This window comes from uncultured Mailhella sp., from assembly GCF_944324575.1.
Taxonomy (GTDB): domain Bacteria; phylum Desulfobacterota; class Desulfovibrionia; order Desulfovibrionales; family Desulfovibrionaceae; genus Mailhella.
Genome location: NZ_CALUWV010000013.1, coordinates 1 through 43506, shown reverse-complemented (window position 1 = coordinate 43506; position 43506 = coordinate 1). Strand labels below are relative to the sequence as shown.

The window sequence follows — 43506 nt, the reverse complement described above, 5'->3', positions numbered from 1 at the left end:
CAACTTTTTTCAAGTTTTTTTTCAGGCGGCGCTTTCGGCGGGGCGCTCGTTTGAGCCGCTGTGCCTCAGCGCGTTTTTGAGTTATGCCCATTTTCCCCCGTCTTGTCAAACACTTTTTTCACCTTTTTTCGTTCTTTTTGAATTTTTATTGATAACTGCATGATAAAACAGCATAAAAAAATCGACCAAAGACAGGTCTCCGGCCGATTTTTGAGCCTCTTTCGCCGCTTTTCCCGTTTTTTGCCCGTTTTCCGGCCTCCCGGAGTGCCAAAAGACGTCGAAAAAAGCCTTCAGGCTGCAAACGCGCCGCGAAAAAGGCCGTCCGTCCGAACAGTGGTCTCAGACATCCTCCGTCCCGCGCGATCTCAGCCCTTTCCTCCCGTCGCAGGCGGAGTGGTGACGACTCCCTGCTCTGCCGCCCAGAGGCCTACGTCCTCCTTTCGTATGGCGGCAGCCATCATGCCCGGAAATATGTCCGGCGTGCAGGCAAAGCAGGGAACGCCCAGGGCGGCGAGCTTTCCGGCAAGTTCTCTGTCGTAGAAGGGGCTGCCCTCATTGCTGAGCGCCAGCAGCGTGATGAACTGTACCCCGGACTGCACGAGCTCGCCGGCTCTCTGAAGAAGATTGCGCTCCACGCCCCCTTCATACAGGTCGGAAATGAGGACCATGATGGTGTTGCGCGGATCGGTGATGAGCGACTGGCAATAGCCCACGGCCCGATTGATGTCGGTGCCGCCGCCGAGCTGCACCCCGAAGAGCACGTCCACCGGGTCGTGCATCTCGTCGGTAAGGTCCACCACCGACGTGTCGAAAACCACAAGACGTGTCTTCACCGCAGGCAGCGAGGCCATGACCGCACCGAATATGCTGGAATACACGATGGAACTGGCCATGGATCCGCTCTGGTCGATGCAGAGCACGACCTCTCTCTGCGGCCGGTGCGCCTTGCGGCCGTAACCGATGAGCGTTTCCGGCACCAGCGTGTGGTATTCCTGCTGCCAGTGGCGCAGATTGGCCTGAATGGTTCGATTCCAGTCTATTTCGGAAGCCCGTGGACGACGGTTTCTCACCGCCCGGTTGAGCGCACCGCTTACGGCCGTGCGCATGGGCTCTTCAAGCTGCTTCAAGAGCTCATCCACCACCTTGCGCACCACAAGCCTCGCAGTCTCCCGGGTCTCCGCCGGAATGACGCCGTTCAGGCTCATGAGCGTGGACACCAGATTCACGTCCGGCTGCACGGAGTCCAGCATTTCAGGCTGAAGCAGCATATCTTTAAGATAGAGACGGTCGAAGGCGTCCTTCTGCATGGCCCGCACCACGGTGGAGGGAAAGTACTTGCGAATGTCGCCGAGCCAGCGCGCCACGCGGGGAGAAGACGCGCCGCTGCCTCCTCGCAGGCCCTTGCCGCCGCTGCCGTTGTCGTAAAGCATGGAAAGCGCGTCGCTCATGCCCATATCTTCCGCACTCAGCGAAACATCGGGGCAGCAGCTTCTGGCCTCGTCGCCAAGCGCAAGCACCCAGCGCCGCAACCGTTCCTTTTCCAGTCCGTCACTCATGGGCACCTCGTTCCTTTGCGCCCGTGCCGTTACCGGCAAGGCCGAGTATCGTTCTCAAAAAAGGCAGCACCAGCGCCGCTCTCTCCTCATCCCACGAAACCTGATGAGGGTCTCCTGCCCCGGCCTGCCTCACAATACCCGTCCTGCGGGCTCTTTCCGCAAGCTGCCGGCGCTCCGGCGCAGAAAACTCCGTGAACGTCCGGCGCAACATGGGCAGCACGTTGACGAAGCGCTCTGCAGAAAGCGAAAGAAGCCATGCATCCACGAGGCGCCACAAGGCGTCGTCGTGCAGAAGCACCATGGCGCTTTCTCCCAGAAAGGAAGAAAGCCACGCCGCAGCATTTTCCGGTTCGGAGGCCGGAGACAGGGCAAGCCCCATGAGAGTCTCGACGTCTCCGGCAGAAAGCGCCCCGTCGTCAAACAGTAGCCGCGCGCAGAGTCCCCGAAGGACGGCATGCACGCCGCTCTCTTCCGCCAGAAGCCGGTGAAGCGCCTGCCGCCACATAAGCGTCAGTTCCTCTCGAGCGATGAGACGCATGGCATCGTTTGCCGCGCGCAAAGGCGCAAGAAGCTCTGCCGAGCCTTCGGCATTGAGCCCGGAAAGCGCTGCGTGCAGCCCCACGGCCACGCGCGGAACCATGCCCTCCACCAGCGCGAGCACCATGCCCGCATTCGTACCGCGCACATCGCCGTATCTGGCCACGCGCACGAGTTCAGGCAGCGTACGCACAAGCTGCAGCGTGTCCGTCGTCAGCGCGGCCCGGTCTTCGAGCGTGCGCACCAGGCCGTCTATGGCCGGGCCGAGATCGGCAAGAAGCGCCGCGTCCATGAGCTTTGCCAGCTCGGGAAGTCCGGCACGGGACGCCAGATCCAGCACGCGGCGCACGGCGGCATCCTGAAGCGTGCTGCCCCACGACCCCGCGTTGATGATGTCGACGATGAGCTTCGGTTCCCATTGCAGAAGCCACAATTCATGAAACGTGCCCTTGCCGCCGCCCTCACGCCTGTCCGTTCCCCAGGGAATGTCCAGAATGTTCATGCGGTGCAGCATATGGCTGCGCGCAAGGTCCACGTCTCTGCGCAGATCAAGATCCAGCGTTTTCTGGGAGGCTTCCGGCTTCAGCCTGAGTTTTTTCTGAAGTCGCTCGATATCCCGCTGAAGAGGCACGGCAGGCGCGCCTTCCGGTACCTGCCCCAGCTTCTCGCCGGTAATGAGACGGCGTTCGACCAGACGCATGGGCGCTTCTTCGCCCATGCAGACCACGGTGCGAAGAGCTTCGCAAAGCTCCGGCAGACCGGCTCCCGGGCGCTCTCGCAGCGCCGCCAGCGTTTCGGCAAGCCTTGCCGATTCAATGATGTGCGCGGGCGAGCAGTCCAGACCTTCTTCCCGGAACAGTCGAGCCGCGCGGGTAAGCCAGCTCACGACGCGGGACTCTTCGCTTTCCGCACGCCACAGATGCTCATACCACGCCGGAGACGTCACGCCCGCACCGTAGCCGCTCCGCACGCTGAGACCCGCATAAGTCCACGGCGCCCAGGTGGCGGCCACCTTCATTTTAGGAAGCCCCTTCAAAAGCGCGTTGTCGTCCCTGGCGGTTACCTTCGCTTCCAGCGCGGGCACGTGCCACGCGCCGCACACCACGGCAATGCGGGCAAAACCTTCCTTCTTCGCCCGGCGCAGACATGAACGCATATGCGCCTCGCGCAGGGCCTCCATTCCTTCCGGTACGCCATGCCTTGCCTCGCGATCCTGTCGCACGGCGGTCATGGCTTCGCGTATGGCCTCAAAGAGCTCCAGACCGTCCAGCCGCTCCTCGACCATATGATTCCACCAGTCCTCGCCGCTCTCGTATCCTGCGGCACGGCCCAGCCAGTCCAGAGGGTCGGCGACGTCGAACGACGAATCGCTCTCCGCTTCTTCCATCTTCAAATCGCAGCCTTCAGCCTCTGCGGATGAATCGGACGCGTTTTCCGCATCCGCCACTTCGACGGACGTTTCGTCTTCTCCCGCGTCCTGCGCCTTTCCGACTCCGGCTTCGTCTTCCATCAGCGCGGCCTCTTCCTCCGCTTTTTCCATGGCAAAGCGCACGGCCATGGGAAGGTCCATGAACCGCACCGGAACGTTCCGGGCAAGCGCATGGCGCAGCGCCTGCCATTCCGGAGAAAATTCCGCAAAGGGATAGAAGGCCGCCCGCCTCGCATCGTCTTCCGCATAGACGAGCAGCGCCACGGGCGGATTCATGGCCTCGTCGGCGGCAAGGGGCAGCACGCTCTCGCCTTCGGGCGGCCCCTCGATGAGAAGCGCGTCCGGCTGCCACTCTTCCAGTGCGCGGACAAGACTGCGGGCGCACCCCGGCCCGTGATGCCTTATGCCGAATATGCGTATCTGCCTTGCGTCGTCCATGGTCATTCCACGTCGCGGCAGGCGCGGTACAAATCCTTCCAGTCGCCCCGCTCCTTCATGACGGTTTCAAGGTACTCATGCCATATGACGCGATCCTGCACGGGATCCTTGACGACAGCGCCCACAAGACTCGCCGCCACGTCGGCAGCCCGCAGGCGTCCGTCGCCGAAATGCGCGGCAAGGGCCATGCCGCTGTTGATGACGGAAATGGCTTCTGCCGTGCTCAGCGTGCCGGACGGCGTTTTGACCTTGAGCTTGCCGTCCTCGGTTTTTCCATTGCGAAGCTCCCGGAAAATACGCACTACGCGGCGCACTTCGGGAAGCGCGGGAGGCTCGGCGGGCAGCTCCAGGCTGCGCCCCATTTCCCGGACACGTTTCTCCACAATGGCCACTTCCTCATCCTCCGTGGCAGGAACAGGCAGCACCACGGTATTGAAGCGACGCTTGAGCGCGGAAGAAAGCTCGTTCACGCCCTTGTCCCTGTTGTTGGCCGTGGCTATGACGTTGAAGCCGCGCACGGCCTGAACCTCTTCGCCGAGCTCGGGCACAGGCAGGGACTTTTCCGAAAGAATGGTGATGAGCGTGTCCTGCACGTCCGCCGGAATGCGGGTAAGCTCCTCCACCCGGGCAATGCAGCCTTCGGCCATGGCGCGCATGAGCGGACTTTCCACAAGCGCATGCCGGGACGGCCCTTTGGCAAGAAGCTCGGCATAGTTCCAGCCATAGCGCATCTGCTCTTCGCTCGTTCCCGCCGTGCCCTGAATAATGCGCGTGGAGTCTCCGCTTATGGCCGCGGCCAGATGTTCCGACACCCACGACTTGGCCGTGCCGGGCACGCCGTACAGAAGCAGCGCGCGATCGGTGGCCAGCGTGGCCACGGCTATTTCCATGAGACGGCGGCTGCCTATGTATTTTGCCGACACTTCAAAGCCGTTGTCGAGCCTGCCACCCATAAGATACGTGCACACGGCAAAAGGAGACATCTTCCAGTTGGCGGGGCGAGGATGCGTGTCGGCCTTCCTGAGTTCGTCCAGTTCCTCGGCAAACTGCTGCTCGGCATGCTGCCGCAGGACTCGCGCGGCCTTGTTGCTTTCTTCGGTATTCATGAAAAGTCCTCTTCGGTTGACGGTCAGGAAAAATACGCGCCGAGCGCCAGACGCTTTCCGGCGACGACGAAAAAACGATCGGAGACGTCGTGGTTCAGGTCGGACGCGGGCAGGGACTCCAGCATCCGCCTTGCCTTCTCAAGCTCATCGGCAGGCAGCACCATGGCCAGCTCGTCCACCACGTAGGCAAGAGCATAGTCACGGCTTTTTGCCGACAGCATCCGGTTCTTCAGCACGGCGACGGCCCTTGCCGCCAGAAGGGGCGACATACGGTAGTCAAGTTCCTGTCTCATGCGGATATCCTGCAGAAGATCCGTGAACGTGTCGGGCGAAAGCAGCCGTTCCCACGCCTCTTCACGCTCTTCTCTGCCGAGCATGGCGGCAAGGGCAAAGACATCGAGACTTCTGCCGGAAGACGATGGCCACACGCCGCCCTTCTTCATGCTTTTCAACATGGCACGTGCAAACGAGACGTCGCCCGTGCGCAGCACGGCGTCGCCCAGCGCCGTCTGAAGCGGCTTTTTCCACTCCGAACGCTCAAAGAGCGCAAGCACATCCTCTGCGCTTTTTCCCGTGCGTTCCGTCCACCACGAAGGCGGAACGGCCGAGGCCATCTGGTACAGCCATCCGGCACGCGGACCGAACTGGGAAAACGGAGACTTTTCGCTGATGAGATCTGCGGCCCAGCTTTTGTCATAGGTTTCGGGCGGCGTAATGAACTCCGATTTGTCCCCCAAGCCCACGGCGGCGGCAGCCATGCGGAACAGGCCGGATACGCCGGGCTGCGAAGACGCGGACAAAAAAGCCTTCATGCAGGAAGAAAGCCTCTCTCCCATGCGCATCACATACCGGCTTTCGGGCAGACGGGAAAGCAGGGAGGCCGCCGTTCTTCTCACTTCACGGCTGCGATCTTTAAAAAGCAGCGTTTCCAGCAGATCCTCGTCGTCACGGCAAAGTCCGTGAGCAAAAAGCCCGAGCAGCGTGTTGCGCTCGGAAGCGTCCATGGAGGAGAGATCCTGTTCAAAGAGTTCCCTCGCCCATGCAGGCCTCGCCTTTCTCGCGGCAAGGAAAAACGCCTGTCGCTGCATGGGCCGTCCGTGTTCCCACGCTTCCATTTCCAGCTCGGCGTCGGCAGAGGACGTGGCGAACATGCGCCAGTCGGGATTCAGCGCCGCAAGCCACAGTCCGCGCGCACCCGCCGTACGGGCAAGCAGCGGGCGAAGCGCCGGGCTGGTTCTGCCCATGGCAAGCGCCGGAACAAGAAGCGAATGCGGCAGAACCATGTTCTTTCCGGCAAGATACGAGAGAGCCTCCCACTGAAGGCGGAGCTGACTGCTGCGGAAGATCTCTTCGCAAAAAGCCGTAACCGGCGAATCTTCCGGCAGCATCGCGCGAGACTCTTCGGGAGCGACCTCGGGAACCGTCAGATTCTCTTCGGCCTTCTCGGGCAGATAGCCCGCGCACCCTCCGAGAAAAAGCACGCCCGCACTGCGCAGAAGCGTGCGTGCGCAACCTTCCGGCGACGAGTCCGAAGCATCGGCAAGTTCACGGACGAGCGAACCTCTGGGAAAATCCGTTTCGGAAAACGACGGCGGACGACGGGCCGTGCCGAGCAGCGCGCAGGAACCGAACAGGTGAAGTCTGGAATCCATGATTTCCCCTCCGTCAGGATGCCGCCTGCGGGAACACCCCCACAGGAAGAAGCTCGTTGCCGTCCCACTCCCCGCAGACGACAAGCGGGCGTCCTCCACCTGCGGCAAACATTTTCCAGGCGGCGGCATCGTCCACGGCCAGAGGAACGAGTCTGCCCGTTTCCGAAAGAAGCTGCCAGCGTTCGGCGCTGCGGACAAGACGCGCACCGCCGAAAAAGAGAGGAAGCGGCGTCTGCCATGGACTGGCCGCCAGTCGTTGCGCCAGATCATGCAGAGCCTCCTCCAGCGTGAACGACGGAAGAGGACCGAACGGCTCGGAAACAGGGGCATCGGCGACAAGGGCTCGAAGCGGGGAGGCTCCTGGATAAAAAACGAGCGTCATGCGCGCGCAGCTTCCGGGCAGAAATACAGGTTCAAAGGAGCGGGTACCGTGGGAAAAATCGAGAAGAAGCGACATCCGTCCGCTTTCCCTGCCAAAGAGCCACACGCGACGACGCCAGAGCCTGTCCTCTTCGGCCACGCTCACGCCGATGACGCTCCACACGTCGGAAACCCGGTCTTCCCCGGCCAGCACGACATCCTTGTCGGGAAGATAGCCCAGCGCGTAGCGGACATCCGCCTGCTGCTCCGGCGAAAGCTGCTCCATGCGGGAAAACGCCTCCGCAAGAAGCTGAATCCGCCCCATTCTGCCGAGCAAAACGGCGGGCCAGTCGTCACCTCCGTCCACAAGCGAGGCCATGCCCCGCACGCGGGCGGCCAGTCCCGGCATCTGTGCGTCCACCATGCGGGCGGCAAGCCTGTTCCACTCCTCATAATGTCCTGAAAGAGACGAAAGCCCCTGAACCACCTGATCGTTCATCCAGCGGCAAAGTTCGTCCAGTCCCGCGCCCATGCGCTCGAGACGTGCGGCCTCCTTTTTGGGAGAAGCGGGAGCGGCACTCTTCTTTTTAGCCCTGTTCTCTTCCTTTTTTGCGGCGCGCTGCTGCCTGCCTTCCAGCCATTCGCTCACCCATTCGGGACGGTTGCCTTCGGCAAACGCGCCCTTCTGTCCGGCCAGGAGCAGAAGCAGCGCCAACGCGTGCTTGCAGGGAATTTTTCGACTGGGACAGGAACAGGAACAGACCGGCCCGGCAAGGTCGACCTTCGTCTGATAGGGTTTCGATCCGCTGCCCTGACAGAGTCCCCAGGCTGCGGCATCGTCAAAACCGAGCGTCTGCCATTTGCCCGGAGAGGCAAGAGAACGCGCGGCCTTCACCGAAGCATCGTCCGGCGCCATGGCGAGAACTGCGTCTACCGTGATGTCCATACGTTATCTCCCGGAGGAATCCGCGCATGCAGGGTGCGCGGCAGACAGTGCAGATGATATCTATCTGTAACGGCAGGAAATCATGGCGTCAAGCGCAGGAGGAAAAATGCAGAAAGCACAGGCTCCGGCGCAGAAGTCGTCCGGCCCGGATCCACGCTTGTTCCTTTCAGGAACAACAGACGCAGGCTTTACAAGAACTGCGCTCCCCGGCTACATCCTGAGGTTGTTGCCGGGGAGCGTCTTCCGCAATCCGGTCCGGTCATGGAACAGCACGACGCGTTTGAACGAACAGGTTCCGCTCTCCCGGGACGCGCTGCGGTTCAGCGCCATCCTTCCGACCGTCATCAACTTCACCTCTTTCGGACGCCCACCATGGAAAAGTCACCGGAAACACAGAAGGCTCTGGCCGTTCTTGAAAAATTCACCAGCGACCAGTGCTGCGGCAAGTGCATTTCCTGCCGGGAAGGCACAAGGCAGATGCAGCAGATTCTCGAGGACTCTCCGCTCCCCTCTCCTTCCGAGGAGGAGCTTGCCCTTCTTTCCGAGCTCGGCTCGCTCATAGATCACACCGCCCGCTGCGGACTCGGCAAAAGCATCGCAAGGCAGGTTCTTTCCGTTCTCGAACATCAGGGCGGAGAGGAGCGTGTCATAGAGGAATACCTGCCCGGTCCCTATCAGGAACTCATTTTCTTCGACATCGACCCCAAACGCTGCAAGGGCTGCTCGAAATGTTCCCGCATCTGCCCGGTACATGCCATAACGGGTGTCATCAAGCAGCCTTTCGTCATCAACCATGAACTGTGCATCAAGTGCGGCACCTGCATGATGAACTGCAAGTTCGGCGCCATTTCCATCAAGGACTGACAATCATGGGCAGCATGATCATCGACGGCATCCGCGTCGAATTCACCGATGAAACCAATGTGCTGACGGTCATACGCAAGGCTGGCATCGACCTGCCTACGCTCTGCTATGTTTCGGAACTTTCCGTGTACGGCGCATGCCGCCTCTGCACGGTCAAAGATGACGAGGGCCGCTATTTCGCTTCCTGCACGGTACGCCCGCGCGACGGCATGAACATTCAGACCAACACGCCGGAGCTGCGCAGGTACCGCCGCACGCTTCTCGAGCTTCTTCTCGCCTCCCACGACCGCGACTGCACGGTGTGCAACAAAAACGGCGACTGCCATCTGCAGAATCTGGCCGAGCGCATGGGCGTAAGAACGATACGCTTCAAAAGCGCTCAGGACCGCCACGACGTGGACAACAGCTCCAACTGCATCGTGCGCACGCCGAGCAAGTGCATACTCTGCGGCGACTGCGTGCGCATGTGCGACAACATTCAGGCCGTGGACGCCCTGGACTTTGCGGGCAAGGGCGTGGCCACTCTGGTCACTCCGGCCTACAACCGCCGTCTGGCGGAAACCGATTGCGTGGGCTGCGGCCAGTGCCGCGTGGTCTGCCCCACAGGGGCCATTTCCATCAAGAGTACCGTGGACGAGGTTTGGAACGCGCTTGCGGATCCGAAAAACAAGGTGGTGGCTCAGGTGGCTCCGGCCGTGCGCACGGCCATAGGCGACCGATTCGGCTTCCCCGCCGGAAAGAACGTGATGAACCGCCTCGTCACGGTGATGCATCGCCTGGGCTTTGAAGAAGTGTACGACACGGCCTTCGGCGCCGATCTCACCGTGACCGAAGAAAGCCGTGAGCTTGAGGCACGCCTTGCCTCCGGTGAAAGGCTGCCGCTTTTCACGAGCTGCTGCCCGGCGTGGGTGCGCTTCTGTGAAAAGAAGCATCCGGAATTCATTCCAAACCTTTCCACCTGCCGCTCGCCCATGCAGATGTTCGGAGCGGTGCTGCGCGCCTGGGACGACAAGTCTCCCGATGAAAGGGGACGCCGGCTCGTTTCCGTGTCCATCATGCCCTGCACTGCCAAAAAGGACGAGATACTCCGGCCCGAGTCACGCACGAACGGCAGGCAGGATGTGGACTACGTGCTCACTACCGAAGAGCTCATCGGCATGATACAGAGCTATGGCCTCACGCTGAACGGCGCGGACAAGGACGCGGCGGACATGCCCTTCGGCATCACCTCCGGCGCGGGACTCATTTTCGGCACAAGCGGCGGCGTGGCCGAAGCCGTGCTGCGCAACTTCCTTGCCGGACACAGCCGGCAGGAAATCGACGCTCTCAAGAAAGTAGGGGTTCGCGAAGAACACGGCATACGGGAATTCAGCTTCCTGCAAGGCGACAGAACAATACGCGCGGCCGTGGTCAGCGGTCTGCGCAACGCCGACATGGTGCTGAACGCCATCCGCGAAGGCGGCAAGCATTACGACTTCGTGGAATTCATGGCCTGTCCCGGAGGCTGCATCATGGGCGGCGGGCAGCCGGTCTCCTCCCACGACAACCCGTTCCGGGCCCGTCGCGATTCTCTCTATGAGGCAGACATCAACATGCAGATAAAAAAGACCAGCGAAAACCCGCTGCTCGACACGCTGTATTCCACGCTGCTCAAAGGCAGGGAGCACGAGCTCCTGCACAGAAACATGAGCGGCAACTAGCATAAGAACGCGTCTTCATCAGCGTTCCGACCGAAAAAGCCCTCTTTCCGCAACGCTGCGGAAAGAGGGCTTTTTGCTTGCACACTGCTCCCCGAGGAACCTGCGCTGCAAAAAAACATGAGTCCTCATCTTCAAGGCAACCAGACGAAAAACGTCCGGTTCCCTGCGGAGCCGGACGTTTTCAGCACTCACAAAAAAGGCCTCACGACGCAGATTCCCACACCACGTCCGTTCTGCCGAAGCACTTTTCCAGAGATTTGTAACAGCGTTTCAGCCTCTCCTTTTCCACGGGACAGGGCACGGAAGCATGAACGACCAGCGCAAGATTCTGGTTCTTTCTGGCGAACTTCACGGACACCACGGCCTGACGATGACTCTTGTCCATGCCCTCAGCCAGAGAAAGAAAGAGAGAAAGACAGCGCGCATGATCCTGCCAGTCCTCAGCCAGCGTGACGGCGCAGCCCTTATCCTTCTTGGAATACCCGTACCGATGGTAAAGAGCGAGCGCCGCCATGAGCGACACCTCCTTCTGTGTGAACCCGAGCATTTCGCTGTTCTGAATGAGGTAATGGCTGTGCACGTTGTGCTTCGTGAAGGAAATAAAGATGCCTATGTCATGCAGAAGCGCAGCATAGTGAAGAAGCTCGCGCATTCTGGCCGGACCGCGATACAGACCGAGCTCCCGGGCGGAGTCAAAAAGCATGAGCGCAAGCTTGGCCACGTAGCGGGAATGCACCTCCTCGAACCGGCACAGTCTTGCCAGACGCAGTACGCTTTCGTCCCGCACGGAAAGTCTGCCCTTTTCCGGGAAAAGCCGGTCGATATAATCGGCCAGCGCCCCGTCCCGAAGTCCACGGCCGGAAACCCGCACGGAGTCGAAGTCCAGTTCCTCCATGATGGTCTGGAGTATGGCCGCGCCGGGAATGAGAATGCCGGTACGGCGCGGATTCATGCCGGGAAGGGACATTCTTTCCTCTTCATTGCGGTCGCAAAGCGCTCTGACCACGCGTCGGAGGGAACTGTAGCTCAGAAGCTCCGGAGTGTCGCCCGTCTTTCTTCCGCTTTCCCGTTCCATGGCCACGGCCATTTCCGCAAGGCTCTGAATGGTGCCGGAGCTGCCCACAAGTTCGCCGGGCCCCTGAGCCTCCATGCGCTGCAGGGGCAGCACGGCGTGATCACGCACGTACTTCTGCATTTCCGCATAGCGCTGGGGACTCACCGTTCCCGAACAGGGGAACAGTCCGGCCAGGCGCACGGCGCCGAGCTTGAGAGACTCAAGCTCCAGAATGTTGCCGCCGCTTGCCACGGAAAGCTCGGTGCTGCCGCCGCCTATGTCGATGAACAGCCGCTTTCCGGCAAAGGGTTCGAGCGCTACGGAGACGCCCCGGCAGATGAGACGCGCCTCTTCCCTGCCGGAAATCACCGTGAAGTCGATGCCTGTCTCGCGGCGTATCTCGTCCATGAACTCCTGACCGTTGTCCGCGTCGCGCACGGCGGCCGTAGCCAGAGCCACCACCTCGTCCACACCGTAGGAACGGCACATTCCGGCAAAACCGCGCAATGCGGCTATGGTTCGCCGCATGGGCTCAGGCTGAAGTCTGTGTTCCTCAAAAGCCCCCTCACCGAGACGCACCATCTGCTTCACCTGATTGAGTACGCTGGTCACGCGGTTCTCGCCGATGCGCACGATCATCATGCGCAGCGAGTTCGATCCCAGATCCATGATGGCTACGGTACGCACACCCGAAAAAGGAGCTTCAAAGGACATCCCTTTCTCCTTCCTTTCCCTGCTCGATGTCCAGTCTCCCTCCGTACAGACGCACCAGAAGATCACCCTTCTTCAACGCCCGACGGCATTCCTTCCGGCAGGACTCCGCTCCGAAGCAGACCAGGCGCATGCTTTTGCGGCGAAGCGTGACGCGCATCTCCTCCACCGCTCCCCGATGCCGGTAATCAAGACCGTCGGCAACTCTCAGCAGCGCGGCGCATGCGCAAAGGCTTCTGCGCTCTTCCCGGGAAAGCGCGGCAAAACGGCGATGCTTCATGCCCGGCCAGGCACGACGATGGTAGCGAGCCAGAAGCGCCACCAGCGAACGGTCGGAATCCTCAAGTCCGAAGGAAAGCGACAGGCGGTCGTTGCCCTCAATGATTTCCATGCTGCGCTTGTGATGACGACGCCGTCCGCCTGCGGCAAACCCGAGGTCGTGCCACAGAGCGGCCTGAGCCAGCAGTCTTGCCCAGCGGATGTCGAGCTCGAACCTGCGAGAAAAGGCTTCAAAAAGAAAAAGAGAAAGTGCCGCCACGTGACGCCCGTGATGCACTGCTTCCAAAAGCGCCGTGCCGGAGACTTCGCCGAGGCCCGCGCCGAGGCTGTCTTCCTCGGCGGAGTGCTCCTTCATCCATTGAAACATCTGCTCCACGGCGTTCTGCTCCAGTTCCTCGCAAAGAAGCTCGCCCCGGAGCATGTCAAGTTCGCCGGGAACGCGCTCGGAAGAGGCAGAATCAGCCTCGTCCGCCCCTGCCGCTCCGCCGTCTTCAGACAGCGCAGCAGCAGACGCGTCGCCTGACGTGCCGGAATCCAGGCCTACGCCCGTCTCGCAGATCATCTCCTCCATTTCATCTGCGCTCCCGCAAGCCGTTGAACAAACCTCTCCGGCAGCCGCTGCGCACTCCTCCATGGATTCGACGGAAGCGCCGTTCACGCTCACGGCCGCCGTTTCCGCGGCAACCGCACGACCGGCACGGCTCTTCGTACCCGACCTGCGGGTTCTGCCGCTCTTTCCTGCTGACTTGACCATACGTTCCTCCATAACAAACAATGACTCAGCGCTTCAGAAGAAGTTCCTGAGAATTCACAGGTTCACTGCCTTCCGCAGGATGCAGACGCACGTACTCTCCAGAGTTACGCAGCTCCCAGGCCTGCATGTTGTCGGCAAGCTGGAGTCTGAGCACTTCGAGCAGTGTGCGGCGCAGGTTCTCGTCAAGCACGGGCGTGAGCACCTCTATGCGACGGTCCAGATTGCGGGTCATCATGTCTGCGCTGCCCATGAACATGCAGGAATCTCCGCCGTTATGGAACCAGTACACACGGGCATGCTCAAGAAAACGCCCCACGATGGACCGTACCGTGATGTTCTCGCTCACGCCGGGAATGCCCGGAATGAGACAGCAGATGCCGCGAACGATAAGGTTCACCTTCACGCCGGCCATGGATGCCGCATACAATGCGCGAATAATCTTGCGATCCACGAGCTGATTGCATTTCATGATGATCTCGCCCTCACCACCTCGGGCGCAGACGGCGATCTCGTTCTGTATCTGCTCTATGAGTCTGCGACGCATGGCGTTCGGCGACACAAGAAGCTCGCGGTAGTTGTCCTTTTCCGCATAGCCCGTCATGACGTTGAAAAGGTCGGCCATGTCGGCGCAGATGTCGGGCTGACAGGTCAGAATGCCCATGTCGGTATACATTCTGGCCGTGGAAGCGTTGTAGTTGCCCGTGCCTATGTGGGCATAGCTCACCACGCCTTCCGCCTCACGCCGCACCACAAGACAGAGCTTGGCGTGAATTTTCATGCCCACGAAGCCGTACACCACGTTCACGCCTTCGCGTTCCAGCTCCTCCGCCCAGTTGATGTTTCGCTCCTCGTCGAAGCGGGCCTTGAGTTCCACCACGGCCGTCACCTGCTTGCCGTGCCTTCTGGCCTCGATGAGCGAGCGCACGATGGGCGAATCGTTGCCGACGCGGTAAAGTGTCTGCTTGATGGAAATGACGTCCGGGTCTTCGGCGGCCTTCTGCACGAAGTCCAGCACGGGCGTGAAGCTGTCATAGGGGTGATGCAGAAACACATCCTGCTTGCGAATAATGCGAAAGAGGCTGTCCGTCTGCAGAAGAGGGGGAATCACAGGGCTGTGACTGGGAATCTTGAGACCGGGTCTGTCGAGCCCGTACAGAGACATGAACTGCGCAAAGGCCAGCGGCCCCTTTACCCGATATATCTGGAAAGGCTTGAGGCCCAGATGCTTGATGAGAAACTCCGAAAGATCCGAAGACATGCCGCGCGCCGTCTCAAGGCGCACCACGCCGCCGAAACGGCGCTGTTCCACCATGTCCTGCACGGCTTCGAGCAGATCGTCGCTGTCGTCCTCGTCGATGTTGACGTCGGTGTTTCTCGTAATGCGGAACAGGCCGGAGTCCATCACCGTATAGCCGGGGAAGAGAAGCCCGAGATGTTCCTCAATGAGCTCCTCAAGAAGCAGTATGTCCGCGTCGCGCACATTGGCCTTGAGCCCCAGCGATGCGTAGGTCTTGGCTTCCTTGTTGCGCGGAATGAAAATGAAGCGCGGCACGTTGCTCGGGCAGCGCAGTCTTGCAAAGCGGGCAATACCGTCCCTTCCCTGAAGACGAATGATGAAATTCAGGCTGAGGTTGGAAATGGTGGGAAACGGATGGCCGGGATCTATGGCCTGAGGCGTGAGCACGGGATAAATCTCATCACGGAAATAGGCCAGCAGAAAACGCCGCTGCTTTTCCGTGAGTTCATCGTAGTGCACAAGGTGCACGTCCCTTTCCCGCAGAAGAGGAACAAGCTTCTTCTGCCAGTGCTCGCTGGCCTTCGAGAGCAGAGCCGAAGCCCTGCGGCGTATTTCGGCAAGCTGACGCGCGGGCGTCATGCGATCCGCCTCGGCGCTGGCCGCCCCTTCACGGTACTGCCGTAGCACCTTGGCCACGCGCACCATGAAGAACTCATCGAGATTGTTGTAGAATATGGCAAGAAACTTGGTCTGTTCCAGGAGCGGAAGCCTCCCGTCCAGAGCCGTTTCAAGAACACGGGCATTAAAGTCGAGCCAGCTCAGCTCTCTGTTCAGGTAATAGTCCTGCGCCGAGAGATCAATCTTCTTCTGACCTGTCTGCTGCGACTCTGACGCCTTTTCTTTCTTGTCAGCCACGACTTATGCCTCCACGTTCTGCTGACCGGACATATGGTCGGCGATCTTTCTTGCACGATACGCCATTTGTTCTATGGCTCCAAGCACGTCGATGAACACAAGCCCGGCTTCGGGAGAGCAGTGACCGGAACTGAGGCGGGAGGCATGGCTTGCCCGCAGCACGGATTCCTGTTCACGCACCCGGTCGGCCAGAGCGTCCAGCGCGGCCTTGTCCTTTTCCGTAAACGGTTCTGCATCGAATACCGCCAGGGCAAGCCGGACGGATCTGCGCGTTTCGTGAAAGAGCGCTCGCACTTCCTTCATGGCCTCGGAAGAGAAATCGTCGCCTCTCTTCTTGCGGTATTCATAAAAATCTATGAGCCGCTTGCCCTTGTCGCCTATGCGCTCAAGATCGCCCGCGCTTACCACGCAGGCCTCAAGCGTCTCGGCGTCCTTTCCGTCAAGCCCGCTCTGCATGATGTCGGAAGCGTAGCTGCGAATGGCCTCTTCCAGGCCGTCCAGCTTTTCTTCCAGAAGAAGCACCTCTTCCTTTTCCTCTTCCTTATGTTCAAAGAACACCTTTTCCGTGCGTTCCAGAAGCTCGAGCACAACCTCGCCCATATGACGGCACTCATGCTTCACGGCGCTCACGGCCACGACAGGCGTACGCTGAATGAGAAGCGGATCAAGATACACGGCATCGCGGCGGTCGACGCGTTCGGCATCGGGAATGATCTTGCGGATGAGCGCCGCAAAGGGCCGCACGAAGGGCAGGAACAGAATCGTGTTGCAGATGTTGAACATGGTATGGGCGTTGGCGATCTGATGCCCGATGGACGAGGATGAAGCCTCGATGAACCCTATCCACAAAGGCATGAGCGGCAGCCAGATGCACACGCCTATGACGTTGAACAGCACGTGTGCCGCGCAGGCCTGCCTTGCGGCCCGCCCCGTACCGAGAGCGGCAAGCACTGCGGTAATCGTGGTGCCTATGTTGTCGCCGAAAATGATGGGTATGGCGGCCTCGAGGGGAAGCAGTCCCTGCACGCCGAGCGCGATGGTCAGACCCACCGTGGCCGAGCTGGACTGCACAAGCAGCGTAAGAAACATGCCTGCGGCAAGGCCGAGAAGCGGATTGTCGCTGAAGGCAAGAAAGATGTCCTGTCTGTCGCGCAGAAAAGCCATGGAACTTTCCATGGTCTGCATGCCTATGAAGAGCAGACCGAAACCGAGCAGACCTTCACCGATATGCTTGAGCTTCTTGGATGAGCAGACGAAAATGAGCAGCACGCCGACAATCACGAACAGATACGCCAGATCCTTGACCCGGAACGCCAGAATCTGACCCGTGATCGTGGTGCCTATGTTGGCGCCCATGATGACGCCTATGGCCTGCATGAGATTCATGAGCCCGGCGTCCACGAAGCTCACCGTCATGACGGTGGTGGCGCTGCTGCTCTGGATGACCATGGTGACCGCCGTGCCCAAAAAAACGCCCATGACGGGCGTTTTCGTAAACATTCCTATGATGTTGCGCAGCCTCTCGCCGGCTACCATCTGCAGGGATTCACTGATGAGCTTGATGGCGTACAGAAAAATACCCACACCGCCGAGAAGCTGCATGGCTGTAAAAAACGACATACCCTTACTCCGTTGTCAGCTGTCTTATTGATTTCGGAGAAGAATGCCAGAGCCATGTGACATCAATATTACAGTCCTATGACATCCGAAGACACAATCAGTCCTCCGTGTCGGGCGCCGTCTCCCCGTCGCGCAGGGCCTGACAGTCGCGGCAGCACACGCATTCCGGTGCGGCGAGTATGCGGGAAAGCGGAATGAGCTCGCCGCAGTCCTCGCAGTATCTCTCGCCCCACGAGCCGCCGAGCGAAAGTCTGCGCAGCAGACTGAGTCTTCTTGCGCTGCGGTCCGCAAGAGCTCCGGCAAAGCGCACGGACTCCATGTGCATGGCGTCGTCCAGCATGTCCGGCATGGCTTCGCCCTGAAAAAGTCCCTGCAGATACTGCAGTCTTTCCTGTTCCTCGGCAAGTTCCGCGTTCAGACGTTCAAGCGCTCTCGCTTCCATGATGCCCTCCGGGTGAAAGGTTCGGTCATGCGCCCGCCTCCATGAAACGGACCGGCCGTTTTTCCGTTCTCAAAAAGCCTAGCAGACCGCTTTTGAAAAAACGATGATACGCAGACGGAACCCGGCAACGTTATCACGCGTCCCCGTTCCGGCGCGAATCACGAAGCAGGATACCATGCCGGAAAAAAAGATACGTCACGCTCCGATGAACATTTCATGAAGATATGATGGCACAGTGCCGTCATGCTCCTGCGACAACGCCTCGCCGCAACGTCCATGCGATTCATTCCGGCTCCGGTCTGAACAAAAAGACATTTCCGGCTTGTCATTTTCTCATCCTTCTTATACTCTGTTGCGAACACTTTTTCTTTCAGGAGTCACGCATGTCCCAGCAGGCATCTTCCGATTCAGGCAAAGGCAGTGCCCGCGGCCTCTTTTCCGGCAACATAGGTTTCATTCTCGCCGTGGCCGGTTCTGCCGTAGGTCTTGGCAACATCTGGCGTTTTCCCTACCTCGCCGCCAAATACGGAGGAGGCATCTTCCTGCTGGTCTATCTCATTCTCATGCTCACTTTCGGCTATGCGCTCATCGTGGCCGAAACCAGCCTCGGCAGAAAAACCAGACTCAGTCCCGTGGGCGCCTACCGCGCCTTCGGTCAGATGAAGCGCAATCCCTTCCTCGTGTTCGGCGGCTGGATAAACGCCGTCGTCCCCATGCTCATTCTGCCCTACTACTGCCTCATCGGCGGCTGGATCATCAAATATCTGTTTGAATACGTGGTGGGCGACGTGACCCTCGTGGCCGGAGACGGATATTTCGGCAGCTTCATCTCCTCATCTTTTGAGCCCATCTTCTGGAATCTCATCTTCCTCGGCTGCACCCTCGGCATCATCCTCAAGGGCGTGGAAGGCGGCGTTGAACGCGCCTCGCGCGTCATGATGCCTCTGCTGCTCATTCTCGCCGTCATCGTGGCCGTGTACTCCATGACCCGTCCCGGAGCGGGCGCGGGCATCTACTACTATCTCGTGCCGGACTTCTCCAAATTCTCCATCATGACCGTGGTGGCCGCCTGCGGACAGCTCTTCTTCTCGCTGTCCATAGGCATGGGCATCCTCATCACCTACGGCTCCTACATGAAGAAGAACGTCAACGTCGAACAGGCCACCTACAGCATCGGCTTCATGGACACCCTCGTGGCCACGCTGGCCGGCTTCATGATCATTCCCGCCGTGTTCGCCTTCTCCGGCGGCACCGCCGAGGCGCTGAACGCCGGCCCCTCGCTCATGTTCATCACCATACCCAAGATCTTTGAAAGCATGGGCTTCGGCGGCATCATCGGCGCCGTGTTCTTCCTCATGGTGTTCTTCGCCGCGCTCACCTCGAGCATTTCCATCATGGAAACCTGCGTTTCCACCCTCACCGACGAGCTCCACTGGTCGCGCAGAAAGAGCGCCCTGTTCATGACCTTTGAAGCCATCGCCCTCGGCGTGCCCTGCTCTCTCGGCTTCGGCGTGTGGGACTTCATCTCCATTGCCGGCCTCAGCATTCTCGACATGATGGACTTCCTTGCCAGCCTCATCCTCTGTCCTCTGGCCGCCATGCTCACCTGCCTGCTCATCGGCCGCATCGTGGGCATAGAAAACCTCATTTCCGAAGTGAAGATATCCTCCGCCTTCCACGGTGAAAAAATCTTCCGTATCTGCATTTCCTGGCTGGCTCCCCTGCTGCTTCTCGTGGTGCTCGTCTCCTCCGTGGCTGCGGCTCTCGGCATCATAAAGATATGACGACGCCTTTGCCGGGATTTCCCGGCAGGCACCCATCATCCGCATGAAAAAAGGGCCTTCGATGATCGAAGGCCCTTTTTTCATGCCTCGCGGACGCAAGACACCAGCTCAAGAAGAAAACATGCACATCAGCAGTAAAGCTCGGGAACCCGGTCGAAAAACACGGGAACGGTCTCCCTCATGCGACGGACGGAGGAAAGCTCGAGTTCCGCTCCCGCAATTTCCTCCTGCTCTCCGGCATGGGCAAGCACCGTTCCGTCCGGGGCAATGATCATGGAACTGCCGGCAAAGTTTTCCGCTCCCGAAGTCCCGCAGCGGTTGCAGGCCACCACATACATCTCATTTTCCACGGCCCGGGCGCGCAGCAGCGTTTCCCAGTGCTCCCGGCGAACCGCCGGCCACTCGGCGCTGACAAAAAGCACCTCCGCGCCGTTCACGGCAAGCGCTCGTATGAACTCGCAAAAACGGATGTCGTAGCATACGGCCAGCGCGCAGCGCATCCCGCCCATGTCGAACAGACACCGTTCACGCCCCGGGGCCAGATACCTGTGCTCATCCATGAGACGAAAAAGATGCACCTTGTCGTATCCGGTCACATACCGGCCGTCCCGTTCGATGACCTGAGCCCTGTTGTGCACGGCTCCATCGCTTTCGGAAAGCACGGAACCGCCCGCAAACGCCACATGATATTCCCGGGCCAGACTGCCGAGAAATGCCGCGTCGTCTCCGCCCATGGGCGATGAAAGCTCACGGGCCCTTTCAAGATCGTACCCCGTGGACCAGAGCTCGGGCAGCACCAGAACGTCCGGCGGACACGCCGCGCTCATGGCCTGCGCCGTCATGCGCCTCACCGTATTCCGGTTGGCCTCCCTGTCTCCCTTGACAACATCCATCTGCAGCACGCATACCTTCATGCTCTCTCCTCCCGTCACGTTGCCCGGCGCCCGTCCCGAAGACGGCATCGCCCCGTCCTGTCACGCCTTTTCCTCCACACCGCCGGAAGCGGCGTGCTTTTTTTCGTGATAGACGTGCAGCCTCTGCCTTACCCGTTCGTCCATGCGGCCCTTGAGCCACAATTGCGTGGCGTTGAACACGTTCTGCGCGATGGAATAGGCGGCAAGCCCGACCACCACCAGCGGGTCGAAATACTGAAAGGCCAGCCACATGGCCAGCATGAGATTCTTCTGAGCCAGCGCCTGCCCTGCGGAAATGCGGTGATGATACCATCCGCCCACGAACTTGCCCACCAGAAACTGCAGCATGCACACGACAACTCCGGAACCGGCAATCAGCGCCTCCAGGCCGACGTCCTTTCTTCCGGGAGCAAGAAGCATGTCAAACGTGCTGCCCATGAGGATGAGTATCATGAGCGCCCAGAGATAATAGGACACGCTCCCGTGACGGACGATGGTCTCACAGACCTTCGGGGCAAAGGCCTGAAGCAGAAGCGCGCAAACCAGAGGCAGAACGAGAATGGGCCCCACCTGAAGCAGCACGGACATCATGGAAGCAAAAAAAGGCATGTCCACATGGCCGGGAGCCATCATCGGGACAAGAAGCGGCGCGGCCACAATGGAAGAAAAAGTACCCAGGAACACGTACGTCGCAAGGAACCCCACGCTGCCGCCCAGCATGCCGGTGATGGTGGCGGCCGCCGTCGCCGTGGGCACGAGCATGATGAGTCCCACGGTCTGCGCCGCAAGGTCGTTCCACTGCTCGAGAATCATGTAGAAAATCAGACTGCCGGCCATCTGCAGGCCAAGAAGAATGACGTGCAGCCTGTGAATGCGCACCGTTTTCAGGGACATTCCGCAGAACGTGAACAACAGCATCGCCATGAGCAGAAACGGCGAAAGCGGGGAAAAACGGGAAAAGAAGGCGTGGCCCAGGGCTCCGGTCACTATGGCTACAAGCAGTGCCCACTGCTTGAGCAGGGCAAGAAGGCGATTCATGATGCATCTCCGAAAAAACGCTTTCCGAAGAACGCATCACAACCGTCCGTCGGAAACCTGTCTTTGAGCATAGGCGCAAAGCCCTTGCACGGCAACCATGCAGCAGTGAAACATTATTGTTCTTCATTCCGCAACGTATCGTCTGAGAAATGCCGCAGAAAGAGCATGGCTCTCCGGTGCTCCGCATCGGCATGACAAAAAAGTTTTTTCGTCCGTTGCCGTTCGCAATGTTCAGCCTCACGACGCACTCAATTACGGAAGAAAAATTCTCTGCTTTCAAACATTCAGAGCATCAATACGATCAATATCATTTATATTCATAAAAACATGGCAAAATACATATCTTGTATTCATCGACATTAAACGCAAATTCATGTAAAAAACTTATGATGCATACAAAATATTAAAAATATGTTGACACAGGCAAGATTATCATGACAATTGTTTCATGGAAATATTCATTCTTATAGTCCTCATCGTTCTGAACGGCATTTTCGCCATGTCCGAAATCGCGCTCGTCACGGCACGCAAGGCAAGGCTTTCGGCAAAAGCCTCCGCCGGAGACAAGTCGGCACAGGCGGCCATCCGCCTCGGCGAAAATCCCACCCGCTTTCTGTCCGCCATACAGATAGGCATCACCTCCATAGGTCTCCTGAGCGGCATCTTCGGCGAATCCGCACTCGCCGGTCCTCTTTCCGCCTGGATGCAGGAAAGCCTCGGCATTCCCTCTTCCACTTCAGGAATGCTGGCCACGGTGATCGTGGTCATTGCCGTCACCTATCTGTCCATTGTCGTCGGCGAGCTGGTGCCCAAGCGGCTCGGACAGATCGCACCGGAAAGAATGGCCTGCCTCGTGGCCCGGCCCATGACGGCGCTGGCCACCATAAGCGCCCCCTTCGTGCTGCTTCTCTCCTGCTCCACCAGCCTCATTCTCCGTCTTCTCGGTGCCCGCCAGAATGACAGTCAGGCCGTCACGGAAGAGGAAATACAGGCCATGATCGATGAAGGCTCGGAAGCCGGAGCCATTGAAAGCCGTCAGCGCGACATGCTCCGCAACGTGTTCCGGCTCGACGACCGGCCGGTAAGTTCCATCATGGTTCCCCGGGCCGACATACGCTTTCTGGACACCACGCTGTCCCCGGAAGAAAATCTGAAAACGCTGGGCCGGTTCGAACACTCCTGGCTTCCCGTCTGCCGCGGGGGACTCGGCAATCTCACGGGCGTCATCCGCACCAATCAGGCTCTTCTGCTGTGCGCCGGAACGATGCCGGATGCGGAAACCTTCTCCCGTGAACTTGAGGAACAGAGCGTTCCTCCCGTTTTCGTGCCGGAAGCCCTCACCAGTCTGGAACTTCTGAAGCGCTTTCAGGAACAGCGGCTGCACATGGCCTTCATTGTGGACGAATACGGAACCCTGCAGGGCATCGTCACGCCGCGTGACCTTCTCAAGGTCATGGCCGGACAGATAGGCGACCCCCACGAAGACGCCTGGGCCGTGCAGCGGGAAAACGGCAGCTGGCTCATGGACGGGAGCATTCCCGTTCCCGAGCTGAAGGACAGACTCGGCATCCAGACCCTTCCCGACGAGGACAAGGGCTACTACACCATCCTGAGCGGAATGTTCATGTATCTCACCGGCCGCATTCCCCGGGAGGGCGATCATGTCACGTGGCAGGGCTGGCGCTTCGAGGTCGTGGACATGGACGGCAACATGGTGGACAAGATACTGGCGGAAAAACTGCCGGAAGAGAAAAAAGAACCGTCCGGGAGCTGACTATCCGTCTTTTCATGAACCGCATGCACAGGGCCGGGCCACGCGTCCGGCCTTTTTTCATGCCCCTCCGGCAAGAGGCTCCGCACTTCTTCCGGCAAGTCGCGGCCATGCCGCCCGCCTCTTTTGAGCAGCAAAAAACCGGCCGGTTCGTGGAGCGACGAGCCGGCCGGACTGAAAAGGGGAGTATGGAGGAGAAGAGTATGAGAATCTCTGGTTATCCAGGGGAGTCGACAACCTTCGACATCTCCCTTCTACATGAGCTGCAAAGAAAGTCACGTTTCAAACTCTTTCCTGCCATGAAATATTTTGCAAGGAAGACGCTGTGCCCGTCTTTCCGAACCGCTCTCACTTGCGCACGGCGAGGCTTCTGTCATACACTTCAACGGAGCCGCGCCACGAGCCCGGCCAGGAGGACATCATGAAAAAAATAGGCATCATACGCTGTCAGCAGACGGAAGACATGTGCCCCGGCACCACGGACTTCAAATGCGCCGGGGCGGGCACCTTCGCCTTCGAGCCCTTCGCCCCCTGCGAAATCGTCGGCTTTGTGAGCTGCGGAGGCTGCCCGGGGAAAAGAGCCGTGGCACGGGCGAAAATGCTGGTCGACCGCGGGGCCGAAGCCGTATTTCTGGCATCATGCATAAGCAAGGGCAAACCCATCGACATTCCCTGTCCGCATTATGAAACCATGAAAGCGGCCATCGAAAAGAAACTGGGAGAAAACGTGCCGGTCATCGGCTGGACGCATTGAGCCTTTCTTTCCCGGACGCTGACTATCCGGCGTTCGGGAAAGACGCCGCACGTCCTTTTGTGACTTGAAGCAGAGAAACGGCCCCGGACCGCCTCGTCCATGTTCTGCCTTCCGTCTGCGGAGGTCCCGCCGCGCCGGGCAGAGAAGATACGCCATGCAGATAAATCTCACCAGGCTTCACGTCTTCTATCTGAGTGCGCTTCACGGCAGCATGAAAAAGGCGGCCGAAAAGCTCTGTGTCTCTCCGCCTGCCGTGACCATGCACATCAGGAATCTGGAAGAGGAGCTCGGCATGCCTCTCTTCGCCCGCAAACAGGGCGGCCTTCTGCTCACGGAACAGGGGAAAAAGCTCTATGACCTCGTGGAGCCCATGTTCCGTCCGCTCGACGACATAGAGCGCTACCTCACCGACCTCGTCAGCGGTGAAAACAGAGAACTGCGCTTCGGCACGCATCATCTGAATGCCAGCTATTTCGTTCCCGACCTGCTCGCCCACGTCCGCGACCTCCACCCTGAGCTCTCCATTCAGATGACGCTGGGCGTACAGGATGTTCTGCTGGAAAAACTCGCCGGACACCAGCTCGATCTCGTCCTGATCATCGGAGAGCCGCCACAGGACACACGTTTTCAGGCCGTGCCCCTGTTCGACATGGAAATGGTCCCCGTCACCGCTCACCCCACCCTGTTCGCCTCCGGAAATGCCTCCATGCAGGAGCTGGATGGAATGCCGCTTCTGCTGCAGCAGCGCGGCGGCGGAGCCAGAAAGACCGTCATGGACTGGTTCGGGCGCTTCGGCGTCCGACCGGACATTCTGCTGGACGATCTGAGCTCCGACGTCATCAAGCAGTTCCTGCCCCGTCACAGGGCCCTTTCCTTCATCGGACGCTTCATCGTGCAGCATGAACTGGACAGCGGCCTTTTCCGCGAAATTTCCCTTCAGGAAGGTCTGCCCATCCTGCGCTTCCATATCGTGCACAACGCCGCTCCGGTTCCGCGACCCGTCCGGCAGTTTCTGGAAAGCATCCGGAGCTTCTCCCCCGCCTTCCGCACCGCCTCCTGAACGGCGACGCTCCTTCCGGACACGCCGCTGTCCGGTTTTCTTTCTCCAGAGGCGTTCCGGTTTCCTGCCTTCCCGGGGCCTTTTTCCATGCAGGAACTTCGTTGATACCGTGCATGCCCCGGGCGTTTTTGCCGGACAAGCCCTGAAATGGGACGGCGCGAGGCCCTCTCCCGTGCTCTGTTCTCTGACGCCCGTCTCTTCTTCCCGACGCAGCTTTGCCCTGCGCCTCCTCTGACAAACGGCACTGTTAGCGCATGAAATCCGCATGCCTCTCTCTCACCGAAAGCGACGGAAAGCTTCCTGCTTAGCGCCTTTTCCCCTGCGATACGCACCCCTTGTGCAGAAAATCTCCCATCCCTTCCGCAGAAACGCCTTTCCTCCCGCCGCCCGTCTTCCGAAGCTGCGCCTCTCTTCCCATAATGCCCGTTTCCATCCGCGTATCGGGAAAAAATGCCTTCCGAAAGACGACGGCCCGCATAAAAAAATCAAAGAAAAGAACAGAAGTTAAGTTTAACTTAATTAATATTAATATTAATTGTTATTTCAACATCTTGTGAAAAAATGTCTACAGGGTAAGGTACAAATCACTGTAAAGGAAGGCATTACTTCTCGTCCTCCCGGGGGCACGACGGCCCATGGAAAAACGGATAAACGGCCACTCCAAGGAGCATCACATGGCAAACAGCAATACGCAGACCTCGGCAGCGGGTCAGTCGAAAAAGGACCTGCTGCAATACCTTGCCTCGACCATCGGCATACTCATCACCTTCGGCTTCGGCTATCTTCCTCCTCTCGACCGCATCACTCCCATGGGCATGAAAGTGCTCGGCATCTTTCTGGGCATGATTTTCCTCTGGTCCTTCGTCAGCATTCTCTGGCCGAGTCTGCTCGGCATCGTGGCGCTCATCATCTCGGGTTACGCGCCGCTGCCCAAGGTGCTGCAGCTTTCCTTCGGCGACAACATCCCCACACTCATCCTCTTCGCCATGGTGCTTTTCGGCGCCATCCAGCATGTGGGGGTCACCCGCTACATAAGCCGCTGGTTTCTTACCCGCAGAATCATCAACGGCAAGCCGGTGATGTTCAGCTTCATCTTCATCTACGCGACCTATGTGCTGGCGGCCCTTTCGGCCAACATTCTTCCCGCGCTGCTTTTCATGTGGGCCATCCTCTACAGCGTTCTGGAAGACGTGGGCTACAAAAAAGGCGACCGATATACCGCCATCATGGTGGTCGGCACCATGTTCGGCGCCATTTCCGGACAGGCGGCCAAGCCCTTCACCGGCTCCGCGCTCATGATCATAGGGGCGTATGAAAAGGTGGCGAACGCCGAGCTCGACTATCTGCAGTACATGCTCTTCGGCTTTCTCCTCTGTTCGCTCGGCATCGTGCTCTATGCCCTGCTCATCAAATTCGTGTTCCGGCCGGACATGTCCAGAATAAAGGACATCTCCATCGAGCGCTTCCTGAAGGACAAGCTGCCCCCCATGAACGCCACCCAGAAAATCATGATGACGGCCCTGTTCGGCTACCTCATACTGGTACTTCTGCCGAGCATTCTTCCCAAGAGTCTTCCCGGCATAGGCCTTCTGTCCAAGATAGGACCTCTCGGCGTAGTCATGCTCTTCGTCATCGGCCTGAGCATCTGCCGCGTGGACCACAGGCCCGTTCTCAACTTCAAAGACATGGCGGGAAAATACATCATCTGGGACGTTTATTTTCTGGTGGCCATGGCCATGGCCGTATCCACCGCCATGACGCAGGACAGCACCGGCATCACGGACTTTCTGTCGCAGAACCTGAATCCGCTGCTCGGCGGCCACTCCTACTTTGTCTTTGCCGTCATCCTCATAGTGTTCTGCTGCACCATCACGCAGTTCGCCAACAACGGCGTCATGGGCGTGCTGTTCATGCCCGTGGTCAAGATCTTCAGCGAGCAGGCGGGAGGCAACTTCGAGGCCACGGCCACGCTGCTCATCTTCGCGCTGCACGTCGCCATCCTCACGCCCGCAGCCTCCCCATATGCAGCCGTGCTCTACGGCAACAAGGACTGGATAAGCCAGAAGGACGTGGTGCACTACGGCCTCATCATCTTCGTCATGTGCGTCGTCATGTACGCTCTGGCGGGTATTCCCCTGCTGTCGCTTATCTACTAAATTAGATGTCGCCCCCGCTGCCAGAGGCAAGGCACCTTCCGCACTGCCCTTCTTTCTGCGGGAAACCGGAACAACGAAACATCAATCTGACCGGAGGTCTTCATGAGCATCGAGCTGAAACAGATCACCCACATCATCGACGCGCAGTACGCTGCGGAACAGGCCATGCTGGCGGAATGCCGCAACGGCGACTACGGCATCGAAACGCCGTATGTGAAACTCAACCCCTACCTCATCGCGCCTCTGACCGCGCTGGTGTATTTCAAAACGCCTCAGGCCACCACGGCCACGGTGCGGGTGAAGGGCAAGGAAGAGGCCGGAGACATCTCCTTCACCTTCCCGGCCGCAGAGGAACACTTCCTTCCCGTATACGGTCTGTATGCCGACACCGCCAACACGGTGGAAATCACCCTCGGCGACGGAACGAAGAGCACCCTGACCATTCAGACGGAAAAAGCGCCGGAAAGCGTGCATCTGCCCATCAGCATCGAAACGACCGCCTCCTACATGGACGGGAACCTCATGTTCCTCAGCCCCTCCTCTCCGGCCAACCTTGCGGCCTACGACTACAGGGGTGACGTGCGCTGGTTCATCACGCTGAACTTCTCCTTCGACCTCAAGCGCGTGAAGAACGGCCGCCTGCTCATGGGAACGCACCGTCTGCTCATGCCGCCCTATCATACCACGGGCGTGTTCGAATTCGGCATGATAGGCAAAATCTACAAGGAATTCCGCATCCCCGGCGGCAGTCATCATGACCAGCTGGAAATGGAGGACGGCAACCTGCTCATCCTCACGCAGGACCCGCCGCGCGGCACCGTGGAAGACATGTGCGTGCTCGTGGACAGAAACACCGGCGCCATTCTCAAGAGCTGGGACTATCAGAAGGCCCTGCCTCAGAACGTGGGCGGCTCCGGCAGTCAGGACGAACACGACTGGTTCCACAACAACTCCGTATGGTACGACAAAAAGACCAATACCCTCACCCTTTCCGGCCGTCATCAGGACGCCGTCATCAATCTCGACTACGAGACCGGCAAGCTGAACTGGATTATCGGCGATCCGGAAGGCTGGCCTGAAGACATGCAGAAGTATTTCTTCAAGCCCGTGGGCGACCTGTCCAAATTCGACTGGCAGTACGAGCAGCACGCGGCCGTGGTTCTGCCCGACGGCGACATCATGTGCTTCGACAACGGGCACTGGCGCGCCAAGAAAAAGGAGAACTACCTCCCCGCCAAGGACAACTTCTCCCGCGGCGTGCGCTACCATATCGACACCGAAAAAATGGAAATCGAACAGGTGTGGCAGTACGGCAAGGAACGCGGCTCGGAATTCTTCTCCTGCTACATCAGCAACGTCGAATACTACGGCGAAGGACACTATCTGGTGCACTCCGGCGGCACGGGCACCTACAAGGGCGAGCCCTGCAACCGTCCTCCGGTGCAGTTCCGCGGCGAGGATGAGCAGTATGTGCACATGGAGGCCATCACCGTGGAAATCAAGGACGATACGGTGATGTATGAAATGCACGTTCCCGGCAACTACTACCGCGCCGAAAAGATGCCGCTCTACTGCAAGGAAGACGTGCTCACCTTCGGCAAGGGACAGATTCTGGGTACGCTCGGCGTCACGGAAACCTTCGACACCGTGCCCGACATGGAAGACGGCGGTCTGGTCCCCGACAAATACAACATCAAGATGGCCCAGGAAGTGGACCGTCTGGTCATGAAGGGCACCTTTGAAAAGGGTCAGCTCGTCATGCTGCTGCTCGAAGGCGAAAGCACGCACGCCTATTTCGTGCCCACCACCAAGCGTCCCTTCCTCGCCATGTGCGTCGGCACCTTCCTGGAGTCCGACGACAGGTCTGTGGAATTCCCGGTGAGCTTCGAAGGACTTTCCGGCACCTTCCACGTCTCCCTCATCATCGACGAGGGCAAGTACGATACCGGCATCACCCTGACTATCTGACGATAGCCGCGGAGCCGGATATCCCCGTCCGGCTCCGTCCTCAGATCCTTATCCGCCCGGACCGCGGACTCCGTCCCGCAAGACCGGACAGTCTGCCTCTCCCGCCCGGACAGGCAGACAACGCACTTTTTTCAGGAGACATCAAATGCTCAGCGAACTGAACCAGCAGGCCTTCGACGCCATGGAAAAGCCTGCCGCCATGCTGGTGGAATTCTATTCCAAGACCTGCGGTCCCTGCAAAATGCTCGGCTTCGTCCTGAAGGACGTGGCCAGAGCCATGCCGGACTTCCCCATCTATCAGATCGACTTCGACGAAAACAGAGAACTCAAGGAACGCCTTGGTGTGAAGGGTTTTCCCACACTGCTCTTCTTCAAAGGGGATAAGGAAGTGTCCCGTCTGGAAGGGCTGAAGCAGAAGCCCGTGGTCCTCAAGGCCATCGAGGAGCTTCTCGCCTGATTTTCTACCGGCCCACCCAAGCCTTTTCATAGTCCTCCACAGTCGGGGCGGCGGAATATTCCGTCGCCCCTCGCAGTATACAACGGCAGGCAGATACGGCAGCGTCCCTGATGCCTGTACGCTCCCGGGCACACTGAAAAGCGGCAGTCCCCGGCATGCCACAGTCCATCGTCTCACCTGCCGGGGAGACGAAAAAGGGGCCGGTTTTCCGGCCCCCTGTTTTCATCCGCGCAAGACAGAACGCGTTGTCCGATCAGGCACGCTCTTTCTTCGTGCCTGCCTGAAGCCGCGCTACGGCTGAGGCGTTTCGACCGGCGTCACGCGAAGGTCATATGCCTTGTTCAGATCCAGATATCTGCGGGCCACGTCGCGCAGCGTTTTTGCGTCCACGCTCTTCATGGCCTCAAGATTCTTCCGGCTGTAATCAAGGTCATGCCCATTAAGGATGTTGGCCGCTCCTTCGCCCGCGCGCATGGCGCGGCTCTGCCGTGCACGGTAAAAATCGGCTTCGGCCACGGCCTTGGCGCGAGCCAGCGTTTCCTCAGGCAGCAGATTCTCATGCAGATCGCGGACAATGGCTTCAAAGGTGGCCTTTGCCTTGTCCAGATTCTCCGGCGAGGCAATGATGCCGAAGGCAAGGAAGCCCGTATCCTTGCCGGACCAGTCCACGGGAAACACGGAATAGCCGAGACTCTGCTTCTCACGCAGTTCCTGATAAAGCTTGCCGGTGAATCCGCCGAGACACTCCGAAAGCAGGCGAAGCGCCGGTCGATCGGCATTTTCCGTCCCCGTAGTGGGGAAGAGCATGAGGTATACGGCCTGATTGCGACCGGGCAGCGTCATGGTCCAGCTCTTCTGCCCGTTCCACGAAGGCGCGGAGCTTTCAAGAGCCTTTGCCGACGGGGCAGGCAGGGACCTCGCAAACGCTTCTACCTCGGCACGGTTGAAATCGCCGGCCACGGAAAGCACCCACGGGCGCACCTTCTGCCTGTTCCAGAATCCTTCCACGTCCTTTGCCGTGTACTTCGCCACCACGGCAGGATCACCTTCGGTTCTGTGCGCGTACGAGCCCCTGCCGAACAGGAAATGACGCAGGTTGCGTCCGAGCAGTCCCATGGCGCTCTGCTCACTGCTCACGATGGAAGCTGTCTGCTCACGCTTTGCGCGTTCCACGTCCTCATCCCGGAACGCAGGCTGTTCCAGAACTTCCTTCATGAGCGAAAACACCTCGGGCGCAAAACGGGCAGGGGCATCCATCTGCACGCTGAACGAGCGCAGACCGATTCCTGCCGACAGACCGGAAGCACGACCGGAAAGATAAACGTTGATGTCGTTCAGGGTACGGTTTTTCGTGCCCGTGGTAAGTACGGAAGCCGCAAGCGTAGCCAGACCTTCCTCCTCGTCGGTGGCCAGAAGCTCGCCGCCGGAGAAGCTCAGCGCGGCGGAAACATACGGCAGCGAACGATCGGGAAGAAGCACGAGCGTGCGCCCTTCCCCGAGCTTTACGACCTCGGGTTTCAATGCCGCCGCCTTGTCTGCAGACGTCGAGGATAACGCCGTTGCCCGGCCCGTCTCCGGCCAGCCCTGCACCATGGCTGCCCTGACCTTGTCGTTGTCCACAACGGCGGAGCTGCCGTTTTCTCCCTGCGGTACGAGGGCGGACACGGCGAGAGCGTCGGGGCGCAGCCAGGTGTCTATGGCAGCCTGAATCTGCTCGCGTCCCACGCTGCGAACCGCAGCAAGATAACGTTCTCCTCCCACGCTCGACGGATCGTAGAAATATTCCGCTCCCATGGTTTCGGCAATGTTGGCAATGTTCTCGAGGCCGCGCAGATAACTGTCCTCAAGGTTCAGACGCGCGCGGGCGATTTCCTCGTCGGTAAAGTCGGAAGCCTTCAGGTTCGCGAGCGTCTTTCCCATGTCGCGCAGATAGTCTGCGACCTTGACGGCGTCAAGCTGAGCCAGCACGGCAAAAACCCCGGCCCTCTCAAAACTCATGGCCGACGCGCTCACGCTGTCCACCACGGGCGCGTCGATGCGGTAGCGCTTCGGCAGAAGCGCCGTATCGTCGCCGGAAAGAAGGTGCGTCAGCACGTCGACCGCAGGCATGAGTTCATTCTTCATGCCCGGCAGAGGAAACGTCAGGGACACGAAGGCCTTGTCCCACGGACCGGGCTGCACGTCCACCACCATTCCATGGGCAAGCGTGGCAGGATCAATGGAAGGTTCCACCTTGAGCACGTTGTGATTTTCGTATCCGCCGAAGAGCTCCTTTGCCTCGGCAACGATGTCGGACGCCTTCACGTCGCCCGCCACGGAAAGCACCATGTCGCGCGGATCGTAGCGACGCTTTATGTAGTCGCGCATCATGTCGGGAGTCATGCCGCGAAGGGCCTCTTCCGTACCGATGACGGGCGTCTCGTAAGGCGTGCCCTTCAGCGTGTGAGCAAGCGCCGTCTGAAAGAGTTTCGTCATGGGGTTGTCGCCGCGCTGCTTCTTTTCGGCAATGACGACTTCCCGTTCCGCGTCGAGATCGGCCTGTCTGAGCAGCGGGTCAAAGGCCAGATCGCGCACAGCTGTCATGGCATCCTTCCACTTTGCAGCCGGAAGGTCGGTCAGATACGTGGTCATGTCATATGACGTATAGGCGTTCATGGATCCGCCGGCGTTTTCCACGCGCTTGTCCACGCCGGGGCCGCTGGTCTTGGATCCCTTGAACACCATATGCTCCAGAAGATGGCTCATGCCCGCCTCTTCAGGCTTTTCCCAGGCGGAACCGGCCTTCACGAAAAGACGCACCGACACCAGCGGGAAGCGGCTGTCTTCCCGCACGAGCACGGTAAGGCCGTTTTCCAGACGGAAGGTCTGCACGTCGGAAACGGCCTGTGCCGCTCCCGTTCCGCCGAATGCCAGACAGACAGCAAGCGCAACGCCTGCACAAAACTTAAAAAAACGCATAGTCACCTCGTATTCTCATCCGGCAGACGCCGGAGTGCGATGTCGCCCGTAAGGATGCGGCGCTTCCGCATGATGCGCCCTCATCCGCTTTTCCCTACCTGTGGCACACTCCTTCTTTTTACGCCATAATTTTCCGAACGTTTTTTCGTGACAAAGTGTTGCAATGACCACGGAAACGTTCCCTGCAGAGATTCTCCGCAAGAAGCTGTCCTCAAAAAAAGCGCGAACAGCCGGAGATTTTGCCGACATGAAAGGTAAAGCCGACAGGCGGCTCCGGCAAGGGAACGCCGTTGCCTTTCCCCGGGAAAAGAAAGGGCCGCCCCCAAAAGGAAGCGGCCCGAAGCATCTGAAAAGAGTATGCGTCAGATGCGCACGCCGAGGCTCTTCACCACAAAGGAAGCAATCTTTTCGCGCTCCTTGTCCACCTCACCGTCCTGCAGAGTACGATCGGCCTTGCGGAAGGTGATGCGGCAGGTGATGTTGCGATCTTCGCCGCCCTTGGGCTCGTACACGTCCAGAAGTTCCACGCTCTCCATGAGGTTCGTCTTCGCGCCGCGCACGGCGGCAAGCACGGCGTCCACATGCATGGAGCGGGGAGCAATGAAGGTGATGTCGCGACGCACGGCCGGGAACACCGGAAGCGCCTGGAAGTGCGTCTTTTTGCCCTGAGAGAGCGCACGCAGAAGATCAAGATCAAGGTCAGCGTACCACACGGCCTTGCGGGCCAGATAGGCGTCGGCCAGAGCGGGCTTGAGACGGCCCAGCACACCGGCAACGGAACCGTCTTCCATGGTCATGCGCACGGCGGGAGCAAGATAGGGATGCTCCACCATGGCAAAGGAAGGCAGCGGGAGATGCAGGAAGGCAAAGAGCTTTTCCACAATGCCCTTCAGGTCCACGTAGTCGAGATCCTCTTCCCTGTGGGCCCAGGCCTCGTCGTAGCGGGAGCCGTAAAGCACCATGGCAAGATGACGCACTTCCTTCACCGTGGTATCGCTGGAGGCATCCTGGCAGAAGGCTTCGGCCACTTCAAAGAGACGGATGCCGGTTGCACCCTGCGCTATGTTGTGACGCACACTCTGGAACAGACCGGGGGCAAGCTCGGTGCGCAGCACGTCCTGCTCGGCCGTGAGCGGATTCATGATGTTCACGCGGCCTTCGGCAGGCAGCCCGAGGAAATCGAGATCCTTGTTGCCCACGAAGCTGTAGTTCACGGCTTCGTTGAGACCGAGGCCCGCGGCCCAGTTCTTCACGCGCATCATGAAGGCATGACGGCCTTCCGGCGCGCCGAAGGAGGAAAGCGTCTGCGGAATGGAGGGCAGGGTCTCGCCGAGATTGTCCACGCCCTTGAATATGGCCACTTCCTCAATGAGGTCGGCCTCGCGGGTGAGATCGTAGCGCCAGCCGGGAGTCTTTACGCTCCACTCGTCGCCTGCGCTGCGGTCCACGGTGCAGCCGAGGCTCTCCAGCGTCTTCGCGCAGAACTCATCGGTGAGCTCCACGCCGAGCAGATCTTCGGCGCGGCTGCGACGGAAGCGAACCACAGGAGCCTGCCAGGGGCTCGGCGTGCATTCACACACGCCGCGGCATACCTCGGCGCCGGACAGCTCGGCCATGAGCGCGGCCGCACGATCCAGGGCAAAGGACATGTTGGTGGGATCCACGCCGCGCTCGTAGCGATAAGACGCCTCACTCGTGAGTCCGAGACGACGGGCCGTCATGCGGATGGAACGGGGACGGAACACGGCGCATTCAAGGAACACGCTTTCGCTCTCGTCGGTGATTTCGGTTTCAAGGCCGCCCATGACACCGGCAAGAGCCACCGGCTTTTCCGCATCGCAGATAAGGCCGTCGCCGTCCCTGAGCTGACGAAGCTGACCGTCGAGGGTGGTGAGCGTTTCGCCGTCCCTGGCGGGGCGCACGATGATGCGGCCTCCTGCCAGCTTGTTGTGGTCAAAGGCATGCAGGGGCTGGCCGAGCTCCATGAGAATGTAGTTGGTCACGTCCACGAGGTTGGAAATGGCGCGCACGCCCACGCCGTGCAGACGATAGCGCATCCAGGCAGGAGAGGGCTTGACCTTCGCGCCCTTCAGAATGCGGCCCCGGTAGGAGGGGCAGAGACCGCCGTCCTTCACATCCACGGGCACGGCCCGGCTCATGTCCTCGCCCTTCTCTTCCAGATGGAAGGAAGGCAGCGTCACGGGCAGGTTGAGATACGCGCCCACGAGACGGGCGAAGCCGTACACCGAAAGGCAGTCCGCACGGTTGGGGGTAATGCTGATGTCCAGCACTTCCTTGTCCAGCTCGTAGGCATCGACGAACTTCTCGCCGGGCATGACCTGACGGCCGGACCGGTTCTGCTCAGGCAGCACGAGAATGCCGGAGTGGTCGTCGGCAAGACCGAGCTCGCGCTCGGAACAGATCATGCCGAAGGAAGGCACGCCGCGCAGCTTGGCCTTCTTCATGACGAGCCCGCCGGGAAGCGTCGAGCCTACGGGAGCCACGACGACAAGCTGTCCGGCGGCCACGTTGGGCGCGCCGCACACGATGTTGAGAGGTTCTCCCGTACCCACGTCCACGGTGCACACATGGAGATGATCGGAGTCGGGATGCGCCTCGCAGGTGAGCACACGGCCGGTGATCACGCCTTCGATTTCCGCATATGGATGCACGACCTCTTCCAGTTCAAGGCCGAGCATGGTGAGCATGTCGCCCAGCTCTTCCGCCGTTCCCGTGTACGGGACAAATTCCTTCAGCCAATTGAAACTCAGCAGCATATTTTTTCTCCTCAGAGGATGAAACGTCATGGTCTTTCGGGCGTCCGCCCCGAAAGGCGACCCAGCCCTCCCCGTCGGCATCCCGTCAAAGCAGCGGGCGCGGGGAATCGGGGGAAGAAGAGCGGAGACCGCCTTTTCCCGACCACATCATTCTTCCTCTACGCAGGGAACTGATGGAGGAAGCGCACGTCGTTTTCAAAGTTCATGCGCAGATCGGTAAGTCCGTACTTCAGCATGGCCACGCGTTCCACGCCGAGGCCGAAGGCAAAGCCGGAAACCTCGTCGGGATTGTAGCCGACGGAAGCAAACACCGCCGGGTCGACCATGCCGCTGCCGAGAATTTCAAGCCATCCGGAGCCCTTGCACACGCGGCAGGGCTGACCGTTCACGTGACCGTGGCCGCCGCACTGCGTGCAGGACATGTCCACTTCCACGCTGGGCTCGGTGAAGGGGAAGAAGCTGGGACGGAAGCGCACGCGCGTCTTTTCACCGAATACGGCGCGAACAAAGGCGGTAAGCGTGCCGCGCAGGTCGGCCATGGTCACATGCCTGTCCACGAGCAGGCCCTCTATCTGATGGAACATGGGCGTGTGGGTCACGTCGGAGTCGCGGCGATACACCTTGCCTGGTCCGATGACGGCAAGCGGAGGCTTGCGGTTCATCATGGTGCGCACCTGCACGCAGGACGTATGTGTGCGCAGCAGCACCTTGTCGGTAATGTACAGGGTGTCCTGCATGTCGCGGGCGGGGTGTTCAGGGGGCATGTTGAGCGCTTCAAAGCAGTTGAAGTCGGTTTCCACCTCGGGACCGCCGGCAATCTCGTAGCCCATATGCTGGAACACGGAGCACACTTCCTGCATGGCCAGGGTAATGGGATGCAGAGAACCGTTCCACAGGCTGCGGCCGGGCAGGCTGGGATCGAATCCGGCAAGGAAGGCGGCCTCCCTCTCCTCTTCCTGACGGGCGAGACGCTGCTCAAACAGCTCCACGAGGCGCTGCTTCACCGCGTTGGCGGCCTGCCCGAAGGCGGGACGCTGTTCGGGAGAAAGATCGCGCATATGCGACATGAGCTCGGCAAGCTGCCCCTTGCGGCCGAGAAATTCCACGCGGGCCGCTTCCAGTTCCGCTTCGGACGAAATTTGGTTCAAGCGTTCATCGAGCTTGCCGACCAGTCCATTCAATTGTTCAAGGAAATCCATGGCAAGGCCTTGTGGCAGGCTGCGCCTCAGGCGCGCCTGAATGAAAGATATGAAAAAGGGGGTGCAGAGCCAGGCCCTGCACCCCCACGGGGAAAAACTCCCCAAAAAGCTTCATCTGGTGCCTCGGGCCGCAAGGGCCGCGGGCTGTTCCGAAAAGGAAACTTACGCCAGCTTGGACTTGGCCAGTTCGACGATGGCGGCGAAGTCGGCCTTTTCGCGCACGGCGAGGTCAGCGAGCATCTTGCGGTTGATTTCCACACCGGCAAGCTTCAGGCCGTTGACCAGACGGGAATAGGACAGGCCGTTGATGCGGGCGCCGGCGTTGATGCGCTGGATCCACAGGCGGCGGAAGGCGCGCTTGCGGAGCTTGCGGCCTTCAAAGGCATAATTCAGAGAACGTTCGACAGCTTCGCGGGCAATGCGGTACAGACGGCTGCGGCCGCCGCGGAAGCCCTTGGCCATATCCAGATATTTCTTGTGCCGACGATGGGCAGCAAGACCTCTCTTCACACGCATGGAAAATCCTCCACATTCAGTCCCGCGAGGCGGAGATCAGGCCAGCGGGAGTTGAGCCGCAAGAGCGGCGAAATTTGAAAACTGCGCAACCTGCAGAAAGGCAGGACTTACGCGTAGGGCATGAGGCGCTTGACGGCCTTCAGGTTCGCGCTGTCGACGAGGGCGCCCTTGCCCAGACGGGCACGACGCTTGGCATCCTTCTTGGTGAGGATGTGGCGCAGGTTCTGACGACGACGACGGAACTTGCCGCTGCCGGTGGTGCTGAAGCGCTTGGCGGCGGAACGGCTGGTCTTGATCTTGGGCATAACCAACTCCTTAGATATTCGTGACGCGCCGCAACCGGCACGCACGATTTGGGCATCAGAAAGAACCGACTATGCAGCATTTTCGCATAATCTGCAAGCAAAAAATACGAGCAAGGGCGCGCACAACAACGCCCTGCGCCCCTTTCGTACGTTCCTTCCGTAGACGGAATTTCCGTCCATCGCGGTATCCCGCGAAAATTTCACCGGCACGGCGGGAAATTCCCGTCGTGCCGGATAATGAACTACTTTTTGGGAAGAGGAATGAGCAGCATCTGAAGGGTGCGGCCTTCAGCGCTGGGAGCCTGTTCGACCTTGCCCACATCGGCGGTGTCGGCGATGATCTTGGTCAGAATGGATTCGCCGCGATCCTTATGCACGATCTCGCGTCCGCGGAAGAACACCGTCACCTTGCAGCGGTCTCCGTCCGTGAGAAAACGGCGAATGTGACGCAGCTTGGTTTCGTAGTCATGGTCGTCGGTCTTGGGACGAACCTTGATTTCCTTGATCTGCACCACGGTCTGGTTGCGTTTGGCTTCCTTCTTCTTCTGCTGCTGTTCGTACTTGAACTTGCCGAAGTCCATGATGCGGCAGACGGGCGGTTCCGCGTTGGCGGCCACTTCCACCAGGTCGTAGCCGGCCTCATGGGCCATGGCAATGGCATCGGAACAGGGAAGAATACCGACCTGTTCACCTTCCGGACCAATCACCCGTACTTCACGGGCACGAATCTGCTCGTTGCGGCGCACGCCGTCCTGAGGCACGTCGCGGCGAGGTCTCATGTTAGGCGAAGCTATAGCTCATACCTCCACGTTTGAACGGTTCCTCACTGTCCGCCTTGATCATGGCGATCACGTCTTCCACGGAACGGAAGCCGATGTTCTCGCCGGAACGCAGACGGACGCTGAAGCCTCTGTCGGCCACTTCCTTGTCGCCCACCACGAGGACGTAGGGAATCTTGGCCATCTGGGCCTCGCGAATCTTGAAGCCCAGCTTTTCATTGCGCAGATCGGTTTCCACACGGATACCGGCGGCGGCGAGGCTGGCCTTCATTTCCTTGACATAGTCCATCTGGGCGTCGGTCACGTTGACGATGCGGGCCTGCACGGGCGCGAGCCAGGCAGGGAAGGCGCCGGCATAGTGCTCGGTAAGAACGCCGATGAAGCGTTCGAGGGAACCCAGAATGGCACGGTGCACCATGACGGGACGATGGCGTTCGCCATCCTGACCGACATAAACGAGATCGAAGCGCTCAGGCAGGGTGAAGTCCACCTGAATGGTGGAAAGCTGCCATTCGCGGCCGATGGCGTCGGTGACCTTGATATCTATTTTCGGGCCGTAGAAGGCGCCGTCGCCCTCGTTGATCTGATAGGGCTTGCCTTCCTTCTCCACGGCCTTGATGAGCGCGTTCGTGGCGTTTTCCCAGGCCTCGTCGGAACCGATGCTGTCCTCGGGGCGGGTAGAAATGAAGATGCGGTACTTGAAGCCGAACAGATCCATGAGGTCAGCAGAAAGATGCATGACGTTGAGGATTTCGCTTTCAAGCTGTTCGGTGGTGCAGATGATGTGGGCATCGTCCTGCGTGAACTGACGCACGCGCAGAAGTCCGTGCAGCGTGCCGGACTTTTCATGACGGTGCACCACGCCGAGCTCGAACAGCCTCACGGGAAGATCGCGATAGCTGTGCAGGGTTTCGCCGTACATGAGCATATGGCCCACGCAGTTCATGGGCTTCACGCCGTGCACGTCGCCCTCTATTTCCGTGAAGTACATGTTTTCACGGTAGTGATCGTAATGGCCGGAACGTTCCCACAGCTCGCGGCGCAGAATCTGCGGACCGCGCACGAGCTCGTAGCCGCGCTTGAGATGTTCACGCACAAGGAAGTCTTCGAGAATGGTGCGGAGCATCATGCCCTTGGGCAGCCAGAAGGACATGCCGGGGGCAACGTCTTCATGGAAGGAGAACAGCCCGAGTTCCTTGCCGAGACGACGATGATCGCGCCTCTTGGCCTCTTCAAGAGCGTTCAGATAGTCCTTGAGGGCCTTTTCGTCGGCAAAGGCCGTACCGTAAATGCGCGACAGCATGGGATTCTTTTCGTCGCCGCGCCAGTAGGCGCCGGCCACGGAAAGCAGCTTGAAGGCCTTGACGGCGCCCGTGCCGGGAATGTGAGGTCCGCGGCAGAGATCCAGAAAGTCGCCGCAGCGATACAGGGACACGGAATCGGCGTCGATGCCCTCGATGATCTCCACCTTGTAGCTCTCGCCCTTGTCGCGGAACAGGGCGATGGCGTCGTCCTTCTTCATGACGGAACGTTCAAAGGGAATGTTCGCGGAGACAATGGCGTGCATTTCCTTTTCGATGGCTTCAAGGTCATCGTGGGAGAAAGGACGCGGCGTATCGAAATCGTAATAGAAGCCGGAGTCGATGGACGGGCCGATGGTGACCTTCACGCCGGGGAAAAGCTTCTGAACGGCAGCGGCCATGACATGGGAAGTGGAATGACGCAGCAGCTGAAGCCCTTCGGGGTCCTCAGCCGTCACGGGGGCGGCTTCCAGCGCATCGGCGGGCATTTCAGCAGAAAGATCGAGCAGCGTTTCCTTGTCTGCAGTCTTTACACGGCAGGCAAGAGCGGCCTTGAACCGTTTGCCGGAAAGAGCCTGCTTCAGCACCTCGGCGCACGAAGCGCCGGCGGCGGCCTCAACCAACTTTCCTTCTACGGATATCTGCATGGGAAAACTCCAAAAAATCACAGTTGACAAAACAAAAAAGAAAAGGGAGGCGCTGCCTCCCTTTCCGATGTTTTTTTGTGGTAGGCACGAGCAGACTTGAACTGCTGACCCCTTCCGTGTCAAGGAAGTGCTCTGCCACCTGAGCTACGCGCCTTTATTGTTCGGTGAGGACGATTCTTATAGAGCTTTCCGTCCTTCGTCAAGCATTTTCTCCGAGATTTTTTCATTTTTCCCTCTTTCCTCATCTCTTCCTGCCTTCGACCTTCCCACCGGGGGATATGTTCCGAAAAGCAGAACAAAGCGCAATTCTTCCGTTTTTTTCTCTCTTTCCACAAAGGGACGACGACCTCCTGAAGGCCTGCGCCACAGGCCTTTTCTGTCCATGCTCTTTAGCGTCGGTGTTGCGAAGAGGTCATTCCTGTGCTAACAGCGCAAAAACGTACTTATTAATGATGATGGAGGCATGACATGTCCACAAAGGCCGCTGACTTTTCTCTCATTCTCAAACTTCTGGTCGGCATCGTGGCGGGTTCCCTCATAGGAACGTACCTCGGCAACAACACGCAGAGTCCGCTGCATCATCTCATGGATGCCGTGGTTTCTCTGCGCTATATCTTCGGTCAGATCATCTTCTTCCTGGTACCGCTCGTCATCGTGGGCTTCATCACCCCGGCCATCGTCCGCCTCGGACAGAACGCCAGCAGAATTCTGTTCACGGCCGTGGCCATCGCCTACCTCTCCTCCATAGGCGCAGCCTTCTTCTCCACCATTTCCGGCTACGTCATCATTCCCCATCTTTCCATCGCCACTTCCACGGAAGCGCTGCGCAAGCTCCCGGAAATCGTGTTCCGACTCGACATTCCTCCGCTTTTCAGCGTCATGAGCGCTCTTGTTCTCGCTCTTTTCTTCGGCGTGGCCATCACCTGGACGAAGTCGGAAAACCTGGCGAAGCTCTTTGCCGAGCTTGAGCGCGTCATGAGCTCTCTTGTGGTGCGCATCATGATTCCCATTCTGCCCTTCTTCGTGGGCATGTCCTTCCTCGGTCTCGCCTATGAAGGTTCGCTCAGTCTGCATCTTCCGGTATTCATCTCCATGGTGCTCATCGTCATCGTGGGGCACTTCATCTGGCTTACGGTGCTCTACGGCATAGGCGGCGCGCTCTCCGGCCGCAACCCCTGGGAGGTCTTCCGCTACTATACTCCCGCCTACCTTACCGCCGTGGGCACCATGTCCAGCGCAGCCACGCTTCCCGTAGCACTCGAGTGCGCCCGCAAGTCCCGCGTGCTCAGCAAAAATCTCGTGGAATTCATGATTCCCCTGGGCTCCACCGTGCATCTGTGCGGCTCCGTGCTCACGGAAACATTCTTCTGCATGACGCTGCATCTCATGCTCTACGGCACGCTGCCGAGCGTCGGCGTCATGATCCTCTTCTGCCTGCTTCTCGGCATCTTTGCCGTGGGCGCTCCGGGCGTGCCCGGCGGCACCGTGGTGGCCTCCCTCGGCATTGTGACCGGCGTGCTCGGCTTCGACCAGAACGGCGTGGCCCTGCTCATCGCCATCTTCGCCCTTCAGGACAGCTTCGGCACGGCCTGCAACATTACGGGCGACGGCGCGCTCACGCTCATGCTCGAAGGCATATTCAACCGCAACGAACAGCTCGGCGAGCTTCAGCACAAAAACGAGGCGTAATCCCCATGAGCATGAACGAACAGGATCGCTCCGTCTTCATTTCCCTGCTTCACAAGGAAGTGGTCCCGGCCCTCGGCTGCACCGAGCCCATCGCCGTGGCGCTGTGTGCAGCCCGGGCCGCTGAGGAACTCGGAACGACGCCCGAACGCATGGATGTAGCCGTAAGCGCCAATCTCCTCAAAAACGGCATGGGCGTCATGGTTCCCGGAACGGGTGAAATGGGTCTCGGCGTGGCCGCCGCCGCAGGCGCGCTCGGCGGAAAAAGCGCCCTCGGTCTGGAATGTCTCAGAGACATTTCCGAAGAAACGGCACAAAAGGCACGTACCATGACGTCCGGCGACGCCGTGAACCTGCATCTTGCGGACAACGATCAGCTTCTCTACTGTCTCGTCACCGTCCATGCCGGAACTGACAGCGCTGCCGCGGAACTTGCGGGCAGCCACGACAACATCACCCGCGTATGGAAAAACGGAACCCTCACCTTTGAAAAGGAAGGCTCCGACAACACTTCGGAAGGCGAGAACGCCCCCTGGCCACTCACGCTGGCCAACATCTACGAGTTCGCCGTAACGGCTCCCCTTGAGGAAATCAGCTTCATTCTGGAAGCCGCGCGCATGAACCGCCGCGTGGCCGAAGAAGGCCTCCGGCAGCAGTACGGTCTCGGCGTCGGCAAGATGATGGACACGCAGATACGCAATCACGTGCTCGCCGACGATCTGCCCACCTTCGCCACCAAGCTCACGGCCGCCGCGGCCGACGCGCGCATGGCGGGCGTCATGATGCCGGTCATGAGCAATTCCGGCAGCGGCAATCAGGGCATTACCTGCACCATGCCCGTGGTGGCCTGCGCCATACGCACCCAGGCCGACGACGAAAAGCTCGCTCGGGCCCTCATGATAAGCCATCTCACGTCCATTCATATCAAGCATCACCTCGGTCGCCTCTCCGCCCACTGCGGCGCCATGGTGGCGGGCACGGCCTCGGCCTGCGGCATTGCCCTTCTGCTCGGCGGCGGCCTCAAGGACATGGAACGCACCGTGCGCAACATGGTGGGCAACGTGTCCGGCATGATATGCGACGGCGCCAAGAGCAGCTGCGCCCTCAAGGTGGCCACGGCCGTGGGCGCGGGCATTCAGGCCGTGCTGCTCGCGCTCGGCGGCACCGTGGTGCCCGGCAACGAAGGCATTGTGGACGACGACATTGAAGCCTGCATCGCCAACCTCGGCCGCCTCGGCTCCACAGGCATGAAGGAAGCCGACAAGGTCATTCTCGACATCATGCTGCACAAGTCCTGATATCGACGCCCCTGCAGTTAATGTCATAACAACAGAGAATAATGAAAAGGACGAGGCTTTGGGCTTCGTCCTTTTTTCATGGCAGAAGCATGCCTTCTCTGTCGACGAAATGCCGCGAGCGCAGTACGCCTTTTCTTCGTACAGATTTCCCCTCTTTTCTCTGCTCTTCCCGGCATGAGGCGGGATACGGCTGTTCTGAAAAACAACCACGGGGAATAACTGAACATCTCCAGAGAAATCTTATGTCCTGCACGGAGGTCTGCCTTCTTTCTTCTGGACAAGGGCAAACCGCTACTTTATCGTGAAAGGACTTTTTGCTGCTGCCCCGCAAGGCAGAAAAACTGCACCTTCTCATTTTACAAGGACATATCCCTATGGGCATGACCGTAACTCAGAAAATACTGGCCGCGCACGCCGGGCTTGAAAGCGTGACCGCCGGCCAGCTCATCGAAGCGAAGCTTGACGTGGTCATGGGCAACGACATCACCATAGCGCTGGCCGTTCCAGAATTCCGCAAGGCCGGAGCCGACAGGGTCTT

Annotated in this window: 30 protein-coding genes and 1 tRNA gene; 11 read left to right on the top strand and 20 right to left on the bottom strand. The window is 59.5% G+C overall.

Annotation, left to right across the window (positions count from 1 at the left end; translation table 11 throughout):
* Positions 1–365 precede the first annotated feature (365 nt).
* From Q0J81_RS02995 to Q0J81_RS02975, 5 genes are read right to left on the bottom strand one after another with little or no spacing between them, the layout of a single operon-like run.
* Positions 366–1556 carry a VWA domain-containing protein gene (locus Q0J81_RS02995; RefSeq protein WP_294445957.1) on the bottom strand — a complete coding sequence of 397 codons (1191 nt, stop codon included), beginning with the start codon at positions 1554–1556 and terminating at the stop codon, positions 366–368.
* On the bottom strand, positions 1549–3960 hold the full coding sequence (locus Q0J81_RS02990; RefSeq protein ID WP_294445956.1) for a DUF5682 family protein: 2412 nt from the start codon (positions 3958–3960) through the stop codon (positions 1549–1551). The genes Q0J81_RS02995 and Q0J81_RS02990 overlap by 8 nt, the downstream gene beginning before the upstream one ends.
* A gap of 2 nt (positions 3961–3962) precedes the next feature.
* Positions 3963–5066, bottom strand: coding sequence for an AAA family ATPase (locus tag Q0J81_RS02985; RefSeq protein WP_294445955.1), 1104 nt, complete (start codon positions 5064–5066; stop codon positions 3963–3965).
* Positions 5067–5089: 23 nt separating this feature from the next.
* Positions 5090–6718, bottom strand: a complete 1629-nt coding sequence (locus tag Q0J81_RS02980; protein ID WP_294445954.1) for a DUF5691 domain-containing protein — start codon at positions 6716–6718, stop codon at positions 5090–5092.
* Between the two features lie 13 nt (positions 6719–6731).
* Positions 6732–8024: an SWIM zinc finger family protein gene (locus Q0J81_RS02975; RefSeq protein ID WP_294445953.1), complete on the bottom strand. Its 1293-nt coding sequence runs from the start codon at positions 8022–8024 to the stop codon at positions 6732–6734.
* A gap of 372 nt (positions 8025–8396) precedes the next feature.
* On the opposite strand from Q0J81_RS02975, the gene Q0J81_RS02970 reads away from it, so the two are divergent.
* Both Q0J81_RS02970 and Q0J81_RS02965 read left to right on the top strand, forming a co-directional pair.
* The gene (locus tag Q0J81_RS02970; RefSeq protein ID WP_294445952.1) at positions 8397–8888 is read left to right on the top strand and encodes an NADH-ubiquinone oxidoreductase-F iron-sulfur binding region domain-containing protein; all 492 of its coding nucleotides are present in this window, start codon (positions 8397–8399) and stop codon (positions 8886–8888) included.
* Between the two features lie 5 nt (positions 8889–8893).
* Positions 8894–10588, top strand: a complete 1695-nt coding sequence (locus Q0J81_RS02965; protein WP_294445951.1) for a [FeFe] hydrogenase, group A — start codon at positions 8894–8896, stop codon at positions 10586–10588.
* Positions 10589–10790: 202 nt separating this feature from the next.
* Here the strand turns inward: Q0J81_RS02965 and Q0J81_RS02960 are convergent, their stop codons facing one another.
* The 5 genes from Q0J81_RS02960 to Q0J81_RS02940 form a co-directional block, all read right to left on the bottom strand.
* Positions 10791–12356, bottom strand: a complete 1566-nt coding sequence (locus tag Q0J81_RS02960) for a Ppx/GppA phosphatase family protein (protein ID WP_294445950.1) — start codon at positions 12354–12356, stop codon at positions 10791–10793.
* Positions 12346–13386, bottom strand: coding sequence for an HD domain-containing protein (locus Q0J81_RS02955; RefSeq protein ID WP_294445949.1), 1041 nt, complete (start codon positions 13384–13386; stop codon positions 12346–12348). The genes Q0J81_RS02960 and Q0J81_RS02955 overlap by 11 nt, the downstream gene beginning before the upstream one ends.
* A 25-nt stretch (positions 13387–13411) precedes the next feature.
* On the bottom strand, positions 13412–15538 hold the full coding sequence (gene ppk1 / locus Q0J81_RS02950) for a polyphosphate kinase 1 (protein WP_294445948.1): 2127 nt from the start codon (positions 15536–15538) through the stop codon (positions 13412–13414).
* A gap of 3 nt (positions 15539–15541) precedes the next feature.
* Positions 15542–17158, bottom strand: coding sequence for a Na/Pi cotransporter family protein (locus tag Q0J81_RS02945; protein ID WP_294445947.1), 1617 nt, complete (start codon positions 17156–17158; stop codon positions 15542–15544).
* 97 nt (positions 17159–17255) lie between these two features.
* On the bottom strand, positions 17256–17600 hold the full coding sequence (locus tag Q0J81_RS02940; protein WP_294445946.1) for a TraR/DksA C4-type zinc finger protein: 345 nt from the start codon (positions 17598–17600) through the stop codon (positions 17256–17258).
* A gap of 383 nt (positions 17601–17983) precedes the next feature.
* On the opposite strand from Q0J81_RS02940, the gene Q0J81_RS02935 reads away from it, so the two are divergent.
* Positions 17984–19384, top strand: a complete 1401-nt coding sequence (locus Q0J81_RS02935) for a sodium-dependent transporter (protein ID WP_294445945.1) — start codon at positions 17984–17986, stop codon at positions 19382–19384.
* A gap of 128 nt (positions 19385–19512) precedes the next feature.
* Here the strand turns inward: Q0J81_RS02935 and Q0J81_RS02930 are convergent, their stop codons facing one another.
* Together Q0J81_RS02930 and Q0J81_RS02925 are read right to left on the bottom strand one after the other, a co-directional pair.
* Entirely contained in the window at positions 19513–20298 is a 786-nt protein-coding gene (locus Q0J81_RS02930) for a carbon-nitrogen family hydrolase (RefSeq protein ID WP_294445944.1), read from the bottom strand.
* Between the two features lie 60 nt (positions 20299–20358).
* Complete coding sequence (locus Q0J81_RS02925) at positions 20359–21336, bottom strand: symporter (RefSeq protein WP_294445943.1); 978 nt, start codon at positions 21334–21336, stop codon at positions 20359–20361.
* Between the two features lie 448 nt (positions 21337–21784).
* Here Q0J81_RS02925 and Q0J81_RS02920 point away from each other — a divergent pair, with 448 nt between their 5' ends.
* From Q0J81_RS02920 to Q0J81_RS02895, 6 genes are all read left to right on the top strand, one after another.
* The gene (locus Q0J81_RS02920) at positions 21785–23110 is read left to right on the top strand and encodes a hemolysin family protein (RefSeq protein WP_294445942.1); all 1326 of its coding nucleotides are present in this window, start codon (positions 21785–21787) and stop codon (positions 23108–23110) included.
* Positions 23111–23528: 418 nt separating this feature from the next.
* Complete coding sequence (locus Q0J81_RS02915) at positions 23529–23861, top strand: CGGC domain-containing protein (protein ID WP_294445941.1); 333 nt, start codon at positions 23529–23531, stop codon at positions 23859–23861.
* A gap of 154 nt (positions 23862–24015) precedes the next feature.
* The gene (locus tag Q0J81_RS02910) at positions 24016–24921 is read left to right on the top strand and encodes a LysR family transcriptional regulator (RefSeq protein WP_294445940.1); all 906 of its coding nucleotides are present in this window, start codon (positions 24016–24018) and stop codon (positions 24919–24921) included.
* A gap of 674 nt (positions 24922–25595) precedes the next feature.
* Positions 25596–27077, top strand: coding sequence for an SLC13 family permease (locus Q0J81_RS02905; RefSeq protein ID WP_294445939.1), 1482 nt, complete (start codon positions 25596–25598; stop codon positions 27075–27077).
* Between the two features lie 102 nt (positions 27078–27179).
* On the top strand, positions 27180–29045 hold the full coding sequence (locus tag Q0J81_RS02900; RefSeq protein ID WP_294445938.1) for an aryl-sulfate sulfotransferase: 1866 nt from the start codon (positions 27180–27182) through the stop codon (positions 29043–29045).
* Positions 29046–29190: 145 nt separating this feature from the next.
* Positions 29191–29502 (top strand): thioredoxin family protein, encoded by a 312-nt coding sequence (locus Q0J81_RS02895; RefSeq protein WP_294445937.1) that lies wholly within the window; start codon positions 29191–29193, stop codon positions 29500–29502.
* Between the two features lie 291 nt (positions 29503–29793).
* Here Q0J81_RS02895 and Q0J81_RS02890 read toward each other — a convergent pair whose 3' ends face one another.
* From Q0J81_RS02890 to Q0J81_RS02855, 8 genes are all read right to left on the bottom strand, one after another.
* Positions 29794–32460 carry a pitrilysin family protein gene (locus Q0J81_RS02890; protein ID WP_294445936.1) on the bottom strand — a complete coding sequence of 889 codons (2667 nt, stop codon included), beginning with the start codon at positions 32458–32460 and terminating at the stop codon, positions 29794–29796.
* 362 nt (positions 32461–32822) lie between these two features.
* Positions 32823–35237 carry a phenylalanine--tRNA ligase subunit beta gene (gene pheT, locus Q0J81_RS02885; RefSeq protein WP_294445935.1) on the bottom strand — a complete coding sequence of 805 codons (2415 nt, stop codon included), beginning with the start codon at positions 35235–35237 and terminating at the stop codon, positions 32823–32825.
* Positions 35238–35395: 158 nt separating this feature from the next.
* A complete protein-coding gene (gene pheS, locus Q0J81_RS02880) occupies positions 35396–36436 on the bottom strand; it encodes a phenylalanine--tRNA ligase subunit alpha (RefSeq protein WP_294445934.1) in 1041 nt (346 codons plus the stop codon).
* A 162-nt stretch (positions 36437–36598) separates the two neighbouring features.
* The gene (gene rplT / locus Q0J81_RS02875) at positions 36599–36952 is read right to left on the bottom strand and encodes a 50S ribosomal protein L20 (RefSeq protein ID WP_294445933.1); all 354 of its coding nucleotides are present in this window, start codon (positions 36950–36952) and stop codon (positions 36599–36601) included.
* Positions 36953–37059: 107 nt separating this feature from the next.
* Positions 37060–37257 (bottom strand): 50S ribosomal protein L35, encoded by a 198-nt coding sequence (gene rpmI / locus Q0J81_RS02870; RefSeq protein ID WP_077071977.1) that lies wholly within the window; start codon positions 37255–37257, stop codon positions 37060–37062.
* A 242-nt stretch (positions 37258–37499) separates the two neighbouring features.
* Positions 37500–38036, bottom strand: coding sequence for a translation initiation factor IF-3 (gene infC / locus Q0J81_RS02865; protein ID WP_294445932.1), 537 nt, complete (start codon positions 38034–38036; stop codon positions 37500–37502).
* Between the two features lies 1 nt (position 38037).
* Entirely contained in the window at positions 38038–39984 is a 1947-nt protein-coding gene (thrS, locus tag Q0J81_RS02860) for a threonine--tRNA ligase (RefSeq protein ID WP_294445931.1), read from the bottom strand.
* A 78-nt stretch (positions 39985–40062) separates the two neighbouring features.
* Positions 40063–40138 (bottom strand) — tRNA-Val (locus Q0J81_RS02855).
* A 314-nt stretch (positions 40139–40452) separates the two neighbouring features.
* On the opposite strand from Q0J81_RS02855, the gene Q0J81_RS02850 reads away from it, so the two are divergent.
* Together Q0J81_RS02850 and Q0J81_RS02845 are read left to right on the top strand one after the other, a co-directional pair.
* Complete coding sequence (locus Q0J81_RS02850) at positions 40453–41673, top strand: dicarboxylate/amino acid:cation symporter (protein ID WP_294445930.1); 1221 nt, start codon at positions 40453–40455, stop codon at positions 41671–41673.
* Between the two features lie 5 nt (positions 41674–41678).
* Entirely contained in the window at positions 41679–42968 is a 1290-nt protein-coding gene (locus Q0J81_RS02845) for a serine dehydratase subunit alpha family protein (protein ID WP_294445929.1), read from the top strand.
* Positions 42969–43506: the final 538 nt, after the last annotated feature.

Bases quoted from the DNA above. Each gene is read 5' to 3' on its own strand.
- Q0J81_RS02915 (WP_294445941.1), top strand. From the start codon at position 23,529: ATGAAAAAAATAGGCATCATACGCTGTCAGCAGACGGAAGACATGTGC.
- Q0J81_RS02925 (WP_294445943.1), bottom strand. From the start codon at position 21,336: ATGAATCGCCTTCTTGCCCTGCTCAAGCAGTGGGCACTGCTTGTAGCC.
- pheS (WP_294445934.1), bottom strand. From the start codon at position 36,436: ATGGATTTCCTTGAACAATTGAATGGACTGGTCGGCAAGCTCGATGAA.
- Q0J81_RS02905 (WP_294445939.1), top strand. From the start codon at position 25,596: ATGGCAAACAGCAATACGCAGACCTCGGCAGCGGGTCAGTCGAAAAAG.
- Q0J81_RS02900 (WP_294445938.1), top strand. From the start codon at position 27,180: ATGAGCATCGAGCTGAAACAGATCACCCACATCATCGACGCGCAGTAC.
- Q0J81_RS02975 (WP_294445953.1), bottom strand. From the start codon at position 8,024: ATGGACATCACGGTAGACGCAGTTCTCGCCATGGCGCCGGACGATGCT.
- rplT (WP_294445933.1), bottom strand. From the start codon at position 36,952: ATGCGTGTGAAGAGAGGTCTTGCTGCCCATCGTCGGCACAAGAAATAT.
- Q0J81_RS02845 (WP_294445929.1), top strand. From the start codon at position 41,679: ATGAGCATGAACGAACAGGATCGCTCCGTCTTCATTTCCCTGCTTCAC.
- Q0J81_RS02935 (WP_294445945.1), top strand. From the start codon at position 17,984: ATGTCCCAGCAGGCATCTTCCGATTCAGGCAAAGGCAGTGCCCGCGGC.
- Q0J81_RS02910 (WP_294445940.1), top strand. From the start codon at position 24,016: ATGCAGATAAATCTCACCAGGCTTCACGTCTTCTATCTGAGTGCGCTT.
- Q0J81_RS02960 (WP_294445950.1), bottom strand. From the start codon at position 12,356: ATGTCCTTTGAAGCTCCTTTTTCGGGTGTGCGTACCGTAGCCATCATG.
- Q0J81_RS02955 (WP_294445949.1), bottom strand. From the start codon at position 13,386: ATGGTCAAGTCAGCAGGAAAGAGCGGCAGAACCCGCAGGTCGGGTACG.
- pheT (WP_294445935.1), bottom strand. From the start codon at position 35,237: ATGCTGCTGAGTTTCAATTGGCTGAAGGAATTTGTCCCGTACACGGGA.
- Q0J81_RS02850 (WP_294445930.1), top strand. From the start codon at position 40,453: ATGTCCACAAAGGCCGCTGACTTTTCTCTCATTCTCAAACTTCTGGTC.
- Q0J81_RS02895 (WP_294445937.1), top strand. From the start codon at position 29,191: ATGCTCAGCGAACTGAACCAGCAGGCCTTCGACGCCATGGAAAAGCCT.
- Q0J81_RS02970 (WP_294445952.1), top strand. From the start codon at position 8,397: ATGGAAAAGTCACCGGAAACACAGAAGGCTCTGGCCGTTCTTGAAAAA.
- Q0J81_RS02980 (WP_294445954.1), bottom strand. From the start codon at position 6,718: ATGGATTCCAGACTTCACCTGTTCGGTTCCTGCGCGCTGCTCGGCACG.
- Q0J81_RS02930 (WP_294445944.1), bottom strand. From the start codon at position 20,298: ATGAAGGTATGCGTGCTGCAGATGGATGTTGTCAAGGGAGACAGGGAG.
- infC (WP_294445932.1), bottom strand. From the start codon at position 38,036: ATGAGACCTCGCCGCGACGTGCCTCAGGACGGCGTGCGCCGCAACGAG.
- Q0J81_RS02985 (WP_294445955.1), bottom strand. From the start codon at position 5,066: ATGAATACCGAAGAAAGCAACAAGGCCGCGCGAGTCCTGCGGCAGCAT.
- rpmI (WP_077071977.1), bottom strand. From the start codon at position 37,257: ATGCCCAAGATCAAGACCAGCCGTTCCGCCGCCAAGCGCTTCAGCACC.
- Q0J81_RS02920 (WP_294445942.1), top strand. From the start codon at position 21,785: ATGGAAATATTCATTCTTATAGTCCTCATCGTTCTGAACGGCATTTTC.
- Q0J81_RS02945 (WP_294445947.1), bottom strand. From the start codon at position 17,158: ATGTCGTTTTTTACAGCCATGCAGCTTCTCGGCGGTGTGGGTATTTTT.
- Q0J81_RS02890 (WP_294445936.1), bottom strand. From the start codon at position 32,460: ATGCGTTTTTTTAAGTTTTGTGCAGGCGTTGCGCTTGCTGTCTGTCTG.
- Q0J81_RS02990 (WP_294445956.1), bottom strand. From the start codon at position 3,960: ATGGACGACGCAAGGCAGATACGCATATTCGGCATAAGGCATCACGGG.
- Q0J81_RS02995 (WP_294445957.1), bottom strand. From the start codon at position 1,556: ATGAGTGACGGACTGGAAAAGGAACGGTTGCGGCGCTGGGTGCTTGCG.
- thrS (WP_294445931.1), bottom strand. From the start codon at position 39,984: ATGCAGATATCCGTAGAAGGAAAGTTGGTTGAGGCCGCCGCCGGCGCT.
- Q0J81_RS02940 (WP_294445946.1), bottom strand. From the start codon at position 17,600: ATGGAAGCGAGAGCGCTTGAACGTCTGAACGCGGAACTTGCCGAGGAA.
- Q0J81_RS02965 (WP_294445951.1), top strand. From the start codon at position 8,894: ATGGGCAGCATGATCATCGACGGCATCCGCGTCGAATTCACCGATGAA.